Consider the following 57,166-nt stretch of genomic DNA (forward strand, 5'->3'; position numbering starts at 1 on the left):
TCGGTGACCCCGAGGTGCACGGCGATGTCGGGCACGGTGGGGCTGCGGCCGAGGGTGTGGGTCAGGGTGGCGTTGGCCTCGGTGATCGCCAGGCGGAGTTCCTGCAGGCGGCGGGGTACGCGGATGGACCAGGTGCGGTCGCGGAAGTGGCGCTTGATCTCGCCGATGATGGTGGGGATGGCGTAGCCGGCGAAGTCGACGCCGCGTTCGGGGTCGAACTTGTCGACGGCTTTGATCAGGCCGACGTTGGCGGTCTGGATGAGGTCGTCGGTGGGCTCGCCGCGGCCGGAGTAGCGGTGGGCGAGGTGGCGGGCCAGCGGCAGCCACGCCTCGATCGCCCGGTCTCGAGCAGCGGCCCGTTCCGGGCCCGCCGGTACGGCCACCATGACCGCTAAAAGCTGGGCTGGTTCCTCACGTACGGTGATCATGGGGTGGTCCTCCATCAGCGAGCAGAGAGCCGTGCTCGCACGCGGCGACCGTTCAGACTTCCTACGCTAGCCGGTCGGTCGAGTCCTGACCAGCCGAAAGTATGAGTGACGTTCCGTGACTAATCACCCAGTCGAGGAACTGATCCGGAGGTAGCGGACGGGACAGCAGATAGCCCTGGACGACGTCGCACCCCTCGGTCGCGAGGTACGCGTACGTCTCCTGGTCCTCCACCCCCTCGGCGACCACCTGGAGGTCCAGGGCGTGCCCGAGCTGCACCGCCGAGCGGACCACCGCGCGGTCCCGGTGGTCGGTGGCGCTGCGCTGCACGAACGACTTGTCGATCTTGACCTCGTGGATGGGCAGCTGACGGAGCCGGCCCAGCGACGAGTAACCGGTCCCGAAGTCGTCGATGGAGAGCTTCACGCCCAGCGCGTGCAGCCTTTCGATGGTGGCCGAGCTGCCCGCCGGGTCGGTCAGGATCGTGCCCTCGGTGATCTCCAGCGTGAGCCGGTGCGGCGGGTTGCCGGTCTGCGCCAGCAGCAGCGCCACCGTCTCCGGCAGCTCGGCGTCGAGCAGGCTGTTCGGCGAGAGGTTCACCGCCACGTCCAGGTCGTAGCCCTGGCGTGCCCAGCCGGCCCGGCGGCGCAGGGCCAGCTCGAGCACGTGCAGGGTGAGCGGGCGGATCAGGCCGCTGTGCTCGGCCAGCGGCACGAAGACGTCCGGCGCGATCGGGCCCAGCTTCGGGTGGTGCCAGCGGGCCAGCGCCTCGGCGCCGATCACCCGGCCGGTGCGCGGCTCGACCTTGGGCTGGAAGGCCACCACCAGGTCGCGGCGCTCGATCGCGTCGCGCAGGTCGGTGATCAGGGCCAGCCGCTCGGCGCTGTGCCGGTCCGCGCCGGGGTCGTAGACGCGCGGGCCGCTGTGGTTGTCCTTGGCCGCGTACATGGCCACGTCGGCCTGCCGGATCAGGGTCTGCGCGTCGTCGCCGTGCTGCGGCGCCAGCGCGAGCCCGATGCTGGCCCGGGCGGTGACCGTGACCGGGTCCATCCGGACGCCGCGCTCGACCACGGCGCCTAGCTCGGCGGCCGCCGCCACGGCCGCCTCGGCGCTGCCCGAGGTGGGCAGCAGCACCGCGAACTCGTCGCCGCCGAGCCGGGCCACCACCCCGCGGCCGGCCAGGTGCGCGCTCAGCCGGTCGCCGACCTCGCGGAGCAACCGGTCGCCGGTGTCGTGGCCGAGCGCGTCGTTGATCTCCTTGAACCGGTCCAGGTCGAGCAGCATCACGGCCACGCCGGCGCCGTCCGCCCGCGCCTCGGTCAGGGCCTCGTCCAGCAGCTGCTGGAAGTAGCGCCGGTTGGGCAGGCCGGACAGCGGGTCGTGCAGCGACAGGTGCTGCTTCTCCTCGACCTCGCGGCGCAGCCGGTCGACCAGGTCGGCGCGGCCCAGCGCGGCCGAGGCGTGGTTGGCCAGCGCCCGGAACAGGGTGAGCCGCTCGGGGCCGAACGGGTCGCTGTCCGACATGCTGCCGGAGACCACGAGCACGGCGCGCTCGCCGACCGGTCCGATCGGAACCGCCATCCCCTGGTCGGCCAGCACCGGTTCCCCGGCGGTCAGGGCCGGCCGCAGCCAGGCGTCGTCGGCCGGCCAGCCCAGCTCGGTCACCGTCGTGGTGGCCGGCCCGCGCAACGCGTGATGCCGCAGCACGCCGTCCTCGTTCGGCACGACCAGCTCGGCGTTCTCCGCCCGCAGCACGTCGCGGAGCAGCCCGAGGACCTCGTCGAAGCAGGTCGTCGACCCCGCGGGCGCTGTCCAGGGCGCTGGTGAACGCGTACAGCTGCTGCACCTCGGCGTTGCCCTGGCCCAGCCGGTCGTACGCCCGGTAGGCCAGGAACAGCACCACCGCGACCACCGCGACCAGCGCCAGCGCCCACCGGTCGTCGATCGCCGCGGAATAGCTGACCAACGCGGTCGTGGTGGTCACGGCGACCATCCAGACGCTGCGCAGCGCGGCCGGCAGCCGGCGCCACTCCCCCGGGTCGTCGTGCATGGCGATCACGGCGGTGAGCAGCACCGCCGCCACCACGTCGGCGATCACCATCGCGGCGTACGCGCCCAGCCAGCTCCGCAGGTCGAGGCCGTCGGCGAGGGCGTGCGGGGCGACCGCGGCGAACACCAGCACCGCCACGGCCGCCTGCACGGCCAGCAGCGCCACGTTGAACGCCAGCTTGGCGCCGCGCTGCCGGCGGAGCAGCCGCAGCCCCAGCCCGCCGGCCAGGGCCCGGGTCACGATCACCGTGACCGGGTCGAAGGCGAGCAGGCCCAGGACCATCGGGAACTCGCTCAGGTTGATCGCGTGCGCGCCCCGCCTTACGCGTAGGTAGACCGTGAAGCCCTCGGTCACCGCGAAGAGCGCGCTCAGCACGAGCAGCCACCACGCCCCGCCCGGCAGGATCGGCGCGGTCACGCCGCCCCGGGCGAGGACAGCCGTCACCGCGGCGGCGGCCACGGCCATCACGGCCGTGAGCGCGCCGACCCGGAACGACGGGCTGCCTACTGCCATAGCGCTCCCGACCAGTCCGCCGAGGCCCAGCTCCGGCCGGCCCACGACCGGCCGGCCCAGCTACGGCCGTTCCACTGCGCGTCGGCCCACGAGCGGCCGGCCCAGGTCGACCCGGCCCAGGAGCGCCCGGTCCAGGCCACCGACGACCACGTACGCTGCCCGGACACGTCCGTGCCGAACGCGCCGCCGGTCCACCGGGTGCCGTTGAACGAGCCGTCCCGCCAGCTGTTCTGGGTCTTCGAGGCGAGCGCCCAGGTCGGCGCGACCCAGGCCCGGCCGAAGATGTCCCTCTCGCCGCTGAGCTCCACGTCGTTGGCCGGGTCGTAGACGTGCACGCCGCCGCGCGACCGCTCGAGCGAGCCGAGCCCGGTGGCGGCCACGTTGACCTGCGGGGCGCTGGACGGCTTCTTCGTCACCGCGGCGGCCGCGACGTCGATCTGGCCGTTGCCGCCGGCGTACGCGTCGGCGCCGGTGATCGGATTGGCCGTGGCCATCAGGAGACGCTTGACCTGGTCCGGGGAGAGGTTGGGGCGCTGCTGGAGGAGCAGGGCCACGGCGCCGGAGACGACCGCGGCGGCCTGCGAGGTGCCGCTGCCGCGGATGAACCGCTGGGCCGGGTCGGCGGTGGTGCTCAGCCGCGCGGCCGGGTAGGTCCGGTCGACGTATGAGCCGGGCACCCGCAGCGAGACCACCGAGCGGCCGGAGGCGAGCACGTCGGCGTGCCGGCCGGCGTTGCCGCGGTTGCTGAAGTCGGCGACCACGTCGTCGGCCCGGGCCTCGGTGCCCCTGGCGTCGGCGGCGCCCACCGCGATCACGTCCGGGTCGGCGGCCGGCATGGTCAGGCTGTTCGCGGCGAAGCCGTCGTTGCCGGCCGAGACGACCACCACGATGCCCTTGCTCCAGGCGTTCTCCACCGCGAAGGCCAGCGGGTCCAGGGCCGTCGACTGGGTCGACCCGGTGCCGAAGGACAGGTTCAGCACCCGGATGTTCATGCCCTTGTCGTCGCGGTGCGCGACGACCCAGTCGATCGCGGCGATCACCTGCGAGACGTCGCTGGCGCCGTCGGCCGACGCGACCTTGAGACTGACCAGGTGAGCGCCGGGGGCGACGCCGGCGAAGCGGGTGGCGCCGGGCGCGCTCGCCGGGTCGCTGCCGGCGATGATGCCGGCCATGTGGGTGCCATGACCGTACGTGTCCAGGTGTCGCAGGTTCGGCGCCTGCGACTCGAACGACAGGTCGGGCCCGTTGATCACCTTGCCCGGCGCGTTCAGGCCGGGCACCGGGGAGACCCCGGAGTCGATCAGCGCCACGCCGACGCCCGCGCCGGTCAGCTTGACGCCGGCCGGCCCGCTGCCGACGTCCGGGTCGGCCTTGTCCGCCTTGTCGCCGCCGGCGCCGCGGATCACCGGCGCGAGCAGGGTGCTGCCGACCTGGTTGAGCCAGCCTTCGCCGGACATCAGCCGGACCGGAGCCGCCGCCGCGCCGGTCGCGGCGGCGGCGTTCGCCACCCCGACCGGCCCGGTGGCCACTCCGGCACCGAGCGCCAGGGCCACGGCGAGACCGCCGGTGGCGGCTGTTCCTAGGGGTCGGGCCCGCATGGGTCTCCTCACGCCGTCGATACTGTGCGGGGTCCCTGATCGGTGGGTGTCGGCGGGACTGAACCGAAATGCGCCCGCGTGATTGCCGGGCGTCCGGTCGTGGTACACAGCATCAGCGACAATCCGCACGGCAGACGGGACAGACATGGCCATCCTCGGCATCGACATCGGCGGCTCGGGCGTGAAGGGCGCACCGGTCGACACGGTTGCCGGAGAACTGCTTGAGGAACGGCACCGGGTGCCCACCCCGCAGCCGTCCGACGTCAGCGCCGTGATCGACGCGGTCGCCGAGGTGGCCGACCGGTTCCCGGGGTACGAGCGGGTCGGCATCACCTTCCCCGGCGTGGTCGTCGACGGCGTGACCAAGACCGCGGCCAACGTCGACAAGTCCTGGCTCGACGCGCCCGCCGCGCAGCTGTTCGCCGACCGGCTGGGCGCGCCCACGACGGTGCTGAACGACGCCGACGCCGCCGGCGTGGCCGAGGTGGCCTTCGGCGCCGGCCGCGGCCAGCGCGGGCTGATCATGATGCTGACCTTCGGCACCGGCATCGGCAGCGCGCTGTTCCTGGACGGCACGCTGATCCCGAACACCGAGTTCGGCCACCTCGAGCTGGAGGGCTTCGACGCCGAGGCGCGCGCGGCCGACCGGGCCCGCGAGGTCGAGGACCTGAGCTGGGAGCGGTGGGCCGGCCGGGTGCAGACCTACCTGCGGCACGTGGAGATGCTGCTGTCGCCGCGGCTGTTCGTGATCGGCGGCGGCGTCTCCAAGAAGTCCGACAAGTTCTTCCCGCTGATCGACATCAAGACGCCGCTGGTGCCCGCGACTCTGCTGAACAACGCCGGCATCATCGGCGCGGCGGTGACCGCCCAGCTGGCCGCCACCCCGGTACCGACAAGGAGCTGAGCACCACATGCCACGCACCGCCGCCACGAACACCAAGGTCTCGCGGGCCGAGCTGGAAGACTTCATCCGGCCGCGGCACCACGCGATCCTGATGACCACCCGCCGCGACGGGCGGCCGCAGTCCTCGCCGAACACCTGTGGGCTGGACACCGAGGGCCGGATCGTGATCTCGACCTACCCCGAGCGGGCCAAGGCGATGAACGTCCGGCGCAACGCCCAGGTCTCGGTCTGCGTGCTGTCCGACGACTTCGGCGGCGCCTGGGTCCAGGTCGACGGGACGGCCGAGGTGATCGACCTGCCCGACTCGGTCGAGCCGCTGGTCGAGTACTTCCGGGTGATCTCCGGCGAGCACCCCGATTGGGACGAGTACCGCCAGGCGATGCGGGACCAGGGCAAGTCGCTCATCCGGGTCACGATCGACGCCTGGGGCCCGATCGCGACCGGCGGCTTCCCGGCCCGCCTGGCCGGCTGACAACCAGCCAGTGCTGAGCTACCACTGGTGTAGCTCTACGCGACCTTGGCCTCGACGCCGAGCAGGTAGTAGAGGTCGTCGCGGTGCATGTCGGCGACCGGCTCGAGCAGGTCCGGGTGGCGCATCAGCACGGTGGCCGCCCGGTCCTTGTCGTCGGGGCTGATCAGCTTGCGGAACTCGCCGCCGCGGCGGGCGTGCGGGCGTGGCCGGCCCTCGGGCACCGGCATGGCGGCGACCACGGCGTCGACCGCGCGCCGGGCCAGCATGGGGTCGGCCAGCAGGCAGGCGGCCCAGCTCACCACGACCTCGTCGACCCAGGTCCGCCAGCCCTCGTCGGCGGCGAAATCGTCCTCCGGTTCGGAGCCGGCCCGCCAGTCGAGCAGCGCTGAGCCGCCCGGCCCGGCGATCGCGACCAGCGCGGCGTCGATGACGGTCGGGTAGCGCAGCCACGCCGCGACGGTGGCCGCCTGGCGGGCCTGGTGCTCGGCGCGGGCGTGCGCGGGACCGTCGGAGGCGGCCGGCGGGTACGCACGGGCCAGCCAGTGGGCGCTCGCCGCGATCACCGGCGACAGGTCGCTGGAGGCTCCGGACACGGGTGATCCCCTCGTCGGCGCGCGCCGGGACCGGCCCGCGTCATGACTCACCACTCGGCGGGGCGGGCCCGGGCTTGAGCAGGGTCACCTCGATGGCACCGCAAGGCAACCGGAGCGCAACGGTGGCCGCCGAGACCGCCTCGGGCCTGGTCGAGCCGCGGCCCGGCCCGGCGGCGGATCGGCCCATTGGTCGCCGGCCCGGAATAGGAGGGTTTCGCCATCGGCGCGAAGCCCCTCCTCGATGAGCCCGCGTGACCGCCCTCCGGTAGGTTGAGACTGTCGCGGGCGGTCTGTTTGCGAACGCTCCACTACGGAGAAGTTCCTGTTAACCCCCGCATCCGTCACGGCCATTCTGATTACGGTGGAGATCATGACCGGACGCTTTCCGATCGAGGACGTCACCCCGTCCGTTTCCTGCGGCCGCTACCCCGCCAAGGCAGTGGTGGGCGAGCTCGTCCCGGTCTCCGCGGTGTCCTACCGCGAAGGGCACCACGCGCTCGGCCTGAACGTGGTGTGGCAGGGCCCGGGCCGGCACAACGAGCCGTTCACCCGCATGCGGCCGGGCACGCCCGGCCTCGACGAGTGGCACGCGGTGATCAAGCCCGACGCGGTCGGCCGCTGGACCTTCACGGTCGAGGCGTGGGACGACCCGTACCTGACCTGGCGCAACTTCGTGGTCAAGAAGATCGGCGCCGGGCAGGGCGTCGAAGACCTCGCCAACGACCTGGCCGAGGGCGCCGACGTGCTCGACCTGGCCGTGAAGATCGTGCCCGAGCACGACCAGGAGCTGGTCCGCGAGGCGGCCGCCGCGCTCCGTGACGACCAGCGGTCGCTGTTCTCCCGGGTCTCCCCCGCGCTCGACCTCGAGACGCTGCTCTGGGACCACCCGGTCCGCCAGCTGGTCACCACCACCCGGTCGTACGCGATGTGGGTCGATCGTGAGCGCGCGCTGTTCTCGTCGTGGTACGAGTTCTTCCCCCGCTCCGAGGGCGCCGAGATCGGCCCGGACGCCACCCCGATCAAGCACGGCACGTTCAAGACCGCGGCGAAGCGGCTGCCCGCCGTCGCCGCGATGGGCTTCAACGTCGTCTACCTGCCACCGATCCACCCGATCGGGAGGATCAACCGCAAGGGCCGCAACAACACCCTGGTCGCCCGGCCCGAAGACGTCGGCTCGCCGTGGGCGATCGGCTCGGACGAGGGCGGCCACGACGCGGTCCACCCCGAGCTGGGCACCCTGGACGACTTCCGCGACTTCATCCAGGAGGCGCACGACCACGGCCTGGAGATCGCGATGGACCTGGCGCTGCAGGCGGCGCCCGACCACCCGTGGCTCAAGACCAACCCCGAGTGGTTCACCACGCGCGCCGACGGCACCATCGCGTACGCCGAGAACCCGCCCAAGAAGTACCAGGACATCTACCCGCTGAACTGGGACAACGACTACCGGGGCCTGCGCGACGAGGTGCACCGCGTGGTCATGCACTGGGTCCACCAGGGCATCCGGATCTTCCGGGTCGACAACCCGCACACCAAGGCGCTGAACTTCTGGCAGTGGCTGATCGCCAAGGTCAAGGACGAGGAACCGGACGTGCTGTTCCTGGCCGAGGCGTTCACCCGGCCGGCCATGATGAACGGGCTCGGCAAGATCGGCTTCACGCAGTCGTACACCTACTTCACCTGGCGGACCACCGCCTGGGAGATGAAGCAGTACATGCAGGAGCTGCTCGCGTCGATCGACTGGATGCGGCCCAACTTCTGGCCCAACACGCCCGACATCCTGCCGCCGCACCTGCAGACCGGCGGCCCGCCGATGTTCAAGATTCGTACCGTGCTGGCCAGCATGCTCTCTCCGTCATGGGGCATGTACTCAGGGTTGGAGCTGTTCGAGCACGTGCCCCGGCCCGGCGCCGAGGAGAACATCGACAACGAGAAGTTCGAGCTCAAGCCGCGCGACTACGCCGCCGCCGAGCGGGCCGGCCGGTCGCTGGCGCCGTTCATCACCCGGCTCAACCAGATCCGGCACCAGAACCCGGCACTGCGGCGGCTGCGCAACCTGCGCTTCCACGAGGTCGACAACGACTCCCTGCTGTGTTTCTCCAAGCGCGACGAGGAGACCGGCAACACCGTCCTGGTCATCTGCTCGTTCGACTCGACGAACGTGCAGTGGGGCAACACCGTGCTGGACATGCCCGAGCTGGGCCTGGACTGGCACGACCGGTTCGAGGTGACCGACCAGATCTCCGGCGCGTCCTACGAGTGGGGGCAGCACAACGCGGTCCGGATCGACCCTTACGTCGAGCCCGCCCACGTCTTCGTCGTGCACCGGCGCGACTAGTTTCGGTTGAGATTCAGCGGTTGGGGTAGGTGGAGCAACAATGGACCTGACGGAAGACCTGGGCCCGATCGCGGACCACGATCCGAGCGATGGCAGCCACGTCGAGGACGGCGTGGTCGAACACCCGAACGCGGACGACTTCGAGCACGCGCGCGTCCTTCCGGCCGACCGGACCTGGTTCAAGCGCGCGGTGTTCTACGAGGTGCTGGTCCGGGCGTTCTACGACTCCAGCTCGGACGGCTCCGGTGACCTGCGCGGGCTCATCGAGCGACTGGACTACCTCCAGTGGCTCGGGGTCGACTGCCTGTGGCTGCCGCCGTTCTACCAGTCGCCGCTGCGCGACGGCGGGTACGACATCAGCGACTTCTACCGGGTGCTGCCCGAGTTCGGCACGGTGGAAGACTTCGTGGCGCTGCTCGACGCGGCCCACAAGCGCGGCATCCGGGTGATCACCGACCTGGTCATGAACCACACCTCCGACCAGCACGCGTGGTTCCAGGAGTCGCGGCGCGACCCCGACGGGCCGTACGGCGACTACTACGTCTGGTCCGACACGTCGGACAAATACCAGGACGCCCGGGTCATCTTCGTGGACACCGAGGAGTCCAACTGGACCTTCGACCCGATCCGCCGGCAGTTCTACTGGCACCGGTTCTTCTCGCACCAGCCCGACCTGAACTACGACAACCCCGACGTGCAGAACGCCATGCTCGACGTGCTGCGGTTCTGGCTCGATCTGGGCATCGACGGGTTCCGGCTGGACGCCGTGCCGTACCTGTTCGAGCGGGAGGGCACCAACGGCGAGAACCTGCCCGAGACGCACGCCTTCCTCAAGCACTGCCGCAAGGTGATCGACGACGAGTTCCCGGGCCGGGTGCTGCTGGCCGAGGCCAACCAGTGGCCGGCCGACGTGGTCGAGTACTTCGGCGACGCCAAGACCGGCGGCGACGAGTGCCACATGGCGTTCCACTTCCCGCTGATGCCACGCATCTTCATGGCGGTCCGCCGCGAGTCCCGCTTCCCGATCTCGGAGATCATGGCCCAGACGCCGGCCATCCCCGACATGGCGCAGTGGGGCATCTTCCTCCGCAACCACGACGAGCTCACCCTCGAGATGGTCACCGACGAGGAACGCGACTACATGTACTCGGAGTACGCCAAGGACCCGCGGATGAAGGCCAACGTCGGCATCCGACGCCGGCTGGCCCCGCTGCTCGAGAACGACCGCAACCAGATCGAGCTGTTCACCGCGCTGCTGCTGGCCCTGCCCGGGTCGCCGGTCCTCTACTACGGCGACGAGATCGGGATGGGCGACAACATCTGGCTCGGTGACCGCGACGGGGTACGCACCCCGATGCAGTGGACCCCGGACCGCAACGCCGGGTTCTCCACCGCCAACCCCGGACGGCTGTATCTTCCGGCCAACCAGGACCCGGTGTACGGCTACCAGGCGGTCAACGTGGAGGCCCAGCGGGACAGCTCGACCTCCCTGCTGAACTGGACGCGGACCATGCTCGCGGTCCGCCGCCGGCACGACGCGTTCGCCACCGGCACCTTCCGTGAGCTCGGCGGGTCGAACCCCTCGGTGCTGGCGTTCCTGCGCGAGGACGGGGACGATGTGGTGCTCTGCGTGAACAACCTGTCCCGGTTCCCGCAACCCATCGAACTGAATCTGCAGCACTGGGCCGGATACACCCCGGTGGAGCTGACCGGGCACGTCAACTTCCCCCGCATCGGGCACCTGCCATATCTCCTGACGCTCCCGGGGCACGGCTTCTACTGGTTCCAGCTCTGCGGGTCGGAGGAGAAGCAATGACGCTGCCCTACGCCGAGTGGTTGCCGGAACAGCGCTGGTACGCGGGCCGCGGCCGGACCCTGGTGTCGGCCGAGCCGGCCTCGACCACCGCATTGCGCGACGACCTCGACCTCGTGCTGATCGACACCCGGTACGCCGACGGCAGCTCCGACCTCTACCAGGTGCTGGTGTCCTGGGCCGTGGGCCCGATCGTGGAATACAGCGCGGTCGCCACCATCGGCTCCGACGGCGAGCGCACCGGCTACGACGCGCTCTACGACCCCTCGGCCGCGCAGTACCTGCTGTCGCTGATCTCCTCGGGCCAGACCGTCGGCGACATCACCTTCCAGCCCGAGCCCGGCGTGACGCTGCCGGTCGACGCCTGGCCGCGGGTCTTCGACGCGGAACAGAGCAACACCAGCGTGATCTTCGAGGAGCGGGCCATCCTCAAGATCTTCCGGCGGGTGCAGCGGGGCATCAACCCCGACGTCGAGCTCAACCGGGTCCTCGCCCGGGCCGGCAACCCCCACGTCGCGGCGCTGCTGGGCTCGTTCGACGCCGGTGACGCGCCGCTCGGCATGGTCACCGCGTACGCGTCCAACTCGGCCGAAGGCTGGGCGATGGCCACGGCCAGCGCCCGCGACCTGTTCGCCGAAGACGCCGAACTGCACGCCGACGAGGTCGGCGGCGACTTCCAGGGCGAGTCCTACCGGCTCGGCGAGGCGGTCGCGTCGGTGCACGCCACGCTCGCCGCCGAGCTCGGCACCAGCGAGCTGCCCTTCCCGGTCGAGACGCTGCTGGCCCGGCTGAGCGCCAACGTCGCGGCCGTCCCCGACCTGCGCTCGGCCGCGCCGGCCATCGAGGAGCGGTTCCGCAAGCTGACCGGTGAGCACGTCACCGTGCAGCGCGTGCACGGCGATCTTCACCTCGGGCAGGTTCTGCGTACGCCCGCGGCCTGGCTGCTGATCGACTTCGAGGGCGAGCCGGGCCAGCCCCTGGACGAGCGCCGCGCCCCCGACTCCCCGCTGCGCGACGTGGCCGGCGTGCTGCGCTCGTTCGAGTACGCCGCCTACCAGCTGCTGGTCGAGAACAACGGCGACGACGAAGGTCTGGCCGCCCGGGCCAAGGAGTGGGTGGCACGCAACCGCGCCGCGTTCTGCGACGGGTACGCCGCGGCCAGCGGTGCGGATCCGCGCGCGCAGGGACCGTTGCTCACCGCCTACGAACTCGACAAGGCCGCGTACGAGGCCGCGTACGAATCCCGCCACCGCCCTGGATGGGTGCGCATCCCGTTGCGCTCCATCGCGCGGCTGGTCGGCTGAACCGCCCCTTTAAGGAGAGTCATGACCCTGCAGCCGAGCACGCCGTCCACCGCCGCCGACCCGCGCGCGATGAACGCGGTGATCGCCGGGGACACCCACGACCCGCACGCGATCCTGGGCGCGCACCCGGCGGGCGGCAACACCGTGATCCGTACGCTGCGCAAGGGCGCCAAGGAGGTCACGCTGGTGACCGGCGGCGAGCGGACGCCGATGGTCCCGGTGCACCCGGACGGCATCTTCGCCGCCGAGGTGCCCGGCACGGTGCTCGACTACCGGGTCGAGGTGGACGGCCAGGAGCACGACGATCCGTACCGCCACCTGCCCACGCTGGGCGAGCTCGACCTGCACCTGATCGGCGAGGGCCGGCACGAGAAGCTGTGGAAGGTGCTCGGCGCGCAGCCGCGCGACGCCGGCGTGGGGTTCGCGGTGTGGGCGCCGGGCGCGCGGGGCGTGCAGGTGGTCGGTGACTTCGCCGGGTGGGGGCCGTACGACGGGTGGCCGATGCGGTCGCTCGGCTCCAGCGGCGTCTGGGAGCTGTACGTGCCGAACGCGCGGTCCGGCACCAAGTACAAGTACAAGATCCTCGGCCGCGACGGTGTCTGGCGTGAGCACGCCGACCCGCTGGCCCAGCACACCGAGGTGCCGCCGGCCACCGCGTCGGTCGTCTGGGAGTCGACCTACGAGTGGGCCGACACCGAGTGGATGTCCGAGCGCGCCACCCGGCAGTGGCACCAAGAGCCGATGAGCGCGTACGAGGTGCACCTCGGCTCGTGGCGGCCCGGCCTGTCCTACACCGAGCTCGCCGACCAGCTCACCGAGTACGTGGTCGAGATGGGCTTCACGCACGTCGAGCTGATGCCGGTGATGGAGCACCCGTTCGGCGGCTCGTGGGGCTACCAGGTCACCGGCTACTTCGCGCCCACGTCCCGGTTCGGCACGCCCGACGAGTTCCGCCACCTGGTCGACAAGCTGCACCAGGCCGGCATCGGCGTGATCCTCGACTGGGTGCCCGCCCACTTCCCCAAGGACGAGTGGGCGCTGGCCCGGTTCGACGGCAGCCCGCTGTACGAGCACGGCGACTGGCGGCGCGGCGAGCACCCCGACTGGGGCACGTACGTCTTCGACTTCGGCCGCAAGGAGGTCCGCAACTTCCTGGTGGCCAACGCGGTCTACTGGTGCGAGGAGTTCCACGCCGACGGCCTGCGGGTCGACGCGGTCGCCTCGATGCTCTACCTGGACTACTCGCGCAAGGACGGCGAGTGGACGCCCAACCAGTACGGCGGCCGCGAGAACCTCGACGCGATCAGCTTCCTGCAGGAGATGAACGCGACCGTCTACAAGAACAACCCCGGCGTGATCACCGTCGCCGAGGAGTCCACCGCCTGGCCCGGCGTCACCCGCCCCACCCACCTGGGCGGCCTCGGCTTCGGCTTCAAGTGGAACATGGGCTGGATGAACGACACCTTGTCCTACATGGAGAAGGAGCCGATCTACCGGCAGTGGCACCACCACCAGATGACCTTCGCCACCGTGTACGCCTGGAGCGAGAACTACATCCTGCCGATCAGCCACGACGAGGTGGTGCACGGCAAGGGCTCGCTGACCGGCAAGATGCCCGGCGACCAGTGGCAGAAGCTGGCCAACACCCGGGCCATGCTCGGCTTCATGTGGTCGTTCACCGGCAAGCAGCTCGTCTTCATGGGCGCCGAGATGGGTGACGAGCAGGAGTGGAGCGAGGAGCGCGGGCTGAACTGGGACCTGCTCGCCGACCCGTCCCGCGGCGGTGGGGTCCGGCGGCTGGTGCAAGACCTGAACGCCGTCTACAAGCGGGTGCCGGCCCTGTGGACGCAGGACACGTCGCCGAGCGGGTTCCGCTGGATCACGTCCGAGGACAGCCAGCACAACACGTTCTCGTTCCTGCGCTTCTCCCCGAGCGGCGACATGCTGGCGGCGATCGTCAACTTCGCCGCCGTCCCGCACGAGGGCTACCGCATCGGCCTGCCCCGGCCCGGCGTGTGGCGCGAGGTGATCAACACCGACAGCACGCTCTACGGCGGCTCCGGGGTCGGCAACCTGGGCGAGGTCCACGCCGAGGAGGTCCCCTGGCACGGCATGAACGCCAGCGCGGCCCTCCGGGTGCCGCCGCTGGGCGCCGTCTGGCTGCACTTCGAGGGCTGAGAGCTTCTTCCCGGCCCCTTTAGCGGGGCCCTGTGGTGATCATCTCCACTGTAGAGTCGGGCCGATGCAGGTCCGGTTGATCGATGAACGGTCCGATCCCTCGCAGTTGACGCGTCTCTACGACAAGGTGATCGCGCCCAGTTTCGCGCCGGCCGAGCGCGAGCCGGTGGAACGGCTGGCCTCGGCGCTGGCGGCGGGATCGCTGCGCGGGGCGGTCGCGGTCGATCCGTCCGGCGACGAGGTGGGGTCGCTCTTCCTGGAGTGGTACGCCGACATCCGCGCGGCGCTGCTCTGCTATTTCGCGGTACGCCCCGACCTGCGCGGCCGTGGCATCGGCCGGCAGCTCATCCAGGTGGCGGCGCCGCGGTGGCGAACGGAGTTGCGCCCTCACGTGGTCTACGCCGAGGCCGAGGACCCCGGGTTCCACGGTGGCGTGGCCGACTACGGCGACGGGGATGCGCGGCTGCGGCTGTACGCCGGGTTCGGCGCCCGCCGCCTGCCGCTGCGCTACTTCCTGCCCGAGCTGATGCCCGGCCAGGGCCGCCTCCCCCACCTGCTGCTGCTCCTGGTCGAGGCCGACGACTCGGTGCGCCCGACACCGGACACCATCCGGGGCGACGCGGTCGAGGCCTTCCTGAGCCGCTACTTCGCCCGCCAGGAGGGCCCGCCCCGCCCCGACGACACCGACCTCCAGTCCCTGCTCGACTCCTGCCGCGGCGACCTCCAGCTGCACGACCTCAGTCAGTGAGCTTCCCGAGGAACCTCGTCGTCACGGTGGTCGAGTGGAGCTTGCGAACCGTGGCCTCGAACTCGGGGCGCGGCTTGCGGCAGGCGTCGACCGGAACACCCGGGCGAACATAACGCCCCTGCTCGTCCAGGAGGACCATCCACGGCACCTCGTGCCCCTCCAAGGTGCAGAGCCGCCCGTCGGTCGGCTTCTCGTCCGGCAGCCGCAGGGCCGGGAGCAGGGTGCTGAGGTCGGTGACGCTCTGCTCGATCGCCACCCGGTCGTAGCCGCCGTTGGCCCGCTTCTGGGAGCCGATCGTGCAGACCCTCGCGGACACCGGCCGGAACGTGTCGTCCAGCTTCGGCAGCTTCAGGGCGTCCGATCCGTCAACGAGGCGCAGGGCGGGCTCGGGTGGAGGCGGGCAGCCCTTCCACAGCGGCCGATCGACCGGAAGCCCCTCGGGCCGCGCCTTCACCCCCGGCGCTCCGGACGGCTGACTGCCCGCCGCGGGCCCGCCCGTCCCCGGCCGGCCACTCACCCCGGGCCGGTCACCCGCCTCGGGATTGTCGTCCGCCCCGGGGCTGGTGCAGCCCGCGGCCAGCAGCAGGGTCGCGGCGAACAGGGACGTGATCCGGCCGATCATGTGGTCCTCCGATCCTCGGTGGCCGTTCGACCACACCGGGACCGGTTCGGTTCCGTGGTTTCGGGGTGACCACTCACGCAGAATGAAGCGCGGCCGGCTCGTCATGGACGCGCCAGCGGCCAGAGCCGGTCGTGCGGCCTCGGCGGGAGCGACGGTCGGCGCCACCCACCGAGGCACGACATCCAGCTCTTGACCTTGCCTTTAGTCCTTCGCCAGCCCCGCGCGGCGCAAGGCTTCCGCCATCTCGCTGTTCACCGGCTGCCCACCTTGACGCTGACCACCTTGGCCGCTCTGACCGCCGCGCTGACCGCCCTGGCCGCCCTGACGCTGACCGCCGCGCTGACCGCCTTGACCGCGCTGGCCGCCTTGACCGCCGCCCTCGCGGGGCCCCCGCTGACCCCCCGGGCCGCCGCGCTGACCGCCTTGACCGCCGCCCTCGCGTGGAGCGCGCTGACCGCCACCACCACCACCGCCGCCGCCCTCGCGCTGTGCCGGCTTGTCCTGGAGGCGCATGGTGAGCGAGATCCGCTTGCGCGCCTCATCCACCTCGACCACCCGAACCTTCACCACATCGCCCGATTTGACCACCTCGCGGGGATCCTTGACGAACGTGTCGGACAGCGCCGAAACGTGGACCAGCCCGTCCTGGTGGACGCCGACGTCGACGAACGCCCCGAACGCGGCCACGTTCGTGACCACGCCCTCCAGGATCATGCCCGGCCTCAGGTCGGCGATCTTCTCGACGCCCTCGGCGAACGTGGCCGTGACGAACTGCGGGCGCGGGTCGCGGCCCGGCTTCTCCAGCTCCTTGAGGATGTCGGTGATCGTCGGCAGGCCGACCGTGTCGGTGACGAAGTCGGTGGGCTTGATGCCGCGCAGCAGCGACCCGTTGCCGATCAGCGTCTTCATGTCGGTGCCGGCCGACTGGAGGATCGTGCGGACCACCGGGTACGACTCGGGGTGCACCGACGACGAGTCCAGCGGGTCGTCGCCGTCGGGGATGCGCAGGAAGCCGGCGCACTGCTCGAACGCCTTCGGGCCGAGCCGGGCCACCTTCCGCAGGTCGTCCCGGGAGCGGAAGCGCCCGTTGGTGTCGCGGTGCAGCACGATGTTCTCGGCCAGGCCGGCGCCGATGCCGGAGACCCGGGTGAGCAGCGGCGCCGACGCGGTGTTCACGTCCACACCGACCGCGTTCACACAGTCTTCGACCACCGCGTCCAGCGAGCGGGACAGCTTCACCTCGGACAGGTCGTGCTGGTACTGCCCGACGCCGATCGAGCGCGGGTCGATCTTGACCAGTTCGGCCAGCGGGTCCTGCAGGCGGCGGGCGATCGACACCGCGCCGCGCAGGGAGACGTCCATGCCGGGCAGTTCCTGGGACGCGTACGCGCTGGCCGAGTAGACCGACGCCCCCGCCTCGGACACCACGATCTTGGTGAGCTTCAGGTCGGGCTGGAGCTTGATCAGGTCGGCGGCCAGCCGGTCGGTCTCGCGGGAGGCGGTGCCGTTGCCGATGGCGATCAGGTCGACGTGGTGTTCCTTGGCCAGCTTGGCCAGGATCGCCAGCGAGGCGTCCCATTTGTTCTGCGGCACGTGCGGGTAGATCGTGGACGTCGCCACGCACTTGCCGGTCCCGTCGACCACGGCCACCTTCACGCCGGTGCGGAAGCCCGGGTCGAGGCCCATCGTGGCGCGGGTGCCGGCCGGCGCGGCGAGCAGCAGGTCACGCAGGTTCGACGCGAAGATGCGGACGGCCTCGTCCTCGGCCGCCTGCCACAGCCGGACGCGCAGGTCGGCGCCCAGGTGGATGAGGATGCGCGTACGCCAGGCCCAGCGCACCGTGTCGGCCAGCCACTTGTCGCCCGGCCGGCCCTGGTCGACGATCCCGTTGCGGCCCGCGATGGAGGCCTCGTACGAGCGGTCCTCCTCCTCGGGCGAAGCCGCCGGGTCCATGGTGAGGTCGAGGACCTCCTCCTTCTCGCCGCGGAACATGGCGAGGATCCGGTGCGACGGCAGCTTCGGGAACGGCTCGGCGAAGTCGAAGTAGTCGCTGAACTTGGCGCCCTCGGTCTCCTTGCCCGCACGAACCTTGGCCGCCAGCCGCCCCCGCGTCCACATACGTTCCCGCAGCTCACCGATCAGGTCGGCGTCCTCGGCGAACCGCTCGATCAGGATCGCCCGGGCGCCGTCCAGCGCGGCCTGCGCGTCGGCCACCCCCTTGTCGGCGTCGACGAACGCGGCCGCCTCGTCCGGCGGGTTTCGGTTCGGGTCGCCGATCAGCAGCTCGGCCAGCGGCTCCAGCCCCGCCTCACGGGCGATCTGGGCGCGGGTGCGGCGCTTGGGCTTGTACGGCAGGTAGATGTCCTCGAGCCGCGCCTTGGTGTCGGCCTCGAGGATCTGCGCCTCGAGCGCGTCGTCCAGCTTGCCCTGCGACCGGATCGAATCGAGAATCGCCGCGCGCCGTTCCTCCAGCTCACGCAGGTAGCCGAGCCGCTCCTCGAGGGTGCGCAGCTGCTGGTCGTCCAGGGTCCCGGTGACCTCCTTGCGGTACCGGGCGATGAACGGCACGGTGGCGCCCCCGTCAAGCAGGTCGACCGCCGCGACCACCTGGTTCTCCCGAACCCCGAGCTCTGTAGCGATGCGCTGATGAATACTGGTCGTCACGGTGGGATTGTCGCTTAGGCGGGTACGCGTTGTCGCGCCGCCCCGCCCCCCACACCCAAGATCACTTCCTCGTCCGACGCCACTTCAAGATCAAGAGCAATATGTCGTGCCTGGGTGGGTGGTACAGACCGCTGCTCCCGCCGAGGTCGGTCCGGGCGGCCGCACGCTCCGCTTCCGCGGCCGCCCTCCCTGCAACGTGAGTGAGTGGTCACGCCCGCCGCTGACGCGGCCCCCCGGCCTTGCGCGCCGTCGCGTGGCTGACCACGCTTCCCGATCGCGACCGGTCACTCGCTGCGGGCGGTTTCCGGGCCGGTCATGCGTTCGAGCAGGGGCAGCGTGGAGGCGATGATGCCCAGGCAGGCCGCCAGGCCGACCACCACGATGACGTAGTACTCGGCGTCGGGGGCGATCAGCGTGTAGTCCATCTGGGCGCGGAGGAAGAGCTGGGCCGCCAGGAAGCCCATGCCGATCGCCACCACGGCCACGGTCAGCATCGGGACGACGCTCTCCAGGGCCACCACCCGGCGCAGCACGCTGACCGGCACGCCGCTCAGGCGCAGCAGGCTGAACGGGCGCTTCCGCTCGGTCAGGCCGCCGGCCACGCTCACCGCGAGGCTGCACCCGGCCAGCCCGAGGCTGGCGATGATGATGACGTCGGCCAGTTGCTTCCAGCCGCTCAGCTGGTCGGTGAGGGTCGACTCGAACTCGCCGGGGGCGTTCGCGGCCACCCAGAAGTCCGGGAACGCGAGCGAGAGCACGGTGCGCGCCCGTTCGCGTGGGGCGGCCGAACCATCCGTGCCGACCACGATGGACACCACCGGCAGCTTCGCCACCGCGGCCGAGGTGAGCGGCGCGGCGGGCCAGACACGGGTGGCGGAGGCCGACTCGCGCCAGGGAATGAAGTTGCCCGCCACGACGGCCACGTCGGTGCCGGCCGCGCACCGCCCGTACACCGCCGGGATGTCGGCGCAGGCGATCACGCCGGCCTCGCCGCCCTGCACCGGGTTGGAGTGGATCTTCGTGACGGTCCGCACGCCGGGGATCGCGCGAAGCTCCGCCATCAGGGTGTCCGGGACGGTGGGTGGTTCCTCGTAGAAGGCGGTGGACAGGGTGGCGGCGTCGGTCGAGCCGCGCCGGGCCGGGCCGCGCTCCGCGACGATCGTGGTGATCACGCCGACGGCGACGCTGGTCACGAACAGGGCGAGCATGATGCCGCTGATCGCGCGGAAGCCGGCCTTCGGGTTGTCGGCGAGGCGCCGGGCGGCGATGAGCGTGGCGGGGTGGCGGGCCCGCCGGGCCATCAGGCGGGCGCCGGCCATGGTGAGCCACGGCCCGGCCAGCAGCAGGCCGGTCATGACGAGCAGGAGGCCGGGCAGGAAGATGGCGGTCTGCCCGCCCGAGGTCTCCGGCTTGCGGCCGATCGCGAAGGTCAGCAGGGCGATCCCGAGCACCAGCGGGGTCAGGCGCCAGGCCCGCGGCGGGCGCGGGGTGACCCGCCGGGTGACGCCGAGCGGAGAGATCCGTACGCGGGTCAGCGAGACCCACGCCGCCAGCGCCGCGCCGGCCGGCACCCCGATCGCGACCACCAGCACGTCCAGCGGGCGCAGGGACATGTCCGAGGGGAAGAACGGGTCGCCGGTGAACGGGATGCCGGCGAGCCGGCCGCGGAACGCGTAGAACAACGCGAAGCCGAGGACCACGCCGGCCACCGCGGCGAGGGCCGCCTCGGTCGCCGCGATCACCGAGATCTGCCGTGGCGTGGCGCCGACGAGCTGCATCGCCGCGAACCGTTGCTCCCGGCGCGCGGCGCTGAGGCGGGTGGCGGTGCCGATGAAGATGAGCACCGGGAACAGCAGGCCGCCGGCGATGACGCCGAGGATCAGGTCGACGACGGTCTCGGGCAGGGCGGGCGGCTGGTCGCCGACGGTGGCCAGCCGCCGGGCGTGCGGCAGCTTGGCGACCTGGTCCGGAGTGCCACCGACGATGACGAGCAACGAGTCCGGTGACGCCAGCGTGTCGTTGCCGATGACGCCGAGGTTCTGGCCCGGGTAACGGTCGCCCAGTTGGCCGGGCGGCGCCGTGGCCAGGAGCCGGGCCAGCGCCGGTGAGGCGTAGAACTGTCCCGGCCGCGGTGTCACCGGGATGCCGGCCGGGGTCGGTGAGCCGGGGCCGGTGGCGGCGACGTCGACCCGGGTGATCAGCTCGCCGTCGTGGAAGTCCTCGCGGGTCGACCACCACAGCGGTTCCGCCACGTCGCCCGCCGGCTGCGTCGGGTAGAGCGCGGCGTACCGGGTGAGCTGGGAGTTGACCGCGTTGACGCCGGCCAGCGTGACCAGCAGCAGGCCGGCGCCGACGGCGACGGCGAGCGCGATGACGACCAGGCGGGTGAGGGCCTCGCGACCGCCGGAGACGGCGAGGCGGACACCGAAGCGGATCATGAGGCGATCCGGTCGGCCGCGATCACGTGACCGTCGCGCACGATGACCTCGCGATCGGCGTACGCGGCGACCCGCGCCTCGTGGGTGACCAGGACGACCGTCGTACCCTGCTCCCGGGCCGTGCCCACCATCAGGTCCATCACCTGCTCGCCGGTGAGTGAGTCGAGCGCGCCGGTCGGCTCGTCGGCGAACAGCACCCGCGGCTCGGCCACCAGCCCCCGCGCCAGCGCGACCCGCTGCGCCTGACCGCCGGAGAGCTCACCGGACCGGCGCTGCTCCAGGCCCTCGAGGCCGAGCCGCGCGAACCAGCCGCCCGCCCGGCGCAGCGCCTCGGCCCGTTTCACGCCGGCCAGCAGCAAGGGCAACGCCACGTTCTCGACCACGGTCAGCTCGGGCACCAGCTGCCCGAACTGGAACACGAACCCGAAGCGTTCCCGGCGCAGCACGCTGCGCCGGGACTCGGACATGGTGTCGACCCGCTCGCCGCCGGACCACACCTCGCCCGAGCCGGGCACGAGGATCCCGGCCAGGCAGTGCAGCAGCGTCGACTTGCCGGACCCGCTCGGGCCCATGATGGCGAGGATCTCGCCCTGCTCGACGGAGATGCTCGCCCCGCGCAGCGCCGGGGTCGCCCCGAACGAGAACACCACCTCACGTGCCTCCACCGCGATCGTCACGGCCGGACCACCTTCCGCAGAGCGTCGAGCCGGGCGCTGGTCGCCTCGATCCAGCGCAGGTCGGCCTCCAGGTGATAGAGGCCGTGATCGGCGAGCATCACGTCGACGAGCCCACCGGCCCGCTTGATCTCGGTCAGCTCGCGCATCCGCTGCAGGTGGGCGCGGCGCTGGGTGTCCAGGTATTCCTCGGCCGGGCGGTCCAGCATCAGCGCCAGCGCCACCTTGGTGAACAGCAGGCTCTGCAGGTGGGGCTCCGGCTCGACCGCCTGGGTCAGCCACTGGTCCACATCGGTCGCGCCGACGTCGGTGATGACGTACTGCTTGCGGTCCGGCCCGACGCCCGGGCCGACCTCGCTGATCACCACCTTGCCGTCCCGGGCCAGCCGGCTCAGCGTCGAGTAGACCTGCCCGAACGGTAGCGGCTTGCCCCGGCCGAAGTAGGTGTCGTAGGCGCGCTTGAGGTCGTACCCATGGCTGGGCTCTCGATCGAGCAGGCCGAGGAGGGTGAGGGGAACACTCATGCCGGCGACCATACACCGGAGGTATACACCGCGTATATACCCTCGGTGCAGGGCTTCGCTGGGCCGGGATCAGGCGCGTACGGCCTTCAGGGCGGCTTCGGTGCGGGAGGCGGCGCCGGTCTTGCGGAGCAAGTTGGACACGTGGACGGTGACCGTGCGGACCGAGATGCCCAGGACCCGCGCTATCTGCTTGTTGGACATCCCCTCGGCCAGCAGGCCCAATACCTCGCGCTCGCGGGCGGTCAGGTCGGCGGCGGCGGGGTGGCCGGCCAGGCCGGACGGGCCGCCGGAGCCCTCCACGGCGATGAGCTCGGTCAGGCGGTAGGGGTTGCCTCCGGTGCGGCGCCAGACCGCGTCGGCCAGGTCGGGCGCAAGCGTGCTGTCGGCGTACACGTGATCAAGAATTTGACCCACCTGAGTGGCGTCGAGGGCGTTGAGGTGGTGCCGGGACGCGCCGGGCACGCCGGAGAGGCAGGCCAGGGTGCGGGCGGTGAGCAGCGGGGATACGGCGGCGTCGGGGGGCTGGCTGGTCACCAGCAGGAGGGCCGGCAGGTCGGTCGTGGCCAGTTCGGCCACCAGGTTCAGGCTGGCCGGGTCGAGGGCGTGCAGGTCTTCCACGACCAGCACCCGGGGCCGGCCGGCGACGACGGCGTGGACGGTGGCCACGGCGATGCGCAGGAGGGCGTCGGGGGTGTAGCGCTCGCGGGGCAGGTCGGGGTCCTGGGCCAGCCAGCGCAGGGCGTCCCGGGGCAGGTCCAGGCCGGCCAGGTCGTGGCCGGTCAGCGCCGAGGCCAGCCAGTCGTACGGCGCGGGGGTGTGCAGGCGGGCCCGGCCCATCAGCGCGTCGGGCGGGGCGGCGGCCGCCGCGAGGGTGCTCTTCCCGGTGCCGGGCAGGCCGGTGATCACCGCGGGGACGGGCCGGCCGGTGCGCTTGACGCGTGCCCAGGCCTCCCTGAGTTCGCGCAGAGCGGCGTCGCGTCCTACCATCGGCACCGGCATCACATACTCAACCCTACGTAACGTGTACTAGAGACGCGGACGGCGGGGTTTGGCAGGCTTGGAGACATGACGCTCGTCATCCGCGCGGTCGGCGCCTCCGATCAGGGGCTGGTCCGGAACAACAACGAGGACGCGGTCTTCGTCGGCCGGCGGCTGCTCGTGATCGCCGACGGCATGGGCGGGCTGCCCGCCGGCGAACTGGCCAGCGACATCCTGGTGAAGACCCTCTCCGTGGTCGACGAACGCCCCGACGGCGGCGAGCCGCTGCAGGACGTGATCGACGCCGTGGAGACCGCGAACCAGCGCATCCTGGAAGCGGTGGCCGACGACGACGCCCGCGACGGCATGGGCACGACGGTGACGGCGATGCTGCTGGCCGGCGACCGGGTGGCCGCGCTGAACGTCGGCGACTCCCGCCTCTACCTGCTCCGCGACGGCGAGATGAACCAGCTGACCAGGGACGACACCTACGTCCAGGCGCTCGTCGACCAGGGCGTCCTCTCGCCCGACGACGCTCGGCGCCACCCGCAGCGCGCCCTGGTCACCCAGGCCGTCCAGGGCGGCCCGTTCCGCCCGGCCGGCCGGATGATCCCGATCCAGCCGGCCGACCGTTTCCTCCTGTGCAGTGACGGTCTGACCGATTACGTGGAGGACGACCAGATCGCCGAGGTCCTCAAGCACGAGCCCGACCGCAAGACCTGCGCCGAGCAGCTGGTCCGCCGCACCCTGGACGCCGGCGCCCCCGACAACGTGAGCGTGATCGTCGCCGACGTCTGCCCCGCATGATCGCCACGGAACGGCTGGTCCTGCGCCGCTTCCGCCCGTCCGACACCCCGGTTCTGGCCGCCTACCGCGCCGACCCGGCGGTGGCCCGCTACCAGAGCTGGGAGCCGACGGCGCCGGTGCCGTACTTCGGCGACGGCGAGCCCGACATCCCCGGCTGGTTCCAGTACGCGATCGAACGCGTCGCCGACCGGGTGCTCGTCGGCGACGTCGGCGTCAACACCCACGAGAACCTGATGCAGGCCGAGATCGGCTTCACGCTGGCCCGGGCCGAGCAGGGCCGGGGCTACGCCACCGAAGCGGTGACCGGGCTGCTCGGGCACCTGTTCCGGGTGCGCGGCCTGCACCGCGTGTCGGCCGGGTGCGACGCCCGCAACACCGCGTCGGCCCGCCTCCTGGAACGGGCCGGCTTCACCCGCGAGGGCCTGCGACGCGAACACTCCTGGCACAAGAACGAGTGGACCGACGAGCTGCTGTTCGGCCTCCTGGCCCGCGACTGGCTGCCCATCCGGTCAGCGTGACAAATGACGCAACGCGGTGGCCAGCCAGTCAAGGTCGTCGGTGGCGTCGGGCCAGCTGCGTTGTCCACGCACCCGGGAGGCGAGCAGGCGGTACCGTTCGGCGCCCGCCTCGATGCCCGCCTCCAGGCAGGCGAGCACGGCGGCCAGATCATCGTTCCTGAACATGTCCGCGACCAGCTCGGCCGCGGCCGGCCCATCCGGGTGGATCCCGTCCCGCCGGGCCTCGCCCACGGTTTCGACCACCTGCCGGGCCCACCAGATGCGCGCGCCCGGCGGCTTGGGCTGACCGGGCACCGGGGTGCTCAGCTCCAGGAAGACCCGCATCCGCGCCCGGAATCCCGGATCCTGAACCAGCTCGGCCAGGTCGATCCAGGCATCCACCTGCTCGGGCGTCGGATCGTCGGGCAGGTCGATCCGCAACGCGCGCAGCTTGTCACGCTGACCCGCATCAATGTCGAGACCGCCGAACACCTCCGCCTTGAAATCGTCGATGATCTGTACACGTTCGGCCGCTGAAAGCCGCGCCAACCGATTCATGAGTGCTGTCTCCTCCGCGCTGGAACCACGTTTCGAAACGGTGGACAACACCGCCCGGCTGACCTTGAGCGAACGGATCTTCGCGTCGAGCGCCGCCACCTGCATCTCGGCCACCGCCGCCACCGTGGTCGTGCCGTCGAGCACCCGGCGCACGTCACCCAGCCCGAGCCCGAGCTCCCGCAGCGTGCGAACCAGCTCGACCCGGGCCACCCCCGCGGCGTCGTAGAGCCGGTAGCCGCCCGCCGAACGCCCGGCCGGCGGGATCGCGCCCTCGTCCGACCAGAAGCGCAGGGTGCGCACGTCGAGGCCGCTGAGGCGCGCGAGCTGTCCAATGGTGAGCAGGTCGTCCATGGGATGATCCTCAACGTTCCAGCCGCTGGAGAGTCAAGCCCACCTCAAGATTTCTCTTCCAGCCCCACATCAAGATCAAGAAATTGATGTCGCGCCTGAGTGGGTGGCACAGACCGTCGCTCCCGCCGAGGCCGCACGACCGGCTCTGGCCGCTGGCGCGTCCATGACGAGCCGGCCGCGCTTCATTCTGAGTAAATGGTCGCCCTCCAAGAACCGACGACTGTCGAACGGCAGCGGGCGACGTGGACGGCGATGCCTTTCCCGAGCTGACGGGTCATGTCACCTTTTCGTGGGACACCCTGGAGTGGTGGGAGGAGGACGAGCAGGTCTTCGTTCACGCGCGGAGCCCGTACCACCGGGTCGATGTGCTGCCGTCGTCGCGGCGGGTCGAGGTGTTCGTCGGCGGTGACAAGGTGGCGGACAGCGCACGTCCGTATCTGCTCTTCGAGACCCACCTGCCGACGCGCTACTACCTGCCGTTCGCCGACGTGCGGGCCGACCTGCTCGTGGCCAGCGAGACGGTGACCCGGTGCCCGTACAAGGGGGGCGCGCTACTGGTCGCATCCGGCCGTACCCGATGTGGCCTGGTCCTATCCGGAGCCGATCGCCGAGAATCCGCGGATTCGCGGGCTTTTGTCGTTCTACCAGGAGCGGGTCGACATCGTACTGGACGGTCGGCGGCTGGAGCGTCCACACACGCCGTTCACCTGACCGCGGAGGGCCGCCCCCGCGATAACATTCGCGGCATGAATCCGGAGGATCGGTTCGACGAGCTGATCGCCGCGATGGCCGGCCTGGGTGCCACGCCACCCGCGGGCGGGCGCCGTTTCCACTCCCCCGCGCTGCGCTACGAGGGCCGGGTGATCGCCATGCTCAGCGGGCCCAGCCTGGCCGTGAAACTGCCCCGCGATCTGGTTGACGAACTGGTCACGCGCGGCTACGGCGACTATTTCGCCGGCCTCGGGGGCGCGCCGATGCGGGAGTGGTTCGTGCTCGCTCCCGATTCCGACGTCCCGTGGCTCGAGCTGGCCAAAGAGGCTCTGGCGTACGCGCAACGGGCGCAGATCGGGCGTACCTGAAGAGAATCACGCCGGCTTCGAAGAGTGGTGGCGCGTGGCGGTATCCGACGCCCCAATGGCGCCCTGAGCTACCACCGGGCGGGGGCGGCGGGCGGCCAGGACCGCGGCGGTGGCCAGCACGGCCAGGGCGGCGAGCAGCCACAGGGCGCCGGCGCCGCCGACGAACCCGGCGATCGCCTCCTGCACCCGGCCCGCCGCGGTCACCACCGGGTCGGCGCCGGCGGCCTTGCGGTCGGCGGCCACCCGCAGCTCGTAGACGCCGTACCACGCCACGTAACAACCGGTGACGATGAGGACGACGCCGCTGATCCGGGGCGCCAGCGCCGACACGCGTCGCATCCGGCCGATCACCGAGTCGCGGAGCAGGGCCACCGCCACCGCGGCGACCGAGATGACCAGGCCCATGCCGGCGCCGTAGGCCAGGAACAGGCTCAGGCCGTCGAGGGGTGAACCGGTTCGAGTGCCGGCCACCACAATGGCCAGGAACGGGCCCGCGGCGCACCCGAGGGAGGTCAGGGCGTACGCCATGCCGAAGGCCACCGTGGACCACGCCGAGCCGGTCAGCCGCGGCGCGCGCAACCCGCCGCCCAGCCGGGGCAGGGCACGCCCGGTGACCAACCAGGCCCCGGCGAGCGCCAGCCCGAGGCCGAGCACCACGGTCAGCCAGGGCAACCGCGGCTGGAGCAGATCTTCGATCGGGGTCAGCACCAGGCCGAACGCGCCGAAGACCAGCACGTACCCCAGGGTCAGCAGGAGGGCGCAGCGCAGCGCACGGCCGACGGCCGCGACCGGCCCGCCGGAGCGGTCGCCGGCGACCAGGACCGAGAGGTACGCGGGCAGCAGGGCGAACCCGCAGGGATTCACCGCGCCCAGCATCCCGGCCGTGATCGCCAGCGCCAGCATGCTCAGCCCACCAGGGTCTTCACCTTGGCGGGCAGGTCGACGGCGTCGAGATAGCTGCTGGTGACGACCTTGCCCTGGGCGTCGATCAGCACGTACGTGCTCTGCTGGGTGATGCCGAACTTGCGCCACACCGCGCCGGCCTGGTCGTCCAGCGTGCGGACGTCGGGGATCTCCAGGTCGCTGACGAACTCGTGCATCTCGGCGTTGCTGCCCAGGCCGGCGATGCCGAGGACGCCGAGCTTCCCGGCGTATTCCTGCTGCACCTCCTGCACCGAGCTGGCCTGACCCGCGCAGGTCGCGCACCACGGGGCCCAGAACCAGAGCAGCGCGGGCTTGCCGGCCAGCGTGGCCGCGTCGAAAGCCTGCCCGTCGAGCGTCTTGCCGGCGAAGGCCAGCGACGCCGCGACCTTGGCCGGCGCGGGCGGCCCGCCGGGAGCAGACGACGCGGAAGCGGGAGCAGCCGGCGGGGGCGCGGCCGGCGCCGCCGCGGTGCCACAGCCGGCCAGCAGTCCCAGACCGAGGGCGGCGACGAGCAGCTTGCGGATCACGTCGGAGCCCCCTCCAGCCGCAGCGCGAGCGCCGGGCAGACGTTGACCGCCTTGCGCGCGCCGTTCTCCAGCCACGGCGGCAGCGGCGTCTGCGGGAACGCCGGGAAGCCGTTCGCGTCCAGCCGGATGATCTCCGGGGCGACCGCCGAGCACAGCCCGTGCCCGTCACAGCGCGACCAGTCCACCGCGAGCTTCCGGGCGCCCTGCTCGGCCTGGTACGGCAGCGGCAGAACGCCGCGCACCTGCTTGCCGCAGCCCTCGCCGTTGGCGTGCGCCTCGACGTCGCGGGCGAAGACCTCCAGCGCCGACAGCGCGAACCGGGACGTGCCGTCCGGGTGGCTGCACGCCCCCCGGCCCTTGACCACACCGGCCGCCGCCCGCACGTGCTCGAGCGCGCTGCCGCCCAGGGCGACCAGCGTGACCGCGCGGGCCAGGTCGGGCAGGCCCATCCGGCAGGGACCGCACTGCCCGGCCGACTCGCCGGCCAGGTACTGCACGACCTGCGCGGCCTCGCCCAGCGGGCAGGTGGCCGAGCCGATCGGGATCAGCATCCCGGCGCCCAGCGTGCCGCCGACCGCCGCGAAGCCCTTGCGGGAGACGGTCACCGTCTCGGCCGCCTCGGCGCTGATCCACTTGCCGTGGTAGCCACCGACCAGCAGGCCGGGGCCGATGTCGGCCCCGCACATGTTGAGGATGTCCATCACCGGGGTGCCGGTGGGCGCCTCGATGACCGCGGGCGCGCTGGCCGAGCCGCCGACGGTCAGCATGACCGTGCCGGGCTCCTCCGGGATGCCGACCGCGTTGTACTCCCACGGTCCGAGCCGGGCCGCGATCGCCAGCTGCGAGTACGTCTCGGCGTTGGACAGCAGGGTGGGCAGGCCCATCACGCCGTTGTCGCTGGAGCGCACCTTGCGCCCGGGCGGGATGTGCGCCTCGCCGTTGATGCCGCGGACCAGCGCGCCGCCCTCACCGGAGATGAACCGGTGGGGCACCGTGACGATCCGGGTCGGCACCGGCATCCGGCGCTCGGCAAGCGCGGCGGCCAGCGAGGTCATGCCGATACCGTCGTCGGCGATGCCGATGACGATCTCCTCGGCGTCGAGGGCGGCCGCGGCCAGGGCGGCGCCGTCGAGGATCAGGTGCGGTCCCCGGGTGAGGATCACCTTGTCCTTCCACGACGGCGGTTCGCCCTCGGTGGCGTTGACGACGACCACCGGCGGCAGGTCCTGCCGGCGGCAGGAGTCGAGGACAGCACGTACTTTTCGGGCGAACGGGAAGCCCGCACCCCCGCGGCCACGGAGTTCGATCCGGTCGGCCAGCCCGATGAGCTCACCCGATGACAATTGAGCGAACCCGCCGTGCACCTCCTGGTGCGTGGCGAGATCCAACCGGCCGTACTCGTCGAAGCCCGCGGTGATACGCGGTGTGCCGATGCTGGTGACCGGCGGGACCTGCGACGAACTCACCTAGCGAGCCTCTCCCCTGAGCTGACGCCAGTACCCGGCGTCGTCTAGCGATTCGTCTCCCCCACTGACCCGATCGCGCCGGCCGCCTCCCCTGGGCCGGATCGGTTCCGCCTGCTGCGCCTGACGGCGAGCACGACGCGAAGCCATGTCGACGAGCGTTGGGGTCTCGTCGGGCTCCATGTAGTTCGCGTCCGACCGGCCACGCCATCCCTCGGACTGCGGGGCGAGGTCGACGAACTCACTGCGGCTGTGCCGGCCGGAGTCGGCCCGGTCGACGTCGTCCCGGCGGGAGCGCCGCGGGGTGTCGTCGTAGGCCTCGTACTCGCCGGTGCGGTAGTCGCCGCGGCGCCCGCGGGGCGGGACCGGGGCCTCCTCGTACCGGGCGTCCTCGTAGCGGCGGCCGCGCGGGACGTCCTCGTACCGGTCGTCGTCGTAACGACGGGGAACGTCCTCGTAGCGGCCGCCACGCGGGCGCGGCGCCTCGTCGTAGCGGTAGCGCTCGTCCTCGATCGCGCGGCGGGACATCTGACCGGTGGGCTCGTCGTAGCCCTCCATCGCGCGGCGCGACATGGCGCCGGTCGGCTCGTCGTAGCGCTCCTCGGCGCGGCGGCGGCCACGGCGGCCGTAGCCGTCGTCCTCGTACGGCATCGGGCTGATCGGGTTGCTGCTGATCGGCATCGCGCCGGCCGGCATGGCACTGGCCGGCATGGAGCTGGCCGGCATGGAGCTGGCCGGCATGGAGCTGGCCGGCATGGAGCTGGCGGGCGGCATCATCACCGGCGGGCGCGGGCTGGCCGGCTTGAAGGTGGCCGGCCCGACCGGCTCCGGGCGCTCCTCGCGCTCCTCGCGGCGCTTGCGCCGGGGGGCGTCGTCCCGCGCCGCCTCGCCGACCGGGCGCATCGAGCCGGTCGAGGTGGAGCTGAAGTCCTTCTTGCGGTTCAGGCTGACCGAGAGGCGCACGGCCAGGCCGATCAGCACGCCCAGCACGCAGACCACGTAGCTGACCGTGACCCAGGTGGCGGCCGGGCGGCCGGCGGCCAGGCCGTGGATCAGGGCGAGCGGCCACATCAGGTACGAGACGGCGTGGATCGAGCGCCACATCCACGGCTTGCCCCGGCCGATGAACTTGGACCGGGCCAGACCGGTCCACATCACCATGATCATGACCCAGCCGGACAGGGTGCCGAGGCCGATGTACACCCGGTTGTAGGGCGACAGGAACGGGATGAACATGTCGATCGCGGTGATGTGCTCTTCCATGAACTTCGTCCACACGTGGGCGACCAGGGACGTCACCGCGATGACGCCGGTGGTGCGGTGGGCCGACTGGAGCAGCACGCGCTGCCGGATGGAGAGCACCAGGCGGTCGGTGGAGACCAGCCCGACCATGATCGTGATGGACAGCGACACCAGGGTCAGCACGCCCATGTAGTACTCGGAGTACGCGAAGAAGTAGTAGTACCCGACCCTGCCGAACGGGGTCAGCATCGCCGCGGCCCACAAGGCCGTGAGGATCGATACCACGAGCACAGCGACCGACCACTTGGACGGTGGCTTCCGTCCGCCGGTGGCGCCGACGGCCACCGGCTCGGGCCGACTGGCGGTTCGTTCGTTGTATCTCGTCCGAGCCATTGACTCCTCGTTCTCCGCAGCGGTGTCGCGTCCGAAGGGCATCCGGGACGCCGGCATCCGTGGGGGATGCCCCGCGCTTCAGTTCTGGGGGCCGGGGCGGCCGCGGTTCTCCTTTGCCCGTTTGCACCCTGCGTTGCGGCCTGTTCGTGCCCTCCCCATGTACGTAGGCAAGCCGTGTTCGGATGAACCTTCTCCGAGAAGATTGGCGACCAACTCGTCAGACCGTGCCAGCCCACTCTCGTGAAGACGCTGTGAGCTGCGGAGACATGGAAACGCAACGGTCAGCTAAGGGAAAAATAAGGTCCCGTCCGGTGGTGAGCCGGACCACCCGGTGAACCAAACGTCCGGGCCGTGCGAACTACCTGGTGTGCGGGGACCGTGACTCCCCTGCGTGAGGAGATGATTGCCGTGCGGCATCGTGGTGCTGCCCTGCTGCTCTCGACCGCCCTGACCTTACTGACCACGCTCCTGCTCCCCGGCCCGGCTCGGGCCGAGGTGCCGGGGGTGGAGCTGAAGCTGACGAAGGTGCCGGCCGAGGTCGAGGCCGGCGAGGACCCGGAGATCGTCGAGGTGGTGGTCTCCACCGACAACCGGGGCCGCTGCCAGAAGGTCCGGTTCTCGCTCGTCGTCGGCGTGGAGGGGACCGATCCCGAGAAGGTCCGCGTCAACCGGGTCGAGGGCGACGACGCCTTCCCCACCCAGGCCCGCGAAGAGGGTGGCCGGACCCGGATCACCGACAACCAGGTCGATCCCGGCACGCTCTGCCGTGGCCGTACGGTCACCGGTCGTTATCTCGTCTCGGTGGCCGGAGGCGCGGCGGACGGGAAGATCACGTTCGACGCGGAGGCCTTCAGCGCCGGGGGCACGCTGCTGGAGAAGGCCAGCGGTTCCAGCGACGTCAAGGGATCCTCGGCCGCGCCACCCTCCGAGAAGCCCTCGGAAGAGCCCTCGGGAGAGCCGTCGGAAGAACCGTCCGAACCGGCGGCCGCCCTCCCGCCTCCCCCCGACTCCGACAGCCGGCTGGCGGCCGGTCAGGACAGCACGCCGAGCCTGCTCGGCCCGGGCCTGATCGTCGGCGCGGTGCTGGTTCTCGTCGGCGTCGGGCTGCTGCTGCGCGTACGGCTGCGGAACCGTTCGACCCCGAAGAGGCCGCAGATGCCGGGATACGCCCGCTACTGAGTCGGATCCTGGACGGCGTTCCGATGCGCCGTCCAGGATCCTGGTCGGATGAGACGGGGACTCTGCATCGGGATCAACGACTATCCGGGCACCGGCAGCGACCTGGCCGGCTGCGTGAACGACGCGAACGACTGGGCGGCCGAGCTCACCGCGCGCGGCTTCGAGGTCGGGCTGATGCTCGACGCCGAGGCCACCGGCGAGGCGATGCGCGCGGCCATGCGCACGCTGGTCGGCGAGGCCACCGGCGGCGACGACGTGGTGATCACCTACTCCGGGCACGGCACCTGGGTGCGGGACGACAACGGTGACGAGCCCGACGGGCGTGACGAGGCGCTCTGCCCGTGGGACATCGCCGAGAAGGGCCCGCTGCTCGACGACGAGCTGTACGAGATCCTCAGCGACCGGGCCCGTGGCGTACGCGTCGTGATGATCTCGGACTCCTGCCACAGCGGCTCGGTGGCCCGGTTCGCGCCGTCGACCCGCCGCGACGCCGACAAGGTCAAGTTCCTGCCGCCGGCGGTGTTCCTGACCGAGGACGAGGCGGCCCGGGCGGCCAAGCTGCCCCGGGTGACCGCCGGCCGGCCCCGGCACGCCGCCCTGCTGATGTCGGGCTGCGCCGACATCGAGTTCAGCTACGACGCGCACTTCCAGGGTCGGCCGAACGGCGCGTTCACGTTCTTCGCGCTCGAGGCGCTGCGCGAGTTGCCCGACGGCTCGACCTACAAGGATTGGAGCGCGCGCATCGGCGAGGCGCTGCCCAGCCAGGACTACCCGCAGACGCCCAGCCTCTCGGGCAGCAGCGCCCAGCGGGTCTGGCCGGTCCTTTGACGAGTGTCACTTCAGGCAAGCATCGACCGAACTTATGCCCGCCCTAAGGTTCGGTTCTCTAGGGTCGGTGGCGCTCGCTCACGCACATCGTCAGGGGATCACTAGATGAACAAGCGTACGTTCCGGATCGTTGCCGGCGTCGGCGCCGCCGCGCTGGCCATCACCGGTGTCACCGCGGGTGTCTCCTTCGCCGGTGAGACGCCGGCGGCCGACAAGTCGCCCTCCGTTCAGGCCGACAGCTTCCTCGGCGGCAAGCCTTCTGTCCCGGCGGCGATCGCGGTGCCCGCCGGCAACGTGCTGACCTCGGTGTTCAAGGCACATGGGGTGCAGAACTACGGCTGCACGGCGGGGGCCTGGGCACTGCTCGAGCCGGCCGCGGTGCTCACCGGCCTGTCGGTGAAGCCGGTCCGGCCGGCCGGCGCCATCCACTTCCGCGGACCGAGCTGGCAGTCCGACTCGGACGGCAGCCTGGTCGAGGGCACCCCGGGCGCGAAGACGGCGCCGTCGGCCACCCCGAACAGCATCCCGCAGCTGCTGGTCACGGCCAAGGTGCAAGACCCGGCGGTCCGTAACCAGGCCGGGCTCTTCGCCGACGTGACCTTCATCCAGCGGCTGAACACCAAGGGCGGCGTGGCCCCGGCCGGCGCGTGCACGGCCGGTCAGACCGCGGCGGTGAAGTACACCGCGGACTACCGCTTCTTCAAGAAGGCCTGATCTAACCTTCCCGGTGTGAAGGAACTCTCGGACGCGCGCGACCTGGCCGACCGGCTCGGTGAGAGCTACGAACTCGTCTACGTGAAGGACGGGACGGGCTGGTCGGTCGGCCGCGCGGCCGTCACCGGCGCGCTGGAGACCATCGTGGTGTCACGCGCGCCGGGCAGCAGCCATTTCGCGTACGCCGTGGGCGACGAGACGATCGTCGCGTTCGACCCCGGCTACCCGGGGCCCGAGACGATGTGGGGCGCCGACCCGGGCCGCCTGGCCCACCTGATGACCGCGCTCGGCCTGCGCGCGCCCGACGACGAGGGCGACGACAGCTGGCGCGACGGCGACGCCCGGGCCCTGCTCCTGGCCGAGCGGATCACCGGGCTCCTCGAGGTTCCGGCTTGACCGCCTTCAGGTAGGCGGAAGCCAGGGTGGTCGTGCGCGGCGCGCCGATATCGATCAATTCCCTGATGTACGCCTCGAATCGCGCCGCCTCGGCCACGGTCAGCGTCTCGGCCACCGCCTCTTCGTAGGTCGGCGCCAGCGGGTTGGGCGCGGTCCGCCGCATCCGGTCCCAGTCCCCCGGCAGCGGCGGCGCCGGCAGGTCGACCTCGGCCCGGTAGTCGAGCTCGATCGAGGCGAACCCGGCCTCCACCGCCCAGCGCAGCAGGTCGCGCTCGTCGAAGTCGGCGATGATCTCGTCGGCGCGGTACGCGGTGAGGAACTTCGACGCCAGATCGGCGATCGGGGCCAGGTCGAACCCGAACAGCCGGGCCTCCTGCCGCATCACGAAGCTGTTGATCGGCTCGAAGATCGCCAGCCGCCCGCCCGGCCGCAGCACCCGGGCCAGCTCGCGGAAGCCGGCCGCCTTGTCCGGCAGGTACATCAGCACCGAACGCGTGGTCACCACGTCGACCGTGGCGTCACCGATCTCGGCCAGGTCGTCGGCCGAGGCCCGCACGAACGCACAGCGCGGGTCGTCACCGGCCTGGCGCCGGCACTCGTCGAGCAGCGCGGCCGAGACGTCGCTGAAGATCACCCGGCCGGTCTCGCCGACCCGGTCCAGCGCCCCGAACGCGATCAGCCCGGTGCCCGCGCCGACATCGAGCACGACGTCGCCCTCGGCGATGGCGGCCCGGTCCAGCACCCCGGCCCGGAACCGCATCAGCGTCGGGTGGTGGTCCTGGCGTACGCCCGGATCACCGCCGTCGCGCCGCCCCATCAACCATGCCGCCCACCTGTCCCCCACACCGCCCGATCCTACTGACGAGCGCCTATGCGTCGCGCCTGAGGTTAGTGGTTACAGAACTTGAAATCTGTAACCTGGCCAGTTACGGTCGCCGGATGGAGATGAGACGACTTGGCCGCGGCGGCCCCCTCGTACCCTCGATCGGGCTGGGTTGCGGCTTTCTGAACGGCGGCGACGACGGCGTGGCGACCATCCGGGCGGCGATCGACGCCGGGGTCACGCTGCTCGACACGGCCGACTTCTACGGCCACGGCCTCAGCGAGTCGCTGATCCGGCTGGCGCTGCGCGACGGCGACCGGGAGCGGGTGGTGATCAGCGGGAAGTTCGGGGCGCTGCGAGACCCGGGCGGCGCGTTCGTCGGGATGGACATGAGCCCGGCGTACGCCAAGAGCGCGCTCGCGTACACCCTGCACCGCCTGGGCACCGACCACGTGGACATCTACCGCCCGGCCCGCCTCGATCCGGCCGTGCCGATCGAGGACAGCGTCGGTGCCATCGCCGAGATGGTCCAGGCCGGGTGGGTGCGCCACATCGGCCTGTCCGAGGTCGGCGCCGAGACCATCCGCCGGGCCCACGCCGTGCATCCGATCGCCGACGTGCAGATCGAGTACTCGCTGTTCAGCCGCGGCCCCGAGCGGTCGGTCCTGGCCACCTGCCGCGAACTCGGGATCGGCGTGACCGCGTACGGCGTCCTGTCGCACGGCCTGCTCACCGGCTCGTACGCCGGCGGTGGCGAGGTCGGGCACCTGCCCCGCTTCCACGGCGACAACCTGGCCACCAACCTGGCCCTGGTCGAGCGCCTGCGCCCGCTCGCGGCCCGGCGGAACGTGACCGTCGCCCAGCTCGCCATCGCCTGGGTGCTGTCCCGGGGTCCCGAGATCGTCGCCCTGGTCGGCGCCGGGCGCCCGCGGCGGATCGCCGACGCGCTGACCGCGGCCGATCTCGAGCTGACCGAGGCCGACCTGGCCGCGATCGAGGAGGCCGTGCCGGCCGGCGCGGTGGCCGGCACCCGGTACGCCGCGCCGCAGATGGCGATGCTCGACAGCGAACGCTGACCGGCTAGTGTTTCGGCTGATGGCCGCCCTGGACGCCGAGACGATCCTGCTCGCCACCGAGGACGTCCTCCGGCGGTTCGGCCCGGCCAAGGCGACCGTGGTGGATGTCGCCCGGGCCCTCGGTGTCAGCCACGCGGCGGTCTACCGGCACTTCCCGTCCAAGGCGGCGCTCCGCGAGGCGGTGACCCGCCGCTGGGTGGGGCGCATGTACGCCGGCCTGGAGGCGATCGCCCAATCCTCCGCCCCGCGGGAGCAGCGGCTGCGCGACTGGCTGGTCGCGCTGTTCCACGCCAAGCGGGACGCGGCGATCGGCGAGCCGGAGCTGTTCGCCACCTACCGCGTCCTGGCGCTGGAGAACAGCGTGGCGGCCGGCGAGCATGTCGAGGCCCTGCTCGCGCAGCTGGCCGGGATCACCGGCGACGCGGCATCGGCCCGGGCCATCTTCGAGGCGACCGCGTCCTTCCACCACCCGGCCCACGTGGGCGAGTGGGACCGCCCCGACCGGGACGAACTCCTCGACAGCGTCTGCACGCTGATCGTCGACGGGGTCCGTCCCGGCCGGTGACGGCCTACTTCTCCGAGTCGAACAGGGACTTGATCTCGGTGGCCGAGAGCGCCCGGTCGTACAGGTGCACCTGGTCGGCCACGCCGTCCAGGTAGTCGACCTGGTTGCCGCCGTACTTGCCGCGGCCGATCACCGTGTTGCCGGTCGGGGTGCTCGACGAGAGGCAGGCGCTGGCCGTGCCGGCGAGCTCGCCGTCCACGTAGAGCCGGAGCTCGCCCTTGACCGAGTCACGCACACCGACCAGGTGGTACCAGCGGCCGACGTCCGGCTTGGCCGGGCTGAGCGCCCGGACACCGGCGAAGCTCATCGCCCAGCGCTGGTTCGCGCCCGAGTACTGCAGGAAGAAGTCGCTGGTGGACGGCCCGTCCTGACTGACGACGGTCTGGAAGGCGCCGTCCGCCTTGTCGAGCTTGACCCACGCCGACGCGGAGTAGTCGGTGGAGGTGTCCAGCACCGGCGCGCCCAGGTCGACGTACTGCGTGCTGCCGTTGACGTCGACGCCCTGGTTCTTGTGGGCGGCCACGAACGCGGGGTTGCCGACCAGCGTGCCGTCGTGGTCCCCGACCGCGTCGGTGGCGTTGCCGTCGAGCGGGTAGAACGCCACGCCGTCGAGGCCCGGGGTTCCGGGCGGCGGCTGCGGGGTGTTGCCGGCCGAGCCGTCGGACTCCCGGATGATGCGCTTGTTGACGTTGCGCACCTTCGTGAAGTCCATCTTCTCGACCTGCCGGTCGTACGTGTAGAAGCCGTTGACCTCGTGCTCGACGTCGGTGATCTGGGTGTAGATCGAGCCGCTGATGCCGCAGCGCTGGGCGGCCGTGATGGTGTCCTGCTCGTTGGTCACGTAGCGGCGGGTCAGCGCGGCCGAATCCGGGAACAGGTCGGCGTAGCCGTGGCCCTCACCGAACCACATGTGGTTGGGCACCTCGAGGCCGAAGCCGCCGTGCTCGCCGTCGATCGAGACGCGCACGCTGTCCGGCGCCGGCGACGCGGGGCCGCCGTCGTTGTACTCGTGGAAGTCGATCACGTCGCCCTTGCCCGAGTCACCCTTCGAGTTGCAGCAGTTCACGCCACTGTGGGCGTTGACCAGCCGGGTCGGGTCCTGGGCCTTGACCGACTCGGCGATGCGGCCGGTGTCCTCGCGGTTCCACTCGCCCCAGCCCTCGTTGAACGGGATCCAGCCCACGATGGACGTCCAGCTGTCGTGCTCGGCGACCATCTCGTGCAGCTCGGCCTCGAACTGACCGCGCCACTCGGCCGGGATCGGGCCGGTGTTCGACGACGGCATGTCCTGCCAGACCATCAGGCCCAGCTTGTCCGCCCAGTAGAACCAGCGGTCGGGCTCGACCTTGATGTGCTTGCGGACGGCGTTGAAGCCGAGCGTCTTGTGCGCCTCGAGGTCGAACTTGAGCGCCGCGTCGGTGGGCGCGGTGTACAGGCCGTCCGGCCAGAAGCCCTGGTCCAGGGTGGCCAGGTTGAACAGGATCTTGCCGTTCAGGGCGATCCTGAGCTTGCCGTCGGCGCCGGCCTTCTTGCTGACCTCGCGCAGGCCGAAGTACGACCCGACGGTGTCCACCGGCGTGCTGCCGCTGAGCAGTTGCACCTCGAGCGTGTAGAGGTACGGGTTGTCCGGCGACCACAGCTTCGGGTTGCGTACGGGCAACGTGAGCTGCGTGTCGGCGGCCCCGGTGACCTGGCCGACGATGCCACCGGCGGCGTTCCGGGCGACGGCCTTGACGGTCAGCCCCGAGCCGTTCACCGTACGCGCGGTGAGCTTGAGCGCCCCGGCGGTGATGTCCGGCGTGGTCTTCAGGCTCTCGATGCTGGACGCCGCGACCGGCTCCATCCACACCGTCCGCCAGATGCCCGAGCTGCCCAGGTAGAAGATGCCCCGGTCGGACTGCCGGCGCTGCTTGCCGATCGGCTGGCCGGTCGCGTCGACGAGGTCCTCGGCCCAGACGATGAGCTCCTGCGGGCCCTTGCCCTTGAGCGCGTTGGTGACGTCCACGCTGAAGCCGTCGTAGCCGCCGCGGTGGGTGGCGACCTGCGTGCCGTTGACCCAGACCTTGGCGTCGTAGTCGACCGCGCCGAAGTGCAGGACCAGCCGCTTGCCTTCCCAAGCCGTCGGGACGGTGAAGGTCCGGCGGTACCACATCCGGTCCTCGTGCCGCTGGATGCCGGAAAGAGCCGATTCGATGGGGTACGGGACGAGCACGCGCTCGTTCAGCGCACGACCGACCGGAGGCGCCTCGCCGGCGTTGGCCTTCGCGAACTGCCAGACGCCGTTGAGGTTCTGCCACGCGTCCCGGGTGAGCTGCGGGCGTGGGTACTCCGGAAGCGCGTTGTCCGGGCCGACCTCGTCGGTCCACGGTGTCGAGATCGGCGGCGTTCCCTTGTGCCAGGCCGCGGCGGCGGCGGCCGGGCCGGTCGGGGCGGCTAAGCCGGCCACGGCCAGGGTCGCGGCGGCGGTCGCGGCAAGCGCGCGCCGTCGTCTTGTCAGCATCGGGGTGGGTCCCTTCTTCGCGTTGTTCGGTACGCGGGCAGCACCCGGCCGCGCTCACTCACAACTTGTCGGGAGCGCTCGTGGACGGCCATGAGCAAACACATTTCAACAATGTTGCGCAGGCAACGTCAAGGATCGATGCTTTATTACGAGTTTTTGTCCGCTTATCCGGCTGTTGTCAGGTACCGATACCCGAGCCGCTCCAGCCGTGCGGCGTCAAGGCAGTGCCGTCCATCCAGGAGGACCGGCTTGCGCATGATCCCGGCGAACTTGCCCCAGTCCAGCTCGAGGTACTGGTCCCACTTGGTCACCAGGACCACGGCGTCGGCGTCGTCGAAGACCTCGTCGATGGTGTCGGCGAGCTGACCGGCCAGGTCGGGCTGCTCGGCCCGGAACCGCTCACCGGCCACCGGGTCGTGCAGCGTCACCCGGGCGCCGCGGGCGATCAGCCGGCGGGCGATGTCCACCGAGGGCGAATCGCGCAGGTCGTCGGTGTCCGGCTTGAACGCCAGCCCGAGCAGGCCGATCTTGCGTCCCTTGAGGATGCGCAGCTCGCTCAGCAGCTGGTCGACCACCATCGACCGCTGCTGCGAGTTCACCTCGCGGGCGGCGCGCACGATCGGCATGTCGTGGTGGTATTCCTCGGCCGTGGTGATCAGGGCCGCGGTGTCCTTGCCGAAGCACGAGCCGCCCCAGCCGACACCCGGCTCCAGGAAGCGCGGCCCGATCCGGGCGTCCAGGCCGATACCCCGCGCCACCTGCGAGATGTCGGCGCCGACCTTGCCGGCCAGCCGGCCCACCTCGTTGATGAAGCTGATCTTGGTGGCCAGGAACGCGTTCGCCGCGTACTTGATCAGCTCGGCCGAGGCCAGGTCGGTGGAGACCATGGGCACGGCGCCGACCTCGCCCGGCCGAGGCAGGAAGGTGGGCGGGGTGAAGGTCTGGTTGAGCACGGCCCGGTAGAGGCGGTGCAGCACATCCAGCCCGCGCGGGCTGTCCGAGCCGACCACGATCCGGTCCGGGTAGAGCGAGTCGAAGATCGCCACGCCCTCACGCAGGAACTCCGGGTTCGAGGCCACCGTGAACTCGCCGTCGGCCCGCCGGCCGTGCGACCGCTCGAACGCCTCACGCAGGATCGAGTCGACCCAGTTGCTGCTGCCGATCGGCACCGTCGACTTGTTGACCACCACGGTGAATTCGCCGGAGATGTGCTTTCCGACGGTTTCGGCGGCCCCGGTCAGATAGCGCAGGTCCGGGTTGCCGTCCGGCAGCGACGGCGTCTGCACGGCGATGAAGACGACCTCGGCGCCCGGCACGCCCTCGGCGTAGTCGGTCGTGAAGGTCATCCGCTCCGACGCCTCGGCCAGCAGGGCTTCCATGTGTGGCTCGTAGATCGGCGACCGCCCACCGCGCAACATCTGCACCTTGCGCTCGTCCAGGTCGACGCACGTCACGTCGTGGCCCAGAAAGGCCAGGCTGACCCCGGTCGTGAGCCCCACGTAGCCCGTGCCGACGACGCACACCTTCATGACTGATGTCCCCTTTCCACCACAGCAACCGACACCGTAGCCGACGCCGGACAACTCAGGCTGACGCCGAGATTGCCGATGTAGCAGCCATGACGGTGGGTAGTGGAGTGCTCCCGGCGGGCGTCGTGGTCGAGAACCCGGCGCCGTCCCCGCAGCATGCCCTCGAACCGCAGGTCGCGATGCTCGCCGACCTGGTCAGCTTCATGACCCGGGACACCCCGTCGATCGGCCCGCTCGTCGACGTGGTGCACGGCCACCTCGGCGCGTGCGGGCTGGATCACATGACGGTGTTCGCGCTCGACCCCGAGGAGGGCACGCTGGGCGTGGTCGCCGGCCCCGCCGACGACCGCGAGGACGGCGCGCTGGCCTTCCGGGTCTTCCGGGCCCCCGCCGGCGGCGCTCCCCTGCAGGACAAAGATCGCCTGGGGGTACGCCTACGAGCCGGCGGGCAGACGGTGGGCGTCCTCGTGCTCGCCGGCGGTGACCCCGGGGCGCTCTTCCCGTACGTCATCAGCGCCCTGGCCCTGCATGTCGCCACCACGCTGCAGGCGCTGGACGCGGAGCGCCGCCGGCAGATGGTGGCGCACGTGACGGCGGCGACGAGGCGGCTGTTCGAGGAGGGCACGTTCACCGCGAGCGTGGAGGACGCGGGCCGGGTGCTCGCCGAGACGGTCGCGGCGGCGTTCCGCACCGAACACGCCGCGCTCACCCTGATCGACGCCGAAGGCCGCATCGTGCAGGCGATCGGCGTCGGGATGGACGAGGAGCAGACCACCCGGATCCGGTCGAGCGTGCTGGGCAAGGAGGCGCTGAAGTCGCCGGTGTGGCGCGGGGTGTCCGAGGCCGGCGGCCCGGTCCTGATCAGCGACGTGGTCGAGGGCAAGGTCCGGACGGGCGGCCTGGCCCAGGCAATGGACCTGCGCTCGTGCGTGGCGATCCCGCTGCTGGCCGGCAACCAGCCGGTGGGCATGGTGATCTGCGGCGACAGCGGCCGCAGACGCCAGTGGACCGGCCACGACCGGACCCTGGCCCGCCAGCTGGCCGTCGAGGGCGCCCTGATCGTCGACAGCGCCCGCATGCGCCAGGCCGAGGCGGCCCACGTGCAAACGCTGACCCACCAGGCCTTCCACGACGCGCTGACCGGCCTGCCGAACCGTTCCCACCTGCTCGAGCGCGCCCGCAAGGCGATCGAGGTGGCCGGGGCGGCCGGCAACCGGATGGCCATGCTGCTCCTCGACCTGAACGGCTTCAAGCAGGTCAACGACACCGCCGGCCACCACGCCGGCGACGCCCTGCTGCACCAGGTCGGGCAGCGCCTGCTGGGCGCCCTCCGCGACGACGACCTGGTGGCCCGCCTGGGCGGCGACGAGTTCGCCGTGCTCCTGACCCGTAACGCCGACGAGGAGAGAGCTTTCGCGGTGGCCGAACGCATCCACGATCGCCTGTGCGACCCCTACGACGTCGACGGCACCCAGATCCACGTCGGCGCCAGCATCGGCATAGCCCTGTTCCCCGACTACGCCGGCGGCATGGCCGACCTGTTGAGGGGCGCCGACGCAGCCATGTACCGAGCCAAACACCACGGCGGCGGCGTCCGTCTGGCCCGCTGACCCTCCCCCAGCCCGCCACCCTTCTCGCAGCCCAGCCGTCACTCCGTTTACCAGGGCGCCCGGCAGCCCCCTCCTTCGGACCGGCCCGGCAGGCCCCTCCCCAGCTCTTCCTTTCGTCAGCCTGGCGCGCTCTTCCTTATGTCATCCTGGCGGCGCGCCGCCTCGTGATCAGGACGGCGGCCGCGGCGACGATCATGGTCAGCGACGCGGCGGCGGTGATCGCCTCGAAGGACTGCCCGTAGGACGACAACCGCGAGACCGCCACCCCGAGGGACCCGAGCAGAGCCATGCCCAGCGCCCCACCCAGCTCGGCGCCGGTCTCGGTGACCGCCCCGGCGACACCCGCGTGCTTCGCGTCAACGCTGGTGACGACCACATCGGTGCCCAGCGCGTAGGCGGGCGCCAGCCCGATCGACACGACAATGCCACCCGCGACGACGCCGAACAGCCCACCCGCGGCAGCGATCAACGCATATCCCGCGGCGACAACCAGCAACGCCACCATGATCACCCGCAGCGGAGCGAACCGCCGCACCGCCGCCGGCCCGATCCCCGCCGCCGCGAGATAGGCGAGCACCGACGGGACCGTCCACATCCCGGCCTGCAGAGGCGACAGCCCCACACCCCACTGCAGGTATTGCGCGATGGCCACCTCGGTGCCGTAGAGCGCGAAGAACGTCAACGCCGTGCTCAGCAACGCAACCCGTACCCCGCGATCCCGGAACGGCGCCGGATCAACCATCGGCCGCGCCAGACGCCGCTGACGGCGTACGAAGAAGAACCCGAGCCCCACCCCCACCAGAAACGCGACACCCGCCTCGGCGAAATCCCCCACCGCCGCCCGCTTGATCGCGAAGACGATCGCCAGCAGCGCAACCAGGCTCTGCGCGGCCCCGAGCAGGTCGAAACGCCCGGCCGCCGGATCACGAAACTCCGGCAGCAGCACCGGCCCGAGCGCGAGCACCAGCCCCGCAACCGGCACCGCCAGCAGGAAGATCGCCCCCCACCAGAGGTGCTCCAGCACCGCACCACCGGCCAGCGGCCCGACCAGCCCACCGATCGAGAAGCTGGCCGCCCACACCCCGAGCGCAACGGTCCGCCGCCGCGCATCAGTGAACATCCCCCGGATCAAGGCAAGCGTCGACGGCATCAGCGAAGCCCCCGCCAGCCCCATCACCATCCGCGCCACGATCAACTCGGTGGCCGACCCCGCAAAGGCCGCCGCCGTAGACGCAACGGCGAACGCGGCCACCCCGATCAGCAACAGCCGCCGCCGCCCGATCCGATCCCCCAGCGCCCCCATGGCCAGCAACGCACCCGCCACGAAGAACACGTAACCATCCACGATCCACAACAGCTGCGTGCTGCTGGGCCGCAGATCAGCCGCAATCCGAGGCACCGCCAAATTGAGCACATGCGCATCCATGGCAACCAGCAGGCACGGCAACACCAGCACCGCCAGCCCCCACCACTCCGATCCGTAACGCTTACTCATGCCTCATCACGTTACGAGCCCAAGCCGAGACATGCAACGCGAAGCAGCATCTCAATGCGTTACAGTCGAGTGGTGTCGGTTATTGTGCAGCCCATGGACCTCGCCGCCCTGGTAGCGCTGGTCAACGACTGGGGCACCGTCCCGCGCGAGTTCGACCCCCGCCCGATGGGACCCGCCCCGATCGGCGGAGCGGCAAGCGTCGCCACCCCCTCACCCCCAAACACCGATCGCAGCGCCGCCAGCACCAACACCAGCGACGGAGCGGGCACCAGCACCAGCGACGGTGCCGGTGCCGGGACCAGCGACGGCGACGGCGAGGAGGCGACCGCCGTCGCTGACCGGCTGCATGCCGTCTTTGCGGCCGGCGACACGACTGATCGGGCCGCCGCCGTGAACGCGATGCTCACCGAGACCGCGGTTCGCCCCGAACTGGTGCTGGAGGAAGGATCCGTGACCGGTGCGTGGCGGGTCCCGCACGCGAAGGACGCGCTGCTCGCTTCCGCCGCCCTCGCCCTCCGAGAGCACCTGCTGACGCACCCCGACCGGCTGGGCGTATGCGCCGACCGCCAATGCGCCGACATCTACGTCGATGCCTCCCCCGCCGGCCACCGCCGCTTCTGCTCCGTAACCTGCCAGAACCGAACCCGCGTAGCCGCCTTCCGCGAACGCCGCCGCTCCTGACCCCTGCCTCCCACCACCGACACCCTCATGCCTCACCTTCGGCTCCTCCCATCCCCTCGACGCTGACTCACTCCGCGCCCGCCGCCAGCGGGCTCCCAACCGCGACTGGCTCCCCTCGACACGGCGTTCCTTCGCTCACCTCAGCCCGGCGTGCCTTCGCTCACCTCAGCCCGGCATGCCTTCGCTCACCCCGGCCCGCATCCCTTCGCTCACCCCGGCCCGGCGTCCCTTCGCTCACCCCGGCCCGCCGCGCCTCAACGACCCCAGACCCGCAGCTCGGGCTCACCCCAGCCGCCCCAAGATCACGGAGGCGGCGATGACGAGGACGACGAGGGGCGCGGTGGTCTTGCGTGCGGGGGAGCCGGCTCGGCGCAGTTCGGCCACACCGAGCGGAACGAACGCGATCGCCAGCCCGGCCAACTCGACCACCGTGAGCCAGTCGGTGCCCTTGAGGACGCCGATCATCAGGCCGGATGGCAGTGCCAGCGCGGCGACCTGCCAGGGCCGGAGCGTGTGTGACAGCAGACCGCCGATCGCCAGGACGATCCAGCCGAGCATGATGCTGAGGCTCAGGCTGGAGACCACCCACTCCGGATAGGCGTAGTAGTCAGCCACCGCCCGCGTGGCCGCACCCGTGCCGGCGCTGTCGACCAGGGCGAACGCGAACGTGTTGACCCCGCCGTGGAAGGCCCGGGCGAACAACCCGGTCATCACCAGCGCCCCACCCCACACCGCCCAGCCGGGTCTCGTCTCCCCGATCCGCGCCGCCACCATCGAAACGCCGGGCCACAGGGCGATCACCCCGGCCAGGAACACGGCATAGGCCGCCGCCATCACGCCCGGCCGGCTCTCGTACGCGACCAGCTGATGTGGAAAGAAGAACGGAACACCCCAGCGCAGCAAGGCGCCGGTCAGCATCAGCGCCGGCCCGAGAATCAGTGAGATGCCGCCGAGCCAAGGGCCGGGAAAGGCGGGTCGGTCATTCGTCATGCGTCGACCCTTTCTCGTCGGCGCCCTCCTCCGCGTCTGACCGTGGTCGGATCTTTTGGGTCTCCCCGTGGTCATACAGAATGTCCAACCTGGGTCTGATGGCAACGCCCGCTGTCGTCACTAATCTGGCGGCGTGACCAAGCTTCTGGACGTCGTGGCGGCAGCCATCCTGCTGCTGGTGTGCGGTCTCGCCGCAAGCGAGACCGCGCTGCCGGCGTGGTCGTGGTGGGTGCTGGTGGGCCTGGTCGCCCTTCCGATCTCGGTCCGCGGCCGTTGGCCGCTGCCCGCCGCCGTTGTCACCGTCGGGTCCGCTGCGGCGCTGCTGTGGTCCGGCGCCTTTCCGGCGTACGCCGCTCCCGCGCTGTGCGGAGCTGTCGCGTTGCCTCTCTACTCGGTGGCGACCACCCGCACCTCGCGATCGGTTCCGGTGCTCGCGGGCGGCCTCGCGGTCGCCGGCGCGCTGGCCCTGTGGCGACCGGCGGCGCCGCTGGTCGCGGTTCCCGCGATCGCGGTTCCGTGGGCGATCGGCCGGCTGGTTCGCCATCGGCGCCGGCTCGCAGACCGGCTCGCCGCGGAGCGGGCCGATCGCGCGGTGTCCGAGGAACGCCTTCGTATCGCCAGAGACGTGCACGACTCCGTGGCCCATCACCTCAGCATGATCACCATGAAGGCGAGCGTGGCCCGCATGGTCGCGCCGCAACACCCTGACGAGGCGGCCGGCGCCCTGGCCGTCATCGAACAGTCCGGGCGGGAGGCTCTGGTGGAGATCCGGCGGACCATCGGGTTACTGCGTGACGGCGAGCCGAACGACGATGACGACGACCTGGGGACGCTGGTGCGCCGGGTCGAGCAGACCGGCATCACCGTCGACCTCACGGCGGCGACCGTGCCCGCCGAGATGCGGACCGCGGTCCATCGCATCGTGCGGGAGGCGCTGACCAACGTGATGCGCCATGCCACGGCCGCGACACGCTGCACGGTGACCGTCTCCACCGAGCCCTCCGCGGTCGAGGTTCGAGTCATCGACAACGGCGGCCCGCCGCCTCTCGGCGGAGAGGACACGTCCATCGGAACAGGCGTTGCCAGCAGAGTCGGCGCGGCAAGCGGAGAAGGCGTGACGGGCCGAACCGGCATGGCCGGCGGAGAGGGCGTGATCGACCAAACAGGCGTGATCGACCAAACAGGCGTGGCCGGAAAAGGAGGCGTGGCCGGAAAAGGAGGCGCGGGTGGTCAGGGGTTGCGGGGGATGCGCGAGCGGGCTGCCATGTTCGGGGGCCGGGTCGAGGCGGGCTGGGCGGTCGGTGGCGGGTTCGTGGTAAGTGCTCGTCTGCCCTACCGGCTGGGGCGGCCATGACCGAGCCGATCCGTGTGCTCATCGCTGATGACCAGACGCTGTTTCGCGACAGCCTCCGGTTGCTGTTCACCATGACGCCCGGGTTCGCCGTTGTTGGTGAGGCCGCCACGGGACGTGACGCGGTGCGGCTCGCGCGGGCCGAGCGGCCGGATGTGGCTCTGCTGGATGTGCGGATGCCCGACCTGGACGGCATCGAGGCGGCCGAGCTGATCTGCGCGGAGGTCACGGACACGCGGGTGTTGATGCTGACTACCTTCGATCTCGATGAGTACGTCTATCGAGCGCTGCGGGCGGGGGCCAGCGGGTTCCTGCTGAAAGACGCCGGCGCGCCCGACCTGATTGCCGCGGTGCGGTTGGTCGCGTCCGGTGAGGCGTTGCTCGCGCCGTCGGTGACGCAGCGGCTGATCGACGCGTTCACCGGACAACCCCGGCCCGCGCAGGCGTTTCACAAAGACCTGACGGGAATCACCGATCGGGAACGTGAGGTGCTCGAATTGATCGGGCGCGGGCTCTCCAACACCGAGATCGCCCGGCATCTGACGCTCGGCCTCGCCACGGTGAAGACCCATGTCGGCCGGCTGCTGGCCAAGCTGTCCGCCCGGGACCGGGCCCAGCTGGTCGTCGTGGCCTACGAGACCGGCCTGGTCGTCACGGAGCGATCATGAGCCACCCGACGGCCCCGAGGCCCGCTCATGACCCGCCCAGGCGGGCCTCAGACGAAGGCGCTGAGACCCGTCACCGCCCGCCCTCGGCCCGCAGAAACGCGCGGACCTTCTCGACCACCGCGGCCTCCTCCGGCGAGCAGGTCCTGGAAGCGGTAGAGGTCACCCACGAGAGTCGTGATCGCTGGCATACCCGGTGGGGGGCCTGCCTAGACTTCGGACCCATGCTCACCATGCAAGACGCGCTCGCCCGGCTGATCGCCTACTGGACGGATCAGGGCTGCCTGACCGTCCAGCCGATGAACACCGAGGTCGGTGCGGGCACGCTCAACCCGGCCACGTTCCTGCGGGTGCTGGGACCGGAGCCGTGGCGCGTGGTGTACGTGGAGCCGAGCGTCCGCCCGGACGACTCCCGGTACGGCGAGAACCCGAACCGCATCCAGACGCACACCCAGGTGCAGGTGATCCTCAAGCCGGAGCCGGGCAACGCGCAGGAGCTCTACCTGGGCAGCCTGGCCGCGCTCGGGATCGACGTGGCGGCGCACGACGTCCGGTTCGTCGAGGACAACTGGGCGTCGCCCGCGCTGGGCGCCTGGGGCCTGGGCTGGGAGGTGTGGCTGGACGGGCTGGAGATCACCCAGTTCACCTACTTCCAGCAGGCGGGCGGCCTCAACCTCGACCCGCCCGCGGTGGAGATCACGTACGGGATCGAGCGCATCCTGATGGCGCTGCAGGACGTGCGGCACTTCAAGGACATCGCGTACGCCGACGGGGTCACCTACGGCGAGGTGTTCGGGCAGGCCGAGTACGAGATGTCCCGCTACTACCTGGACGACGCCGACATCAACGCCAACCGGGCGCTGCTGGATCTCTACGCGGGTGAGGCGCAGCGGATGATCGACGCGGGGCTGCCGGTGCCCGCGCACACGTTCGTGCTGAAGTGCTCGCACGCGTTCAACGTGCTGGACGCCCGCGGCGCGGTGTCAACGGCCGAGCGCGCGTCCGAGTTCGGGCGGATGCGGCGCCTGGCCGGCGAGGTGGCCCGGCTGTGGGTGGCCCGGCGCGAGGAGCTGGGCCACCCGCTCGGCATCGCCGAAAGGCCCACACCGGCCCACGCGCTCCCTGCCTCCGGCGCTGACGATTCGCCCGGCTCACGGCCGCTCCCACCAGAAAACGCAGGCACGGCGAGCGGCTCACTGCCGCTGGGCAGCACGCGCGCGGCAGGCGGATCGCGGCCGCGGATGCTGGCCTTCGAGGTGGGTACGGAGGAAATGCCGCCGACGGCCGCGGTGGCGGCGTCGGCCTACCTGAAGGACAAGCTGACCGAGCTGCTCGGCGGGACGCGCCTGGCGCACGGCGAGGTCCGGGTGGCCGTGACGCCGCGGCGGCTGATCGCGATCGTGCCCGACGTGGCGGCGCGTGAGGACGACCGGACGCTCCGGGTGAAAGGACCACGGGCAGGCGCGCCCGCTCGCGCCCTCGAAGGGTTCGCGCGCGGGCAGGGCGTCGATCCGTCGGCGCTCACCGAGGAGGACGGCTACCACTACGCCGAGCGGTTCGAGACCGGACGGCCGGCGGGTGCCGTGCTGGCCGGGGTGCTGGGCGAGGTCGTGTCGGGTCTGCGGTCGGCCCGCAACATGCGCTGGAACGACCCGGAGCTGTCCTTCACCCGCCCGATCCGCTGGCTGCTCGCGCTGCTCGGCGACGAGGTGGTGCCGGTCGCGGTGTCCACGCTGGCCGCGGGACGCGAGACCCGGGTGCTGCGGGACGCCGCCGAGCCCGTCCTGACCGTGGCGTCGGCCGAGGCGTTCATGGAGACGATCTCGGTGAACGGTGTCGTCGCCGACCCGGAGGACCGGGAGGAGCTGATCACCACCGGGGCCCAGGACCTGGTCTACCCGGACGGGCGCGCCGACCTGACCGGCCTGCTCGAGCAGGTCACGCACCTGGTCGAGGCGCCGAACCCGCTGCTCGGAACGTTCGACGAGAGCTACCTGACGCTGCCCGCCGAGGTGCTGACCACGGTGATGCGCAAGCACCAGCGCTACTTCCCGGTCCGCGACGAGGACGGCGCCCTGCTCCCGATGTTCGTGGCCGTCGCCAACGGCGTCGTCGACGTGGAACAGGTGCGGTCCGGCAACGAGGCGGTGCTGCGGGCCCGGTACGAGGACGCCGCCTTCTTCTACCGCGCCGACCTGGCCGTGCCGCCGGCCGAGATGCGGGCGCGGCTGGCCCGGCTGACCTTCACCGACAAGCTCGGGTCGATGGCCGACCGGGCCGACCGGATCGGCCGGCTGGCGCTGTCCCTGGGCTTCGACGACCCCACCCTCGACCGCGCCGCCACGCTGGTGAAGTTCGACCTCGGGGCACAACTGGTCACCGAGATGACCAGCCTGGCCGGGGTGATGGCCGGCGACTACGCCTACCAGGCCGGTGAGAGCCGGGCCGTCGCGCAGGCGCTCTACGAATGCGAGCTGCCCCGCAGCGCCGGCGACGCCGTGCCGGCCTCGCTGCCGGGGGCGTTGCTGTCCCTCGCCGACCGGCTCGACCTGGTCGCGGGGCTGGCGGCGACCGTCGGGCTGCCGACCGGGAGCAGCGATCCGTTCGCCGTACGCCGCGCGGTCCTGGGTCTGATCGCCGTGCACCGCGCGCGGCCGGAACTCGCCTCCCTCAGCCTGACCGACGCGCTGGCCCGCGCGGCCGAGCTGCAGCCGGTACCGGTCACCCCACAGATCCTGGCCGACGCCGGCGAATTCCTGGCCAAGCGACTGGAGCAGCAGCTCACCGAGGAGGGCCACCCGGTTGACCGGGTACGCGCGGTGCTCGTGCACGCCGACCGGCCAGCCGTGGCCGACCAGTTCCTCGCGCAGCTGTCCACCCTGATCGCCAGCAAAAGCGCCGCCAGCGAAAAAGCCGGCAACGAAAGAGCCTCCGACGAGAGGACCGGCAAGGACAGGACCGGCGACCAAAGGACCGGCGAGGGAAGAGCCGGGGACAACTTCGAGAAGCTGGCGGCGGCCCTGACCCGGGCCCGGCGCATCGTCCCGGCCGGCACCGACCCGCTGACCACCCCGGACGCCCTGGTCGAGCCGGCCGAGACCGCGCTGTGGGACGCGGTCGAGGCCTGTCCCCCGCCGCGTGACCTGGTCTCGTTCGCGGCGTCGGCCGGGCCGCTCGTGTCCGCGGTGGACCGATTCTTCGAGGAGGTGCTGGTGATGGCCGAGGACCCAGCCCTGCGGGCGGCGCGGCTCGGGCTGCTCGCCCGGGTGCGTGACCTGGGCGACCCGCTGCTGGACTGGCCGCAGCTGCGCCTCTGACAGTTCCCGGATCAGCCACGTCCACGCCACCTGGGCGTCGGATCGATCACCTTGGCTCGCGAGCGGTACAGCTTGCATCTTGCCAAGGAGGAACATCGTGGCTGATCGCCGTCAGGTGCTGCGCTTCGGGGCGCTCGCCGCCGCCGCGCCCGCCATCGCCGCCGTCATCCCGGGCACCGCCCAGGCGGCGGCACCCGGCACCGTCGCGTCGCCCGGCTTTGTCGCGTCGCCCGGCTCTGTCGCGTCGCCCGCCACCACCACATCGCGCCGGGGGCGCACCGGCATCGTGGTGGGTCACCGTGGAGCGTCCGGCTACCGGCCCGAGCACACCCTCGCGTCGTACGAGCTGGCCGCCCGCATGGGCGCCGACTTCATCGAGCCCGACCTGGTGTCCACCAAGGACGGCGTGCTCGTCGCGCGGCACGAGCCGGAGATCGGCGGCACCACCGACGTGGCGTCCCGGCCCGAGTTCGCGAGCCGGCAGCGCACGGTGCTGCTGGACGGCGTGTCGGTCACCGGCTGGTTCACCCACGATTTCACGCTGGCCGAGCTGAAGACGTTGCGGGCCACCGAGCGCATCCCGGCCGTACGCCAGCGCAACACGCTTTTCAACGGCCTGTTCGAGGTACCGACCTTCAACGAGGTGCTCGCCCTCCGCCAGCGCCTGTCGCGTGAGCTGGGCCGCGAGATCGGCGTCTTCCCCGAGACCAAGCACCCCACCTACTTCCGCGCGCTCGGCCTCAGCCTGGAGGCGCCGCTGGTGCGCGCCCTGCGTAACCACAACCTGGACCGCGCCGGCGCGCCCGTCTACATCCAGTCGTTCGAGGCGGGCAACCTGATCGACCTGCGGCGGGTGCACAAGGTCAAGGCCCCGCTGACGTTCCTGACCGGCGCCACCGGCGGCCCGTTCGGCGACTCCACGACGTACGCCGAATACCTGACGCCGACCGGCCTGGCCGGCCTCTCCCGCTGGATCGACGGCATCGGCCCGGAGAAGACGCAGGTCATCCCGTCGACGTCCGCCGACGCCACGCCCACCCCGCTGGCGGCCAACGCCCACGCGGCCGGCCTCAACGTGATCCCCTACACGTTCCGCGCCGAGAACCAGTTCCTCCCGCCGCACCTCCGCGTCGGCACCGACCCCAACGCCTTCGGCAAAGCCATCGACGAACAGATCCGCTTCTGGCGCGCCGGCGTCGACGGCCTCTTCACCGACATGCCCGACGTCGGCGTCCTCGCCCGCTCCCTGGCCTGACGCCGACGGCCGCGCCCGCTCGCTCGCCCCGGCGCGGCCTCCACCTCGGCATCCGCGCGGGGAGACCGCCGTTCTCCCCGCGCCGGGCCCTCCACCGTTGTGGTCCCGCCCGGCGGCCCGGTTCCAGCCTTTGACGGGTACGGTTCAGAGCCCGCCGAAAGTGGAGCCAGCCAGGACGGCTTGCCGGTGACGGCGGCCCAATTCTCGAAGGCGTCCTTGAGGGCGGCGTCGGCGGGTGGCTCGTGTTCGCCGCAGCGCCAGGCCGCCTCGGCCAGGTGCAGGGTCGCGGCCACCTGGAGTACGACGTTCCCGTGCCCGGCCGCGGCGACCAGGCTGGATCGGAGGCGGTCGAGGGTGGCCTGCGGGCGGTCGTGCACCAGGTCGAGCACGGCCAGCGCCCACTGGCAGAGGCCGCGCGCCTGGTCGGGGCCGCCGGTCCCGTCGCGGACGGCCGCCTCGCGGATACGCAGGCGGCAGGTCTCCCGGTCACCGGCCAGCGCCGCCAGCACGGCCAGCGTGCCGAGCAGGCTCTGGGCCAGGCGCGGCTGGCCGCACGCCTGGGACAGGGCGACACCGTCGAGGGCCGCGGCCGTCGCCGCCTCGTAGCGCCCGGCGGACAGGTCGGCGAACGCGGAGATCTCCAGGGCCTGCGGCACCAGCGCGGCCTCGTGGCGGGCCCGGGCCACGGCAACGGCGCGTTCGGCCAGTGCCGCCGCCCGGGCGCCGTCCCCGATCAGCAGCCCGGCCATGGCCGCCCGGATCAGCGCCGCCGGCTGCGGAACCTGGTCGGCCAGCTCGACGACCCGGCGCAGTTCCGGAAACGCCGCCGCATGATCACCCCGGAACATCGCCGCCAGCCCGGCCACGTGACAGAACGCCAGCGTGAGCGCCGGTCCGACCTCGGCCGGGCGAGGGAGAGCGGCCATCTCCCGGGCGATCTCCTGATAGCGATCGTGCCGCCCAGCCAGGTAGCGCGTCTCCCCCGCCAGCACCAGCGCCTCCGCCGCCGCCGCCACGTCCTGCCCGCCCAGCCGCCGCGCATGATCAAGCAGCGCGTCCCCCGCCACCGTCGCCGCCCCGTCCCGCAGCCGCATCTCAGCATCCAGCCGCGCCACCCCACAGGCGAGCTGGTCAAAATGCCCGATCAAAGAAGCCGCGGGTACGGAGTAAGCGTCGCGCCCGGCCGAACTGGCATGCCCAAAGGCGCCCCCAGAAACGGAACCGGGCCCAGGCGCGGACGCGGGCGCCGAAACGGAAGCCGACCCAGGAACAGAGGCGGGCGCCGAAGCAGAAACCAGCCCAGGAACAGACACCGGCACGGAAGCGGAAGGGCGCGATGGGCCGGCGGGGAGGTAGGCGGGCGGGAGGTTGCCGGCGGCGATGAATGAGGAGGTGGCTCGGAGGAGGAGGGTGGCTCGGTGGCGTTGGCCGGCGGTCCAGGCCTGGCGGGCGGCCGCCAGCAAGGAGGAGGCGGCGGAGGTGGGGTGGGCGGTCAGGCGGGCGGCGTGTTCCAGGGCGGTTGCCGCGGCTCGGGGTGGTGCGCCGGTGGACTGGTCGATCAAGGCTTGGGACAGGGCCTCGTCGGGGGCGGCGGTCGCCGCGGCTCGGTGGATCAGGGCGGGCAGGCGGCGGCCGGAGCGGGCGAACGTGGTGGCCAGCAGCTCGTGGGCGGCGCGGCGGGCGGTCAGCGGGGCCTCGTGGTAGGCGACGGCCCTGGTCACCGGCTCGGTGAAGGTCACCACGGGGCCTGCGGTGGAGATCAGGCCGGACTGTTCGGCCGGGGCCAGGGCCTCCAGGCCGGCGCCGGCCTCCAGGGCCACGGCGTGCAGGTCGGCGGGGTGCAGGTCGTCGGCGGCGGCGACCAGGACCAGCTTCCGGGTCTCCGCGGGCAGGCCGGACAGGATCTCGCGGAAGGCGGTGGCCACGGGGCTGTGTGGGGGCAGGGTGACGGGGGTGGGGGCGTCGCCGCGGCGTTGGGCGGGGGTGAGGGCGCCGGCCAGGTCGGATAGGGCGCCGGGGCTGCCTCCGGCCAGGTCGGAGACGGCGGCGTCGGCGGGCAGGCCGGGCACGCTGGCGGCGAGCAGCCTGCGGGAGGTCGCGGCGTCCCAGCGGGCCAGCCGGCGCTCGGGCAGACCGCCGGCGGGATGTCCGGGCGGGACGGTGGCGATCAGGGTGATGGGTTCGCCGGCCAGCCGCCGCGCGACGAACGTCAGCACCTCCCAGGACGGCTGGTCGAGGTGGTGGGCGTCGTCGACGAGCAGGAGCAGCGGACGCTCGCGCGCGGCCCCGCGGAGCACACCCAGCGTGGCCAGGCCGAGCGCCAATCGCCCGCTACCGACCGGCAGCCCCTCAACCGCCTGCCAGAGCGCGTTCCGCTGCCACGAAGGCAGCACAACGGACCCACGCGAAGAAGGCGGCAGCCCAGCCGACGCACGGGAAGACGACGGCAACCCAACGGACCCGCGCGAAGAAGAGGCGCGAAAGGAATGCGGCGGGCACGAGGCGGCGGCGTTGACACGCCCCGCCCCCGCTCCGCGACCTGAGCGGCCGTCCGGGCCGGGCCGCGACCGCCGGGCTTGAGGGGCTGGAGGAGGCCCACCTGATCATCAAGACCCACCGAGGCGACTACCGGCTGGCCCCCCAGGCGGTGGTTCCCCTCCTGACCATCCTCGCCGCCGCGACCAACATCGCCACCGACTGACGTTCTTGTCGTACCCGGGTGGTTGAGTCTCGGTATGAAGACGGCAGTGGTCACCGGCGCGAGCCGGGGTGTGGGCAAAGGGGTCGCGGTCGCCCTGGGCGCGGCCGGTTATCGAGTGTTCGTGACCGGTCGCTCCACCGGCGACAAGGTCACGTTCCCCATCCTCGGCGGCACGGTGGAACAGACCGCCGCGGCCGTCGACCAGGCCGGCGGCCACGGCGTGCCGGTGGTCTGCGATCACACCGACGACGACCAGACCCGAGACCTGTTCGAGCGGGTGCGTGCCGAGGCCGGCGGCCTTGACGTGCTGGTCAACAACGTGTGGGGCGGCTACGCGGCCTATCACGAAGACCGCTTCCAAGACATGGAGGGCCCGTTCTGGGAACAGCCGCTCCAGGTGTGGGACGACATGTTCACCGCCGGCGTGCGGGCCCACTACACCGCGACGGCCCTGGCCGCGCCCCTGCTGCGACCCGGCGGCCTGGTCGCGACGATCTCGTTCTTCCCCGGCAGCTACCCGCGAGACACCGACCAGGTCTCCTACGGCGTGGCCAAGGCCGCCGACGACCGCATGGCCCGCCTGATGGCCGCCCACCTGAAACCGCGCGAGGTCAGCGTGGTCTCCCTCTACCCCGGCCTGGTCCGCACCGAGGGGGTCCTGCGCTCGGGCGACTTCTTCGATCTCTCCAACTCGGAGTCCCCCGAGTTCATCGGCCGCGCCATCCTCGCCCTGGCCGCCGACCCGGCCGGCGCCGCAAACCGCAGCGGCCAGGCCTTAGTGGTGGCCGAGCTGGCCGCCGAGTACGGCTTCACCGACACCGACGGCACCCGCCCGACCAGCGTCCGCGCCGAGTACGAGCCATGAGCGGTTTGAGACACTCGACGCGCGACCAACCCTGCCGCCCGACGGACGGCGTCGTCCTGGAGGTCGACCATGGCTGAACCGAAGACCACCGCGACCACGGCCAGCGCCGCCGAGTTCCTCGACTCGGTGGCCGACCCGGTCCGCCGCGCCGACGCGATCGCCGCCTGCGCCCTGATCGCCGAGGTCACCGGGGCCGCGCCGGTGATGTGGGGCGCCGCCATCGTCGGGTTCGGCGCCTACCACTACCGGTACGCGACCGGCCGCGAGGGCGACTGGCCGGCCGTGGGCCTGTCGCCGCGCAAGGCCGCGCTGGTCCTCTATCTGACCGGCTTCGATCCGGCTTTCCTGGCGAGGCTGGGCCCGCACAAGATCGGCAAGAGCTGCCTCTACCTGAAGCGCCTCGACCACGTCGACCAGGCGGTGCTCCGCGAGATGGTCGCTTCCGCCTTCCGGGCGACGGACGGAAAGACGATCACGAGCTGATCGCCTTCTGGTAGAGCGCCTTGGCCTGCGGCGAATACCACTCGTAGTCGCGCAGGGCGGCCACCACCTTGGCCGGCTCCTCGGGCAGTTTCTCCAGGTTGGCCCGGCGCTTGGCCGCCTCGGCCGGCGGCGCCGCCTCCAGCGCGCCCAGTTCGGTGCCGACCGCCTCGTCCAACATGGCCTGCGCCTCGTCCGAGAGGTCACCCGGCGCGGCGCTCGGCTCGGGGTCTTCCTCCTCGGTGACCTGCGCGGACGGTTCGGTGGTGGCGAACGGATCGTCGTCGGACGGTTCGATCGAGGCCGGCGCCGACGTCGGCGGCAACGGCGCGGGCGGAGGTGGCTTGTCCGAACCGCCACATCCGGCGAGGACCAGTACGGCTGCGACAGCGAGGAGCATTCGACCCATCCCGCCATCCTGCTCATCGGAGGGCCTGGATCTCAAGCTGAGCGCGTCAGTTCTGCTGACCCGGGCCGCCGACATCACCATCGGCCCGCTCCCCGGCGGCATCGACGGCCGCTTCCGCCCCGCCGTCCACGTAACCCCCGGAGCTAAACCTTTGCGGGTACGGGCACACCACGGCCCCGTCCCCACTCCGCGGCCTGGGCGGTCCGCCCAGGCCGTGCCGCGACCGCCGGGCGTGACCGTTCCCCCGCTCACCAGATCCGCAGGCCGCGCTCCGGCCCTGATCGTGGCTCCCCGGTGCGTAACCATGGAACGGCAAGAACGGTCAGCACGACCAGCGACAGCACACTGGCGACGACGTCCCACCACCCGGCGGTCTTGAGGACACCCGTCCACATTGTCGCCGGCCACAGAAACAGCAATGCGCGGACGACGCCGAAGATCTTGGCCCGGTACAGTCCAACCGCCAGGAGCAAGGCGCCGACGTACTGCCCGAAGGCCGCCACCACGGCAATCCGCCACGGCCCGTAGGAAATGTCGACGTACGTGTCGAGCACCATCGTCGCCGCCGCATCGAGACCCTGTGACGTCGCGAGCTGGAACGCCACGTGATCGACGCCGGCGAAATACACCCGGGCCACGAGGCCGAGAATCGCCAACGCTCCGCCGGAAGCCGCCAGCACGGGTGATCGCCGGGCCACCAGCCACGCTAGTGCCGCCGTAGCGGGTATCAGGATGATCGCCCCGGCAAGAAACACCGCGTAGCCCGCGACGGTCAGCGCCGGGTTCGCGGCATAGGCGGCCAACTGCTCCCGAACCGCGAACGGCTCTGCGGCGAACCGCGCGACATCGTCGGGGGTGAATCCCGCGGAAGAGACGGCGAGCGTCCGCAACAGCAATCCCGAGGACCATAGGAATGGCCCGAGGACCAGCACGAAAGCCGTCACTCGACCCCACTTCCGGCTGATATCCGTCATTCCGTCACGCTAGCCAGATCCGACGTTGAGCCCCGACGCCGCTCAGCTCATTCTCAGTCCGACCCCACGAAATGGGCGGCGTGAT

Annotated in this window: 48 protein-coding genes and 1 pseudogene (1 of these 49 cut by a window edge); 26 read left to right on the forward strand and 23 right to left on the reverse strand. The window is 71.6% G+C overall.

Going from position 1 to position 57,166, the window contains the following annotated elements:
• Both AB0M54_RS42800 and AB0M54_RS42805 read right to left on the reverse strand, forming a co-directional pair.
• Nucleotides 1-386: sigma-70 family RNA polymerase sigma factor (locus AB0M54_RS42800; protein ID WP_364478189.1), on the reverse strand; the 386-nt coding region annotated here is incomplete at its 3' end.
• Between the two features lie 103 nt (nucleotides 387-489).
• Entirely contained in the window at nucleotides 490-2,181 is a 1,692-nt protein-coding gene (locus tag AB0M54_RS42805; protein WP_364478192.1) for an EAL domain-containing protein, read from the reverse strand.
• Between the two features lie 218 nt (nucleotides 2,182-2,399).
• Here AB0M54_RS42805 and AB0M54_RS42810 point away from each other — a divergent pair, with 218 nt between their 5' ends.
• Nucleotides 2,400-2,810, forward strand: coding sequence for a hypothetical protein (locus AB0M54_RS42810; protein ID WP_364478195.1), 411 nt, complete (start codon nucleotides 2,400-2,402; stop codon nucleotides 2,808-2,810).
• A gap of 169 nt (nucleotides 2,811-2,979) precedes the next feature.
• On the opposite strand, the gene AB0M54_RS42815 is transcribed toward AB0M54_RS42810, so the two are convergent.
• Nucleotides 2,980-4,587 (reverse strand): S8 family serine peptidase, encoded by a 1,608-nt coding sequence (locus tag AB0M54_RS42815; RefSeq protein WP_364478198.1) that lies wholly within the window; start codon nucleotides 4,585-4,587, stop codon nucleotides 2,980-2,982.
• 145 nt (nucleotides 4,588-4,732) lie between these two features.
• On the opposite strand from AB0M54_RS42815, the gene ppgK reads away from it, so the two are divergent.
• A complete protein-coding gene (gene ppgK / locus AB0M54_RS42820) occupies nucleotides 4,733-5,491 on the forward strand; it encodes a polyphosphate--glucose phosphotransferase (protein ID WP_364331618.1) in 759 nt (252 codons plus the stop codon).
• 7 nt (nucleotides 5,492-5,498) lie between these two features.
• The gene (locus tag AB0M54_RS42825) at nucleotides 5,499-5,963 is read left to right on the forward strand and encodes a PPOX class F420-dependent oxidoreductase (RefSeq protein WP_364331621.1); all 465 of its coding nucleotides are present in this window, start codon (nucleotides 5,499-5,501) and stop codon (nucleotides 5,961-5,963) included.
• Nucleotides 5,964-5,998: 35 nt separating this feature from the next.
• Here AB0M54_RS42825 and AB0M54_RS42830 read toward each other — a convergent pair whose 3' ends face one another.
• Complete coding sequence (locus tag AB0M54_RS42830; protein WP_364478201.1) at nucleotides 5,999-6,556, reverse strand: hypothetical protein; 558 nt, start codon at nucleotides 6,554-6,556, stop codon at nucleotides 5,999-6,001.
• Between the two features lie 370 nt (nucleotides 6,557-6,926).
• On the opposite strand from AB0M54_RS42830, the gene AB0M54_RS42835 reads away from it, so the two are divergent.
• The 5 genes from AB0M54_RS42835 (at nucleotide 6,927) to AB0M54_RS42855 (ending at nucleotide 14,937) form a co-directional block, all read left to right on the forward strand.
• The gene (locus AB0M54_RS42835) at nucleotides 6,927-8,894 is read left to right on the forward strand and encodes an alpha-1,4-glucan--maltose-1-phosphate maltosyltransferase (protein WP_364478204.1); all 1,968 of its coding nucleotides are present in this window, start codon (nucleotides 6,927-6,929) and stop codon (nucleotides 8,892-8,894) included.
• Nucleotides 8,895-8,934: 40 nt separating this feature from the next.
• Nucleotides 8,935-10,710: a maltose alpha-D-glucosyltransferase gene (gene treS / locus AB0M54_RS42840; protein ID WP_364331629.1), complete on the forward strand. Its 1,776-nt coding sequence runs from the start codon at nucleotides 8,935-8,937 to the stop codon at nucleotides 10,708-10,710.
• Nucleotides 10,707-12,011: a maltokinase gene (locus AB0M54_RS42845; RefSeq protein WP_364331631.1), complete on the forward strand. Its 1,305-nt coding sequence runs from the start codon at nucleotides 10,707-10,709 to the stop codon at nucleotides 12,009-12,011. The genes treS and AB0M54_RS42845 overlap by 4 nt, the downstream gene beginning before the upstream one ends.
• Before the next feature lie 69 nt (nucleotides 12,012-12,080).
• The gene (gene glgB / locus AB0M54_RS42850) at nucleotides 12,081-14,189 is read left to right on the forward strand and encodes a 1,4-alpha-glucan branching protein GlgB (RefSeq protein ID WP_364478317.1); all 2,109 of its coding nucleotides are present in this window, start codon (nucleotides 12,081-12,083) and stop codon (nucleotides 14,187-14,189) included.
• Between the two features lie 64 nt (nucleotides 14,190-14,253).
• Nucleotides 14,254-14,937, forward strand: coding sequence for a GNAT family N-acetyltransferase (locus AB0M54_RS42855; protein WP_364331634.1), 684 nt, complete (start codon nucleotides 14,254-14,256; stop codon nucleotides 14,935-14,937).
• Here AB0M54_RS42855 and AB0M54_RS42860 read toward each other — a convergent pair.
• The 6 genes from AB0M54_RS42860 to AB0M54_RS42885 form a co-directional block, all read right to left on the reverse strand.
• Nucleotides 14,927-15,559: a hypothetical protein gene (locus AB0M54_RS42860; protein ID WP_364478207.1), complete on the reverse strand. Its 633-nt coding sequence runs from the start codon at nucleotides 15,557-15,559 to the stop codon at nucleotides 14,927-14,929. The genes AB0M54_RS42855 and AB0M54_RS42860 overlap by 11 nt on opposite strands.
• A 201-nt stretch (nucleotides 15,560-15,760) precedes the next feature.
• Nucleotides 15,761-18,223 (reverse strand): Tex family protein, encoded by a 2,463-nt coding sequence (locus tag AB0M54_RS42865; RefSeq protein ID WP_364478210.1) that lies wholly within the window; start codon nucleotides 18,221-18,223, stop codon nucleotides 15,761-15,763.
• A 284-nt stretch (nucleotides 18,224-18,507) separates the two neighbouring features.
• Nucleotides 18,508-20,661, reverse strand: a complete 2,154-nt coding sequence (locus tag AB0M54_RS42870; protein ID WP_364331642.1) for an FtsX-like permease family protein — start codon at nucleotides 20,659-20,661, stop codon at nucleotides 18,508-18,510.
• Nucleotides 20,658-21,338 (reverse strand): ABC transporter ATP-binding protein, encoded by a 681-nt coding sequence (locus AB0M54_RS42875; protein WP_364478213.1) that lies wholly within the window; start codon nucleotides 21,336-21,338, stop codon nucleotides 20,658-20,660. Before AB0M54_RS42875 ends, AB0M54_RS42870 begins: the two co-directional genes overlap by 4 nt.
• Nucleotides 21,335-21,859 (reverse strand): PadR family transcriptional regulator, encoded by a 525-nt coding sequence (locus AB0M54_RS42880; RefSeq protein WP_364331647.1) that lies wholly within the window; start codon nucleotides 21,857-21,859, stop codon nucleotides 21,335-21,337. Before AB0M54_RS42880 ends, AB0M54_RS42875 begins: the two co-directional genes overlap by 4 nt.
• Before the next feature lie 69 nt (nucleotides 21,860-21,928).
• On the reverse strand, nucleotides 21,929-22,858 hold the full coding sequence (locus tag AB0M54_RS42885; RefSeq protein WP_364331650.1) for a LuxR C-terminal-related transcriptional regulator: 930 nt from the start codon (nucleotides 22,856-22,858) through the stop codon (nucleotides 21,929-21,931).
• A gap of 66 nt (nucleotides 22,859-22,924) precedes the next feature.
• On the opposite strand from AB0M54_RS42885, the gene AB0M54_RS42890 reads away from it, so the two are divergent.
• Complete coding sequence (locus AB0M54_RS42890; RefSeq protein ID WP_364331653.1) at nucleotides 22,925-23,644, forward strand: protein phosphatase 2C domain-containing protein; 720 nt, start codon at nucleotides 22,925-22,927, stop codon at nucleotides 23,642-23,644.
• Nucleotides 23,641-24,162: a GNAT family protein gene (locus AB0M54_RS42895; RefSeq protein ID WP_364331656.1), complete on the forward strand. Its 522-nt coding sequence runs from the start codon at nucleotides 23,641-23,643 to the stop codon at nucleotides 24,160-24,162. The genes AB0M54_RS42890 and AB0M54_RS42895 overlap by 4 nt, the downstream gene beginning before the upstream one ends.
• On the opposite strand, the gene AB0M54_RS42900 is transcribed toward AB0M54_RS42895, so the two are convergent.
• Nucleotides 24,154-25,050, reverse strand: coding sequence for a MerR family transcriptional regulator (locus tag AB0M54_RS42900; protein WP_364478215.1), 897 nt, complete (start codon nucleotides 25,048-25,050; stop codon nucleotides 24,154-24,156). The genes AB0M54_RS42895 and AB0M54_RS42900 overlap by 9 nt on opposite strands.
• A gap of 392 nt (nucleotides 25,051-25,442) precedes the next feature.
• Here AB0M54_RS42900 and AB0M54_RS42905 point away from each other — a divergent pair.
• A pseudogene (locus AB0M54_RS42905) lies at nucleotides 25,443-25,761 on the forward strand (DUF427 domain-containing protein).
• Nucleotides 25,762-25,796: 35 nt separating this feature from the next.
• Complete coding sequence (locus tag AB0M54_RS42910; protein WP_364331664.1) at nucleotides 25,797-26,129, forward strand: hypothetical protein; 333 nt, start codon at nucleotides 25,797-25,799, stop codon at nucleotides 26,127-26,129.
• A 6-nt stretch (nucleotides 26,130-26,135) separates the two neighbouring features.
• Here AB0M54_RS42910 and AB0M54_RS42915 read toward each other — a convergent pair whose 3' ends face one another.
• From AB0M54_RS42915 to AB0M54_RS42930, 4 genes are read right to left on the reverse strand one after another with little or no spacing between them, the layout of a single operon-like run.
• Complete coding sequence (locus AB0M54_RS42915; RefSeq protein WP_364478218.1) at nucleotides 26,136-27,032, reverse strand: cytochrome c biogenesis CcdA family protein; 897 nt, start codon at nucleotides 27,030-27,032, stop codon at nucleotides 26,136-26,138.
• 2 nt (nucleotides 27,033-27,034) lie between these two features.
• Complete coding sequence (locus AB0M54_RS42920; protein ID WP_364478221.1) at nucleotides 27,035-27,580, reverse strand: redoxin family protein; 546 nt, start codon at nucleotides 27,578-27,580, stop codon at nucleotides 27,035-27,037.
• Entirely contained in the window at nucleotides 27,577-29,046 is a 1,470-nt protein-coding gene (locus AB0M54_RS42925) for an NADH-ubiquinone oxidoreductase-F iron-sulfur binding region domain-containing protein (protein ID WP_364478224.1), read from the reverse strand. The genes AB0M54_RS42920 and AB0M54_RS42925 overlap by 4 nt, the downstream gene beginning before the upstream one ends.
• Complete coding sequence (locus AB0M54_RS42930; protein ID WP_364478227.1) at nucleotides 29,047-30,678, reverse strand: translation initiation factor III; 1,632 nt, start codon at nucleotides 30,676-30,678, stop codon at nucleotides 29,047-29,049.
• Between the two features lie 378 nt (nucleotides 30,679-31,056).
• Between AB0M54_RS42930 and AB0M54_RS42935 the strand changes: the two genes are divergently transcribed.
• From AB0M54_RS42935 to AB0M54_RS42950, 4 genes are all read left to right on the forward strand, one after another.
• Complete coding sequence (locus AB0M54_RS42935) at nucleotides 31,057-31,857, forward strand: hypothetical protein (RefSeq protein WP_364331679.1); 801 nt, start codon at nucleotides 31,057-31,059, stop codon at nucleotides 31,855-31,857.
• 48 nt (nucleotides 31,858-31,905) lie between these two features.
• Nucleotides 31,906-32,685: a caspase family protein gene (locus AB0M54_RS42940; protein WP_364331683.1), complete on the forward strand. Its 780-nt coding sequence runs from the start codon at nucleotides 31,906-31,908 to the stop codon at nucleotides 32,683-32,685.
• A gap of 105 nt (nucleotides 32,686-32,790) precedes the next feature.
• Nucleotides 32,791-33,399, forward strand: coding sequence for a DUF3455 domain-containing protein (locus AB0M54_RS42945; RefSeq protein WP_364331685.1), 609 nt, complete (start codon nucleotides 32,791-32,793; stop codon nucleotides 33,397-33,399).
• Nucleotides 33,400-33,414: 15 nt separating this feature from the next.
• Complete coding sequence (locus AB0M54_RS42950) at nucleotides 33,415-33,795, forward strand: DUF6461 domain-containing protein (RefSeq protein WP_364478230.1); 381 nt, start codon at nucleotides 33,415-33,417, stop codon at nucleotides 33,793-33,795.
• On the opposite strand, the gene AB0M54_RS42955 is transcribed toward AB0M54_RS42950, so the two are convergent.
• A complete protein-coding gene (locus AB0M54_RS42955) occupies nucleotides 33,767-34,639 on the reverse strand; it encodes a methyltransferase domain-containing protein (RefSeq protein WP_364331691.1) in 873 nt (290 codons plus the stop codon). The two genes, AB0M54_RS42950 and AB0M54_RS42955, sit on opposite strands and share 29 nt — an antisense overlap.
• Nucleotides 34,640-34,734: 95 nt before the next feature.
• Between AB0M54_RS42955 and AB0M54_RS42960 the strand changes: the two genes are divergently transcribed.
• Both AB0M54_RS42960 and AB0M54_RS42965 read left to right on the forward strand, forming a co-directional pair.
• The gene (locus tag AB0M54_RS42960; RefSeq protein ID WP_364478233.1) at nucleotides 34,735-35,694 is read left to right on the forward strand and encodes an aldo/keto reductase; all 960 of its coding nucleotides are present in this window, start codon (nucleotides 34,735-34,737) and stop codon (nucleotides 35,692-35,694) included.
• A 19-nt stretch (nucleotides 35,695-35,713) separates the two neighbouring features.
• The gene (locus AB0M54_RS42965; protein WP_364478236.1) at nucleotides 35,714-36,259 is read left to right on the forward strand and encodes a TetR/AcrR family transcriptional regulator; all 546 of its coding nucleotides are present in this window, start codon (nucleotides 35,714-35,716) and stop codon (nucleotides 36,257-36,259) included.
• Between the two features lie 4 nt (nucleotides 36,260-36,263).
• On the opposite strand, the gene AB0M54_RS42970 is transcribed toward AB0M54_RS42965, so the two are convergent.
• Together AB0M54_RS42970 and AB0M54_RS42975 are read right to left on the reverse strand one after the other, a co-directional pair.
• Complete coding sequence (locus tag AB0M54_RS42970) at nucleotides 36,264-38,759, reverse strand: LamG-like jellyroll fold domain-containing protein (RefSeq protein WP_364478239.1); 2,496 nt, start codon at nucleotides 38,757-38,759, stop codon at nucleotides 36,264-36,266.
• 164 nt (nucleotides 38,760-38,923) lie between these two features.
• Nucleotides 38,924-40,288 (reverse strand): UDP-glucose/GDP-mannose dehydrogenase family protein, encoded by a 1,365-nt coding sequence (locus AB0M54_RS42975; protein ID WP_364331703.1) that lies wholly within the window; start codon nucleotides 40,286-40,288, stop codon nucleotides 38,924-38,926.
• Between the two features lie 89 nt (nucleotides 40,289-40,377).
• Here AB0M54_RS42975 and AB0M54_RS42980 point away from each other — a divergent pair, with 89 nt between their 5' ends.
• Nucleotides 40,378-41,898 (forward strand): sensor domain-containing diguanylate cyclase, encoded by a 1,521-nt coding sequence (locus AB0M54_RS42980; protein WP_364331706.1) that lies wholly within the window; start codon nucleotides 40,378-40,380, stop codon nucleotides 41,896-41,898.
• Between the two features lie 136 nt (nucleotides 41,899-42,034).
• Here AB0M54_RS42980 and AB0M54_RS42985 read toward each other — a convergent pair whose 3' ends face one another.
• Entirely contained in the window at nucleotides 42,035-43,354 is a 1,320-nt protein-coding gene (locus AB0M54_RS42985; protein WP_364478242.1) for an MFS transporter, read from the reverse strand.
• Nucleotides 43,355-43,486: 132 nt separating this feature from the next.
• Between AB0M54_RS42985 and AB0M54_RS42990 the strand changes: the two genes are divergently transcribed.
• A complete protein-coding gene (locus AB0M54_RS42990; protein ID WP_364478245.1) occupies nucleotides 43,487-44,074 on the forward strand; it encodes a CGNR zinc finger domain-containing protein in 588 nt (195 codons plus the stop codon).
• A 282-nt stretch (nucleotides 44,075-44,356) separates the two neighbouring features.
• On the opposite strand, the gene AB0M54_RS42995 is transcribed toward AB0M54_RS42990, so the two are convergent.
• Nucleotides 44,357-45,064, reverse strand: a complete 708-nt coding sequence (locus AB0M54_RS42995) for a hypothetical protein (protein WP_364478248.1) — start codon at nucleotides 45,062-45,064, stop codon at nucleotides 44,357-44,359.
• Nucleotides 45,065-45,197: 133 nt separating this feature from the next.
• Here AB0M54_RS42995 and AB0M54_RS43000 point away from each other — a divergent pair, with 133 nt between their 5' ends.
• From AB0M54_RS43000 to AB0M54_RS43025, 6 genes are all read left to right on the forward strand, one after another.
• On the forward strand, nucleotides 45,198-46,418 hold the full coding sequence (locus AB0M54_RS43000; RefSeq protein ID WP_364478251.1) for a histidine kinase: 1,221 nt from the start codon (nucleotides 45,198-45,200) through the stop codon (nucleotides 46,416-46,418).
• Entirely contained in the window at nucleotides 46,415-47,083 is a 669-nt protein-coding gene (locus AB0M54_RS43005; protein WP_364478254.1) for a response regulator transcription factor, read from the forward strand. Before AB0M54_RS43000 ends, AB0M54_RS43005 begins: the two co-directional genes overlap by 4 nt.
• Nucleotides 47,084-47,304: 221 nt before the next feature.
• Complete coding sequence (locus AB0M54_RS43010) at nucleotides 47,305-50,397, forward strand: glycine--tRNA ligase (protein ID WP_364478257.1); 3,093 nt, start codon at nucleotides 47,305-47,307, stop codon at nucleotides 50,395-50,397.
• Between the two features lie 97 nt (nucleotides 50,398-50,494).
• Entirely contained in the window at nucleotides 50,495-51,652 is a 1,158-nt protein-coding gene (locus tag AB0M54_RS43015) for a glycerophosphodiester phosphodiesterase (RefSeq protein ID WP_364478260.1), read from the forward strand.
• Nucleotides 51,653-54,387: 2,735 nt separating this feature from the next.
• Nucleotides 54,388-55,218: an SDR family NAD(P)-dependent oxidoreductase gene (locus AB0M54_RS43020; RefSeq protein WP_364478263.1), complete on the forward strand. Its 831-nt coding sequence runs from the start codon at nucleotides 54,388-54,390 to the stop codon at nucleotides 55,216-55,218.
• Nucleotides 55,219-55,287: 69 nt separating this feature from the next.
• Nucleotides 55,288-55,701 (forward strand): DUF1801 domain-containing protein, encoded by a 414-nt coding sequence (locus AB0M54_RS43025; protein ID WP_364478266.1) that lies wholly within the window; start codon nucleotides 55,288-55,290, stop codon nucleotides 55,699-55,701.
• Here the strand turns inward: AB0M54_RS43025 and AB0M54_RS43030 are convergent.
• From AB0M54_RS43030 to AB0M54_RS43040, 3 genes are all read right to left on the reverse strand, one after another.
• Nucleotides 55,691-56,098 carry a hypothetical protein gene (locus AB0M54_RS43030; RefSeq protein WP_364478269.1) on the reverse strand — a complete coding sequence of 136 codons (408 nt, stop codon included), beginning with the start codon at nucleotides 56,096-56,098 and terminating at the stop codon, nucleotides 55,691-55,693. The genes AB0M54_RS43025 and AB0M54_RS43030 overlap by 11 nt on opposite strands.
• A 257-nt stretch (nucleotides 56,099-56,355) precedes the next feature.
• Nucleotides 56,356-57,081, reverse strand: coding sequence for a hypothetical protein (locus tag AB0M54_RS43035; RefSeq protein WP_364478272.1), 726 nt, complete (start codon nucleotides 57,079-57,081; stop codon nucleotides 56,356-56,358).
• Between the two features lie 53 nt (nucleotides 57,082-57,134).
• Nucleotides 57,135-57,166: the 3' portion of an NAD(P)H-binding protein gene (locus AB0M54_RS43040; protein WP_364478275.1), read on the reverse strand. It continues 829 nt past the right edge of the window; only the last 32 of its 861 coding nucleotides appear in the window; the start codon falls outside the window, past its right edge; its stop codon occupies nucleotides 57,135-57,137.

It is taken from the genome of Actinoplanes sp. NPDC051470, from assembly GCF_040682035.1.
Lineage (GTDB): Bacteria > Actinomycetota > Actinomycetes > Mycobacteriales > Micromonosporaceae > Actinoplanes.

What these genes read in the sequence shown, in the direction of transcription:
- AB0M54_RS43025 (WP_364478266.1), top strand. Translation starts at nt 55,288, where the DNA reads ATGGCTGAACCGAAGACCACCGCGACCACGGCCAGCGCCGCCGAGTTC.
- AB0M54_RS42835 (WP_364478204.1), top strand. Translation starts at nt 6,927, where the DNA reads ATGACCGGACGCTTTCCGATCGAGGACGTCACCCCGTCCGTTTCCTGC.
- AB0M54_RS42960 (WP_364478233.1), top strand. Translation starts at nt 34,735, where the DNA reads ATGGAGATGAGACGACTTGGCCGCGGCGGCCCCCTCGTACCCTCGATC.
- AB0M54_RS42890 (WP_364331653.1), top strand. Translation starts at nt 22,925, where the DNA reads ATGACGCTCGTCATCCGCGCGGTCGGCGCCTCCGATCAGGGGCTGGTC.
- AB0M54_RS42945 (WP_364331685.1), top strand. Translation starts at nt 32,791, where the DNA reads ATGAACAAGCGTACGTTCCGGATCGTTGCCGGCGTCGGCGCCGCCGCG.
- glgB (WP_364478317.1), top strand. Translation starts at nt 12,081, where the DNA reads ATGAACGCGGTGATCGCCGGGGACACCCACGACCCGCACGCGATCCTG.
- treS (WP_364331629.1), top strand. Translation starts at nt 8,935, where the DNA reads ATGGACCTGACGGAAGACCTGGGCCCGATCGCGGACCACGATCCGAGC.
- AB0M54_RS43035 (WP_364478272.1), bottom strand. Translation starts at nt 57,081, where the DNA reads ATGACGGATATCAGCCGGAAGTGGGGTCGAGTGACGGCTTTCGTGCTG.
- AB0M54_RS42895 (WP_364331656.1), top strand. Translation starts at nt 23,641, where the DNA reads ATGATCGCCACGGAACGGCTGGTCCTGCGCCGCTTCCGCCCGTCCGAC.
- AB0M54_RS42980 (WP_364331706.1), top strand. Translation starts at nt 40,378, where the DNA reads ATGACGGTGGGTAGTGGAGTGCTCCCGGCGGGCGTCGTGGTCGAGAAC.
- AB0M54_RS42975 (WP_364331703.1), bottom strand. Translation starts at nt 40,288, where the DNA reads ATGAAGGTGTGCGTCGTCGGCACGGGCTACGTGGGGCTCACGACCGGG.
- AB0M54_RS42990 (WP_364478245.1), top strand. Translation starts at nt 43,487, where the DNA reads ATGGACCTCGCCGCCCTGGTAGCGCTGGTCAACGACTGGGGCACCGTC.
- ppgK (WP_364331618.1), top strand. Translation starts at nt 4,733, where the DNA reads ATGGCCATCCTCGGCATCGACATCGGCGGCTCGGGCGTGAAGGGCGCA.
- AB0M54_RS42870 (WP_364331642.1), bottom strand. Translation starts at nt 20,661, where the DNA reads ATGATCCGCTTCGGTGTCCGCCTCGCCGTCTCCGGCGGTCGCGAGGCC.
- AB0M54_RS42970 (WP_364478239.1), bottom strand. Translation starts at nt 38,759, where the DNA reads ATGCTGACAAGACGACGGCGCGCGCTTGCCGCGACCGCCGCCGCGACC.
- AB0M54_RS42825 (WP_364331621.1), top strand. Translation starts at nt 5,499, where the DNA reads ATGCCACGCACCGCCGCCACGAACACCAAGGTCTCGCGGGCCGAGCTG.
- AB0M54_RS42855 (WP_364331634.1), top strand. Translation starts at nt 14,254, where the DNA reads ATGCAGGTCCGGTTGATCGATGAACGGTCCGATCCCTCGCAGTTGACG.
- AB0M54_RS42815 (WP_364478198.1), bottom strand. Translation starts at nt 4,587, where the DNA reads ATGCGGGCCCGACCCCTAGGAACAGCCGCCACCGGCGGTCTCGCCGTG.
- AB0M54_RS42910 (WP_364331664.1), top strand. Translation starts at nt 25,797, where the DNA reads ATGAATCCGGAGGATCGGTTCGACGAGCTGATCGCCGCGATGGCCGGC.
- AB0M54_RS43020 (WP_364478263.1), top strand. Translation starts at nt 54,388, where the DNA reads ATGAAGACGGCAGTGGTCACCGGCGCGAGCCGGGGTGTGGGCAAAGGG.
- AB0M54_RS42915 (WP_364478218.1), bottom strand. Translation starts at nt 27,032, where the DNA reads ATGCTGGCGCTGGCGATCACGGCCGGGATGCTGGGCGCGGTGAATCCC.
- AB0M54_RS42860 (WP_364478207.1), bottom strand. Translation starts at nt 15,559, where the DNA reads ATGATCGGCCGGATCACGTCCCTGTTCGCCGCGACCCTGCTGCTGGCC.
- AB0M54_RS42995 (WP_364478248.1), bottom strand. Translation starts at nt 45,064, where the DNA reads ATGACGAATGACCGACCCGCCTTTCCCGGCCCTTGGCTCGGCGGCATC.
- AB0M54_RS42930 (WP_364478227.1), bottom strand. Translation starts at nt 30,678, where the DNA reads ATGGCTCGGACGAGATACAACGAACGAACCGCCAGTCGGCCCGAGCCG.
- AB0M54_RS43010 (WP_364478257.1), top strand. Translation starts at nt 47,305, where the DNA reads ATGCTCACCATGCAAGACGCGCTCGCCCGGCTGATCGCCTACTGGACG.
- AB0M54_RS43030 (WP_364478269.1), bottom strand. Translation starts at nt 56,098, where the DNA reads ATGCTCCTCGCTGTCGCAGCCGTACTGGTCCTCGCCGGATGTGGCGGT.
- AB0M54_RS43005 (WP_364478254.1), top strand. Translation starts at nt 46,415, where the DNA reads ATGACCGAGCCGATCCGTGTGCTCATCGCTGATGACCAGACGCTGTTT.
- AB0M54_RS42880 (WP_364331647.1), bottom strand. Translation starts at nt 21,859, where the DNA reads ATGAGTGTTCCCCTCACCCTCCTCGGCCTGCTCGATCGAGAGCCCAGC.
- AB0M54_RS42965 (WP_364478236.1), top strand. Translation starts at nt 35,714, where the DNA reads ATGGCCGCCCTGGACGCCGAGACGATCCTGCTCGCCACCGAGGACGTC.
- AB0M54_RS42900 (WP_364478215.1), bottom strand. Translation starts at nt 25,050, where the DNA reads ATGGACGACCTGCTCACCATTGGACAGCTCGCGCGCCTCAGCGGCCTC.
- AB0M54_RS42845 (WP_364331631.1), top strand. Translation starts at nt 10,707, where the DNA reads ATGACGCTGCCCTACGCCGAGTGGTTGCCGGAACAGCGCTGGTACGCG.
- AB0M54_RS42885 (WP_364331650.1), bottom strand. Translation starts at nt 22,858, where the DNA reads ATGCCGGTGCCGATGGTAGGACGCGACGCCGCTCTGCGCGAACTCAGG.
- AB0M54_RS42940 (WP_364331683.1), top strand. Translation starts at nt 31,906, where the DNA reads ATGAGACGGGGACTCTGCATCGGGATCAACGACTATCCGGGCACCGGC.